Raw genomic sequence first — 57671 nt, 5'->3', positions numbered from 1 at the left:
ATGTTGCCGTAACGCAACACAGCGGTGCCGCCAGCATTGGTAGCCAGGTTACCGCCCACCGTACAGCTACCCTCGGCGCCCAGTGATAGCGGGAACAGGCGCCCCGCTTCTGCGGCAGCTTCCTGCAAATGCTGCAGAATGACGCCCGCCTCGACCGTAATGGTTTCGTTGGCCGGATCGATAGCGCGAATCGTGTTCATGCGGGTCAGCGACAGCACTACCTGAGTGCCCGAAGCATCGGGTATCGAACCTCCACACAAACCGGTATTGCCCCCCTGCGGCACCAGCGCAACACCGGCCTCATGACATAGCCGTACAACTTCGGCGACCTCAGCGGTGCTGGCCGGACGAACCACCAAAGCAGCCAGCCCCCGATAAGCGTTGCGCCAATCACTGAGATAACTCTGCATGTCTTCAGCATTACTGATCAAACCCGCAGGGCCGACGACCTGCTCAATGGCCTGCATCAGGGCTTCGTTCAATTGGCGCATTTCACGCTCCTTGTTATTTGAGTCCAGCATTCAAGACGGCATCAGCCTAGTAGTTATCGTACAACCTGAAAACCACTAATCACCGAATTGAACCCAATCCCTGAGCAGCCCCCGTGCGGTCCTGCAGCAAACACTGGATCTGTAGGGGCTGCCGAAGGCTGCGATGGCGGAGTGTCAGGATGAATGCTTCGCAGCCTTCGGCAGCTCCTACAAAGAATTAAATAATCTGACACGTGCTGGCGATGCGGTCTGTCGTTAACTCGCTATTGCCAGCCGAGACATAAATCTAGAACCAGATCGGCATAATGGACGCGACGAACAAGCCACTCAGCAACACGGCACTCAACCCACCCGCCGCCAACGCTATCGCGTCACCGGGGCTTACGGTGGCGATTCAGCTAGCCCACTACCTGACATCCGTGCCGGGATAGAGCTCAGGAGGTGGCTGGTACTTCGGATCCTCGAAGCGGCTGTTGTTGTAATGCGTTTTGGCCGTTGGCCCGTCGCCGTAGTAAGTCACGTTCGGGTTAGGGGTGAGATGCCAGCCGGTCCCGTCTTTGTCGCGCTCGATCAGCGAAGGGTACAACGTGCAGGTGCCTCCTGAACCGGAGGTCAGCCTGAATTGATAATAACGCCCGGCCTGGGGCGTGAACTTCGTTGTGACGTAGCAAGAGCGGGTGCGCGAACCCTCCCAGAACATACCCACCTTCGTTTCGATACCAGGCCGGATTCGTGTCTCGAAGTAGTCCCACGTCAGGTCTTGTCCTGCTTTGGGCATCCCCTCATCCTGCGTATGAGTAAACGGAAGCGGCCCGCTGCGTATGACGCCCCCCGAACGCACACCGTTTTCGTATTGATAAATATCGGCATGCTGAGTGAAGTTGACGATGCGTATCCAGGCGGGATTGGCCTCGTTTTCAGGTGCGGTGAAATAGTTTGTGTGAGGGAGAAATTGGCAGCCTGCGAACAACGGCAGGGCCAACAAGCAGAGCGTTGAGCGAATTGACATGGAGCCTGTCCTTTGCAGAGTCGCTGTAAAGACCACAAGAACAGGGATGTATTGCGTAAGCGGCGAGAACGTTACTAGAGGCCGTCGACTACGCACTGGATCGCTTTTTTTGCGGCCAGTTACTGCCTGAGGATTAGCTGACCTGAAAAACAGGAACCAGCCCAACGTGCGTAGGTGTTCAAGAAGGGAGTTTGCGCCCAGAGGTCCTTGGCAGATGCTTAGAAATAAATCATAGCGTGAGAGTTGCCTGTACTCACGGTGTATTGAGTGAAGCCGGCCGCAGATGCTTGCTCTTTTCGGATGTTCAGTAGATCTTCAGGAATTTCAATAAGTATTTTTACCTTTCCAGATGTGCTCAGAGTCTTGCAGAGCGTTATGATTTTACTGGACCTATTTGAAGTAGCCCAAAATACTTTATAACTCCAGTTTTTTGCAGCTCCAGATTCAAGAAGCATATCAAATATTGCATCTTCCGCATTACCGTCATTTAGGTCGATTAGGGCGCAAATGATGTTTGAATTTTTTTCGAAAATCTGGCTCATGGAGTTGCCTGCCTATTTAGGGTTTTGTAAATGGGTCTGCGTCTGGCACGCCAGAATCTACAGGTGATGATCCCGGCGTTGCGTGTGAAATCTCATAAGCCCTGGCTTCTAATTCTTTATAAAGCTTTGGATTGTCAATAACCTCTTGGACCTCCCCAACAGGAATGAGACCACCGTCTCGCCTGACCAGATATTGAGATGCCCAATACCCAATGACCAACGGTTTTTTGAATGTTTCATCCATCGTGACTCCGCGCTCAGAACGAGAGGCTATTTTTATCGAAGCGCCGGGGAGAAGATAACCACCAAACTTGCTTTCCATGGCCGCACTGGAAATCTGTTGTCTTAGGGCTTGAAGTTGTTGTTGAGTTTTTAGACGTTTAATTAATTCAATGTCTGCCTGCAATGCCGCCAACTCAGGATCCTTGCTTATTAGGTCAGACTCATTAGGTGCAGTCGGTAAATCGCCAACATTTGAACCGGTTTTTAGTGCGACCTGAGTATTGAGATTGCTTATGAGCGCATCATAGCTGGCGGAAGAAGTACTGACGAGGTCAGGGGTGCTTGCGGGAGCACCTACATTCAGTGATCCTCCAGAGACAGTGCTGAATGTAAGTGATACCGTCGCTCCAGTTATGCTGAAAACACGAGTGATGACTCTTAACATTGGGGGAGAAGACGTTAATTTTGAGGCACGACTCAGCCAGGCTTTGTTAAGGGGCGCGCTGGCCCATGCTTGAACAATTTCATCCATTTTTTGGTTAGGTAACCCCAGGCTTGTAGCACCTTTTAGAACTACAGACCCTGTAGCGCTTTGCGCTCCAGCGGCGGACAGTGCAATGGGCACGGAAGCGAGCGGGAGCGCAAACCCCGCTGACCCACGACTGTCAACGGTGAAGCTATAGCTGGGAAATGCTGCCGCGGGAGGGTGTGCAAAAGACGGTCGGTTTTCAGACGCTGCACGTGAGTAATACTCGTCGTAGTAAGTCGTGCTGATTGGAATGTAATTGTCCCGATTGACCAGTGGCAGGAAACCTTTTTCTTTCCAGGTTTCAATTTCCGCATCAACGGATTGATGTGACAGATAAAGATCGCCGGGAAGTATGTACTCTTCCAAGGGATAAATCGGCATCACTTGTGCAGCTCGAACAGTCATACTCCAATCTTTTGCAACCTGTTCAAGATGCTGTTGAGGCAGCTTTGATTGACACGCAGCCATCACAAGGCTGTTCGCCGCAAGAAACGCCAAGATCAACATTTTTTTGGGCATAGAGAATTCCCGAGGCGCAGAAAGTTAAGCCAGACGTTGACTGTAAACTTCTTGAAACACTCGGGACGGCGGAGTGGTTTAAAAAAAGAAGACTGTTTATTCTTATAGCCAGAAAAAATAAAAATGCAAGCACCATCAATGCATCCTTAAATACTCCTCCGGCTTGAATCCTATCGCACGGTATCCAAACGCCATCGGTCTCGGAAATACCTGTGTCAAGGTGACACCCGAGTTGGAGACCGACTTCACCGACCCCGTAACGCCTGGAACTCCCGGTAAAATAGCTTTAGACAGCCTATCAACCTCATTCTCTTTTTCAGCTATTTGCTGGGCAAGCGCCTTCATGGCCTCCGTCTGAGCTTCCACATTAGACTCATGGTTACCTTGCGGCGGAGTAACTTCACCCTTCATAATCTTTAGCTGATCGCGCAAGTCTTTGAGCTGGTCAAACCGTTCAACCAGTGCCTGGGTGTTAACTGAGAGATTCGACGCCTTAGCCGCCGAGCTTACAATGGAAATATCTATGGCATTCGCATAATAAACTTCCGTCACAACGAGCAACTCAGGCAAGGAGCGATGACCGTTCTTATCGCTGACGGTCTGAACATTCATCATTCGCGCCAATATAACTTGCACATCTTTAACCCCTCCTGCCGTGCTGTAGCTATAACTATTTAAGGCTGAAAGGAGATAATGTAAATCAACCCTGATAACCGTGGCGCTAGGAATCGAAACCGTCATCCGATACTCATCATTTCCCACCAGACTCCCCAATAGGCCAGTCACCCCGCTCAATATATTACCGCTCATACCCGACTCGGCGAGTGATCCAAACTGAAAAGCAGGGAACGCCATGACGCGATTGACCCTAAAATCAGCACCTGTATAGCCACTGCATTTGAAGTGTGAGTATTTTATTTCAGTTGGCTGCCATGGAGTGAATGGTTTCCCTCCGACTGACTCGCCACCATTAGGCTCGTACCCGGAAACGGGCGGAATTTCAGGTGCATTCCGGAGTGACATATACAACTGACAAAGATCAAGCGAACCGATTCTAACAATGTACTTAGTGTAAAAAACTGCAGGCTTTTCCTCAAACCAATTAATTTTATCAGGATACGTAGGAACCAGGAGCATGTTCCCTGGATATAAACTCTCTTGCAAAGGATAGATCGCTCGAACGCCGAGGTTCTGTATACTTTCCGACCATGCTTTCAACATGGTCCCCGCTTCTGGCTTCGAAGCTCCGCGCCACCACATAATGGTCACAAACCCTGCGATCACAATCGAAAAAGATATAAGAATTTTGTAGCGCATAAAACCTCCATGGAGCACGAGGTTGCACGAGCGACCTGATTCCGTCATGAACCGAAAAATCCTGAACTGAATAAATCAACGATTGCTGACCACTGCCACCCGATCCTCGTGAAGACTTTGAAGTTCTCTTAGATAGCCCGCACCCAAAACAAAACCACCCATAACCGCCTCCATGGATTCGTTATATTTAATTCGCCGATACTCTGAAAACACTCCAGCGGCGCGGAAAATCTAGCGGGGTGGAAGAAGAAACATATCAATGGCACCTGAACCGGTCTCTTGTAAATAGTACCTCTTGCCAGACTCCATGTACTTTTCTATCGGCGGCTGCCCGACGATATAAATAAATACATTCATCCACGTTTCTCCCGGACTGCCAGAATACAGCTTCCCCTCTCCACCTTTCAGCTGTGCCTCGGTCCTAGCCAGGCTCTGTGTCTCAAGATAAAACACAACGTCCCGACCGACTTGGTTTACCAAATAAAATTGCGCAGCCTCCACTCCGGTCGAAGGAATATCTAATGATCCCTCCCCACTTGAAGCTGCACGCATTGAAAATAGTAAAACGCCAAACAATCCATAGGTAAATGTTTTCATGGAGCCTCTCCTTCTTTGCCTGCCTGAGAGCGCCCAAGCATGTAACCTGCGACAGTGCCAAACAACCCCATTGCGGGAGCAATTTGCTCGCTACTAAACCCAGCCGTAATAATAAATAATGTTGAGACAACGATCAGCGTCACCGCCATCAACTTGATAGACTGCTCAGGTTGAAAAGAGATAAATCGCATCAAATACAGCTCAGCTAAAAACACCAACAAACCAAAAATCAATACGCTTGAAGACATCCAGAATTCATAATTGCTTAACCAGGTCACTGCTGAGACATTAGGCTTTTGCGGAGTCGCCGCGGCAGCATTTTGCACCGCAGCAGACACAGAATTCTCTCTTGGCTGCTCGGCAGAATACGCCAATACCTGCCCGCCCAACAAAAAAGCGAGCATAACAGCCGCAAAACTTAATCGATACCTTGGGCTTCGCATGTTCAGCTGCTCTAGACAATACGTATTAATGTAAGATTATTGAAACACTCAACATAGCCGGATTTTTTCCACTAAGACGGCCCGTTAATAACACATAGTAAACCGCACCTACAATGTCAAGTAACTTGCCAAATTTCATCGCTAACCGCTCCACAAAAGACGATGTAGAGGGAATCAGCAAATTTAACGATAGCAACCTAACATTAACAACTGAAAGGAGGAGCGTGACGCCCCAGAAATAGTGAAATGAATTAGTCAGTTACTGGAATAAATACTCAACCTCCTGACAAATTAATCACCATAGGCACCAATCGGATGCTATTGGCCGAGCGCATTTTCACAACGCGTTGATGTCCGCATTGGGTCGATAGCAGTCCTATAGCACGTCACCCCCACGACTCAGTATCACCGTCCTAACTCTCCAGCCAGCGCCCATAGAGTTGGGGAAACTGTTCACGCACCCAATCAACAAAGACCTCAACCTGTGGGGGCAGATGCGAGCGAGTCGGGTACAGCACTGACACCGGCCTTGGGTGTGGGCGATAGGGGCGCAGCACCTCAACCAGATTTCCGTCCGCCAGAAAACGGTCCAGCGTTATGCCTGGAGCCTGAAGAATGCCGAAGCCTGCGACTCCACATTCGACATAGGCGTTGGACTCGTTGACGGTAATGCCCTGGCGACTGACGTGAGATCGCTCGCGACCGTCATCCATAAACTGCCAGGCCTGAGGCCGTTGATTATGCCCTGACAGAAAGGTCACGCCACGGTGTGCGTTCAAATCTTCCAGGGTTGTGGGCTCGCCGTATTCCGCGAGGTATCGCGGTGCCGCGCAGGTGACCATGGTTGCCATACCGATGCGGCGGGCCACGAGGCTCGAACTGGGTAACTCACCGATCCGCAATGCACAGTCCACGCCCTCTGCGACCAGATCGACAGTCCGATCAGTAACCCCTATCGCCAGCTCGATTGCAGGGAAGAGCCTGGTAAACGTACGCAAGCTTTCGATAAGGCCAGGTCCGGAAAACGCAGTAGGGATATCGACCCGCAGGCGACCACGTAAGGTTGAACGTGGAGACGCGAACATCGCCTTGGCACTCGCGACTTCACCAAGAATCGATTTGACACGCTCGTAGAACTGCTCTCCTTCCGAGGTGAGTCGCACCGTACGGGTGGTGCGCTGAAACAGACGTGCGCCAAGCGAGGTTTCCAATTCCTGTATCGCTCGCGTGACCTGCGGACGGCCGATCTGCATGGCATCTGCCGCGCGGGTGAAGCTGCCAAGTTCGGCCAACCGGGCGAACACCTGCATGGACTGGAGCAGTTCCATAACGTCTTCTCACTTGTGCTTTTTGTTGCCTGTCAGGCGCAAGATCACACTCTGATTGTTATCTCCAGAAATAACAATCCTGTGCCGGGCCAGGCATTTATCGCAAAGGCACGCTTGATGAAAATGTCGCCAACAGCTCATCCCATTGGAGATACACCCATGAAAGCATGGCTTCTGAAAGACTTTGGTCTCGATAATCTGGCCCTCGGCGAAACGGCTACGCCTGAACCCAAAGCTGGCGAGTTACTGGTGAAGGTCGGTGCGGTGTCGTTGAATTTTCGCGACAAGGCCATCGTCGATGGTTTCTACGAACCTCATCTGGTGCCGAAACCGCTGATCCCGGTCAGCGATGCTTCGGGCACGGTCGTTGCCGTGGGTGAAGGCGTAAGCCGGTTCAAGGTGGGCGACCGCGTTAACTCGCACCTGTACTCGCGCTGGATAGACGGTGCGCCCGGGCCGGACGAACCCGCCTACTGCTTCGGCATGCCCCTGCCCGGTGGCCTGGCCGAGTACATGATCATTCACGAAGACAGCGCCGTGCCTGCGCCGGACAACATGTCCGACGAGGAAGCCTCGACGCTTCCCATCGCAGCGCTGACAGCATGGTTCTCATTGGTTGATTACGGTCAGATCCAGCCAGGCCAGACCGTTCTGGTACAGGGCACCGGCGGCGTGTCGATTTTCGCCGTGCAACTAGCAACGGCACTTGGAGCCAAGGTAATCGTCACCTCCAGCAGCGACACTAACCTTGAAGCAGTGAAGAAGTTGGGCGCCGTGGCTGGCATCAATTATCGGACCTGTCCGCGCTGGGAAGAGGACGTTCTAAAACTCACCGATGGCAAGGGCGTCGACCTGCTGCTGGACGTCGCCGGAGGTGAGGGCTTGAACCAGTCGATTTTAGCGACCAAAGCCGCTGGCAAGATCGCGCAAATTGGCTTCCTGACAGGGCAGACCACAACGCTGAGCCTGATGCCGTTGATCTTTCGCCAGACCACTATCCGAGGCATCGCCGTGGCACCTCGCTCGGCGTTTGATCGCATGAACGCATTCCTCAACAAGCACGCGATTCGCCCTGTGATCGACCAGATCTACTCGTTCGACGACGCTCACAAAGCGTTCGAGCATCTGGCAAGAGGCGCCTTCGGCAAAGTGGTCATCAAGGTTTCCTGACTCAGTACCTAACGCCAAAGTGGCGGTCGTCGTGCGACGGGTGGCTGTGGTAGCCATGCAGCGGTGGCCGCTCTGGGCGATAGAAGCGGGGATTGGTCTTGCCAAACACCAGCAGCTATCGGGGCGTAGACTACCGGCCGCCAATTCTGGACCGGCAGCAATCGGCCAAAGCGCCCCCCTCATGGAAAGCACCAATAAGCTTCGATAAACTCCCTCGCTACGCTTCACGGATGGATTCGAAATTGTGCCGGTCTTTAGTTGCTCTCAGCCTTTGCGTTGCGACATCTCTTTTGGTCACCTTCCTCATCACCCTGTGGCGCAGCCCGTAAAGCGTCACTGTCTTGATTGCCTCTGCTTATGAAGATGGCCTCGTAGTCTTTCATCTCGATAATGGGCGGAGCTTCGAACGTAACAAAGTCAAGGCATGCGGGCTGTTGCGTGTGGCGCTAAAACAGGGGCTACCGAGCGATATGGCAGACGACCTGCGCGTGCGGCTTGAGGGGAAAGAAAAAGCACTTTCGGCGCAGCAACTGGCTGAGGTATCTGCTCTGGAAACTCTTTATTTAAGCCCCAAAGGTTTAAGCGAACTACAGAATGACGTTACCCCGGTTACCTGACCTCTGGCTGTTGCCGTCTCAGGACTCTCCGCCGAGCTGCGCCAGACTGGCCGCCAGCTCATCCTTGCGGAACGGTTTATTGAGGCGCGGGATATCTGCGTCAAGCCCTTCACGCTCGGCATAGCCAGAGACCAGGAGGATCGCAACCTCAGGCCGGGATGTACGCACTACCCTGGCCAGATCGGTGCCACTCATGCCAGGCATGAGGTGATCCGTCACGATCAGGTTGAACGGCTGCCCCGCGTCCAGCAGTTGCACAGCTTCCTCGCCTGACGCGGCCTCGATGACGCGGTAACCCAGGTCGACCAGCATGTCCGAAGTGCTTGCGCGCACAAGCTCTTCATCGTCGACCAGTAACGCGACGCCACGCACCGATTGTCGCTCTGGAGTTTCGACAGTGCGCACGGCTGCTGTCGGCACGGTCATGCTGCGTGGAAGCCAGAGCTCCACGTTTGTTCCCAGACCAGGCGAGCTCTGAATCGTCAGCGCGCCGTTCAACTGGGATGCCAGGCCATGCACCATCGAGAGACCCAGACCAGTCCCCTTCCCGACGCCCTTGGTTGAAAAGAACGGTTCTACCGCCCGAGCGAGCGTGGCCGCGTCCATCCCCGTGCCGGTGTCCGCGACAGACAGGCAAACATATTCGCCAGCCGGGAGCTTCGAACGGTGCCCCGTGCAGACAACCTCCGTTCTTGCAGATATCCGTATCGTCCCTCCCTCAAGCATCGCGTCGCGCGCGTTCACCGAGAGATTGAGGAGTGCCATTTCGAGCTGGTTTGGATCCGCCATCGCCGCAGGCAGATCCGCTGTTGCATCGACGACTACCTTGATTTGCGGACCGGTAGTGCTGGCCACGAGATCGCCCATGTCGCTCACCAGCTTCGACACATCGACCGGGACGGCCTGAAGCGGCTGACGGCGCGCGAAGGCAAGCAGCCTCTGCACAAGCGTCTTGGCACGATCGGCAGATTGCAAAGCGCCGGAGATCAGCCGCTGCTCTCGCTCGCCACCTACGTTTCTTCGCTGAAGCATGTCGAGCGTGCCGACGATCGGGGTGAGCAGGTTGTTGAAGTCATGGGCTACGCCGCCGGTGAGCTGCCCCATCGCTTCCATCTTCTGACTCTGGCGCAACGCCTGCTGAACTTCTTCCCGCTCGGCGATGGCTCTGGCGATCCTCGCTTCGAGCGTGGCATTGAGTTCCCGTAACTCCTCCTCGGCGGCCTTGCGGGCGGTGACATCAACCGCAGTGCCGGTAAAACGCAGGCAGCGGCCAGCCGCATCGAACACGGCCCGCCCCTTGGCCGCCACCCAGCGGACGATGCCCTCTTCCCGGCCAATCGTTCGATAGTCCACTTCGTAGAGCGCGCGGCGATCAGGATCGACAGCCGCTGCAAAGGCCTCGATCGTTGCCTCTCGATCCTCGGGATGCAAACCGTCGTAGAAGTCTTGCAGCGTGACCTGCACGTCAGACGAAATGCCAAACATCGCTTTGGTTTGTGGCGGCCAGATCAGCGTGTCATGAACGAGATCAACATCCCAGAAGCCCACATCGGCGCTTTCGACAGCAAGGCGCAGTCGCTCCTCGCTCTCGCGCAGGCGAGCCTCGGCACCCACCCGTTCGACATACGCCCAGCAGCGCTCGACGACTTCCCTGACCAGGGATATTTCGGAAAAAGACCAGTCTCGAGGCTGATTTTGATGAACCGCCATCATCGCCGTCAGTCGACCGTCCCTTACCAGCGGGCAACAGATGATCGCCTCGACACCGATGCTTTGAAAGGCCTCAAGCCCCCCGCCCCGGCTAATCTCTGCGCTGACGTCGCGAATGACCAAGGTGCTGCCAGCGCGCATATCATCCGCAGCCCGAGGGCCAAAAAGGTCGAGGCTATAGGTTCCGACAGAGCTCTGGACGCCGGGCGCATTGTAGTCACTGCGAATCCAGAATCGGTCGTGATCGATATCGACATCCGCGTAGGCGCAGCGCGAGACGTTTAGCTTTCGTCCAAGCAGCTCGGTCGCGGCAAGCATCGCGTCTTCAGCTCGATGGATGTTGAAAAGCTGGCTGTCCAGCTCATCAAAAAAGCGCAGTCGTGCCGTGCTCTCTTGCAGCGCCGCTTCTGCGTGGTGCTCGGCCGTGCGGTCACGGAAGATCTTCATAAAGCCGCCGTGATTCATAGCGAGCGGCATCATCAGTCCCGAACCCCAGAAACGCGTACCGTCCTTGCAAACGTGCCAGCGTTCGTTGACAGCCCGACCTTGCTCTTTGGCGAGTTCGAGCTCGCGCTGGAATACACGCGCGGCCTGGTCATCGTCTGTATAGAAGAGATCGCCCTCGCGGCCCACTGCCTCATCGACGGAGTAGCCGACGACACGCTGGGCACCGATGTTCCAACCCGTCACAGCGCCTTTCGCATCAAAGGTGATAATCGCAAAGTCTTCCGCACCCTCGACGATCTGGCGGTAGCGCGCCTCACTGATCTGGATCGCGGCCTTCGCTTGAGCACGGTGCACAACGAGCCCGACCGTGTGGACAACAAAGTCGACGATCTCGATATCCGACGAAAGCGGATCACGTGGTTCAGGGTGGAACATGACAAAAGTGCCGAGCACGACGCCCTGCGCCGAACGGATCGGGATGGACCAACAGGCGTGCAGGCCATGGGCGATGGCCAACTCCCGCAGATCGGCCCAAAGCGGGTCATTCGCGATATCGGCCCCAAACACCGGCTCGTTCCTGAGGGCCGCAGGGCTGCAGGAGCCAGAATTCGGGCTGATGATGCTGCCTTTGACGGCGCCGTTGAATGCGTCGGGAAGGCTCGGCCCTGCGAAATGCTGCAGTTGCTGACCCTCCTCGTTGAGGAGCAGGATGCTGCCCAAGAAACGAGACGTGGACAACGCTTCCACCTCGCGGACGATTGCATCCAGTGCGAAGTTGAGGGGTGTCTCTTCTACAGCCAGTTTCAGGATGCGGTTTTGTGCGGCCCCGAGTGCGGCAGCGCGATTGCGTGCCTGAGTAAGGCGCGCATTCTCGATGGCAATCGTCGCCAGGCGCGCCAGGCTTTCCAGCCGTTTGATCGTATCGGGGTCATGGGTACGAATGTCAGACCAGTAGGCGCCAAGTGCTGCGACCGCAGCAGGCCTACCGATAGGCACCATGACGAGGCTACGGACAAAAGTCGGCGCATAGGCGTCCTGCGGGATGCGCGGATCAAGCCGGACGTCACGGATGGCGACCGTCTCACCGTGATGCATAACCCATCCTGAAATGCAGTGGTCAGCCGGAAAAGTCTGGCCTTGCCAGAGCGGAGAGACCGCATCTTCGGCCACATAAGAACAACGACCGTCATGCTCAATGATGACCGCGACACCCTCCGCCCCGACAGCCGCACGCGCCGTGTCGCGGAGCACGGCGACAACCTCGTCCACTGATCCTGCCGCAGCCAGTCGCTCACTGGCATTCAGCACATGGGACAAGCGCTCATCACCGCCAAAATCTACCGGAACAGATGGCAAACAGATCTCCCAACGACGTCCAAAGAAACTCTATTCCAGGGAAGGCCTCACGATGAATGATGCCAAAAAGGCATTATATAGGGCATCCCGTCGAGGCATGCAGAAATGCGACCACCGAGCACAGTTCGGTCAGGCCCTTGTTGACCTCGTCATCTGAAAATCAGCTTAGCTCTATTTGAGATCGACCGGCGCGGCCCGTGATAAATCTCCGGAGGCCGCGCAGAACAGTGCCATATGCTACTCGGGCGACACTACACATCAGGATTTCGCATCAGCATCCCGCTAATGTATTTGCAGCCTCAAACCACCTCAAGTGCCGCAGCGATAGCCTTGTTGAAAGCCGGAATATCATCGGGCGTACGCGAGGTGATCAGTGTCCAGCCATTGGCCCCGCACTGTTTGACCTCGACATCAACCCAACCGGCAGCACCGGCGTTTTCCAGATCGAGCTTGACGCTCGGGTAGGAAGTGAGGGTCTTGCCAGTGATAACCCCAGCATTAATCAGCAACCACGGCCCATGACAAATCGCAGCGATTACCTTGCCCGCATCAGCGAACTCTTTGGCCAGACGCTGGGCGTTTTCATCCAGTCGCAGAGTATCGGCATTGACCGTACCGCCCGGAATAACCAGCGCATCAAAATCCGCCGCTTTGAGCCCGGCCAATGCAACCTGAGATTCGACCGTGCGATCTTTCTCAGTGTCCTGGACAAAAGTCTGCACAGTACCGCCGTCGCTTGAGCCATGGGTGACCGAAGCACCCTGCGCCTTGAGAGCCTCAAGCGGTTTAATCAGCTCATCGCGCTCGATCCCTGTATTGGCGGTGATGAACAGTACTTTCTTGCCTGTCAGTTGATTACTCATAGTAGTCACTCGGTCCTCGTATCAAGGTGATAAAAATCAAGCATGCGGCTAATGATTCAACCCATGCGTTGAAGATGTGAGGCCGGAGCGGTTTTGAAAGTTCAGCCGGATTTCTCGTGACCACGCCGGGTCTGAATGAAGACCGGAAAACAGGGGATTTCACATTTGTGTGCGAGGAATCGAACAGGCCGATTCAACAGGAAAGGCAGCGTAATGCTGCCCTCGCATCAATGACCCACAACCATTGCACCGGACTGCCTGTCCCCTTCTGCAAAACCATGAACTCGCGCGCGCGATGCAATGAGCAGACTCAGCAGTATCAACACCACCAAGATCCAGGGAAAAGCACTCACGCCCCATTGGCCGAGCAGAACACCGCCCAGTAGCCCACCGCCTGCGATGGCGCTGTTCCACACAACAACGTTCATGGAAAGCGCGACGTCAGCGCCCTTGCCTGCCGAGTCGGCGAGTGCGGTTTGCAACAGCGTGGCGGCGCCACCAAAGGTCAGGCCCCAGATAAAGACCCCAAGATAAATGGCCAAGGCTGAGGCTGAAAAGAAGCCGAAGAAAACCGAAACCGACGCGAAGGTTGCGAGGCTGGCCAATACGCTTTTTCTCAAGTGACGATCAACCAGCCGTCCCGTTACCCAGATGCCCGCTAGCGCGGCGACACCAAATGCCAGCAATACCAAGTCAACGTCACTCGCCAAACCGGCCTTGGCCACAAACGGCGCAACGTAGGTGTAGAGAATGTTGTGAGCCAGCATCCAGGTGAAGACGACGCCCAGCACCGAGCGCACGCCGGGCGTGAAAAACACCTCGCGCAATGCCATGCGCTGTGAGGAGGATTGGCCTGGGTAGTCCGGCACCTTGATCAGTACCCAGACGATCAACAACAGAGTCATCCCGGACATCAATCCAAATGCCATGCGCCAGCCCATGAATCCACCCAGCCAGGTGCCCAAAGGTACGCCCAGCGACAAGGCAATGGGCGTTCCCACCATGGCTACTGCCAACGCGCGGCCTTGCAATTGCGGGACAACCATGCGACGTGCGTAACCCGCAATCAGGCTCCAGGCCAGACCCGCAGAGACGCCCGCGAAAAACCTCGCGACCAGGGTCAGCCAGTAATTGGAAGACACTGCGGTGATGGAATTGAAAACCAGAAAACCGACAATCGTCAGCAGCAGGACGGTTCTGCGCCGCCAGCTTTGAGTGGCGATGGTCAGCGGGATGGCTGCCAGCAGTGACCCCAACGCATAGACCGTCACCATCTGCCCTGCAAACGATGCGGAGACGCCCAGACCACTGCCGATCTCGGGCAACAAACCCGCTGGCAACGTTTCAGTCACGATGCAAATGAACCCGGTCATCGCCAGTGCCAGCAATGCCCCGAAAGGAAGTTTGTCGCGCTGTATCTCATCTGTAGCCATTCGATTCCACCCACTAATATACTGATCGGTATAAATATAGGCAGGCATGCTCTGGGTAGTCAACGACTTATGTATCGATTAGTATTTAAATCGCTTTTTTGATCAATCTTGAGGAAATCCGGCATGGCACAAATGGGACGTCCGCGCACGTTTGACCGTGACGTAGCAATCACTCAGGCGCTGCATTTATTTTGGGAGCATGGATACGATGCGACATCGCTCAGCCAGTTGAAGGCCAATATCGGCGGAGGCATCACCGCGCCCAGCTTTTACGCAGCGTTTGGCTCGAAACAGGCCCTGTTCAATGAGGTCATGGAGCGTTACCTCGCCACTCACGGACGAGTGACTGACAGCCTGTTTGATCCAAGCCTGCCGCCCCGAGACGCGATCGAACTCACCCTTCGCCGCTCAGCGAAAATGCAGTGTGAGCCCGATCATCCCAAAGGCTGCCTGGTGTCGTTGGGTTTGATGAGCGCCTGCACGGACGAAAGCAAAGCCATTTCGGAGCCTCTTGCACGGGCGAGGGACTTGAACCGAGCGGGTTTAGTGGCCTGTGTCGAACGCGCCATTGGTGCAGGCGAACTACCTGCAACGGTGATCCCGGAGACGCTCGCCGCCACGTTCGACAGTTTTATGCTGGGCCTGTCGACACTCGCGCGCGACGGCATTTCCCATGCCACGCTGGACGCCAGCGTCACGCAAATAATGGGCCTGTGGGACAGCTTGCGCGTTGTGGCCGATGGTCAATGATCCCACCCCTGCTCACAGAGAATCCCGTAATGCTTCAGGCAGCACCTGAACCATTAGCGGTCATTTGTTTAACGACCACCCTATGAAGCATCCCGAGCACGACTTACATGCAGCCGCAGCGAACTCAATGACTAGCCCTGCGGCTCCCACTCAGGCAGCTAATCAAAATAGGGTTCCAGAACGTCCTCAATCCAGGCCATGAAGGCCCGGACGCGTTGGGAAAGGTTACGCCGATGCGCGACTACGAGCGACGCAGCGAGCGGTTCGGGACGTAGAGCGGGCAGAATTTCCACCAAGTCGCCGTTTTTAATGTGGTGCGCGAGTGCCAGATACCCAGCCTGGATCAGTCCGATTCCCGCCAGCCCCGCAGCATGATAAGTCTGCACGCTATTAACTTGCATGGTGCCTGGCAGAGCCAGAGACGCATAACCATCACCCTCCGGATATTCCCATCCAGCAGGTCGGGCGCCAAGTATGGGCGTGTAGTGAACCATCTGATGACCTTGGCTGAGCAAATCGTCGAGCGTCAGGGGTATGCCGTATTTCGCCAGATATTCAGGGCTCGCCGCGTTCATCATGCGCAATTTGCCAAGTGAGCGGGCGATCAGCGTGTCGTCAATAATCGGCCCTAGACGGATGACGCAGTCGAACCCTTCCTGTACAAGATCGACCCGACGATCTGTGCTGGACAGCTCAAGCTCCAACTCAGGATTAGCGTTGAGCAGCGACGGCAGAGCGGGAATCACGACAGTCTTCGCCAGCTCAGTCGGCATATCTACGCGCAATCTCCCCCTCAGCGGCGCGCCGTTGTTCGCGAACATGGAATGCAGGTCCTGAGCCTCGGCCAGGAGGTCTCGTGCACGCGAATAAAAGGCGCGTCCATCCTCAGTCAGTTGCACATTTCGCGTTGTTCTGTGAAAGAGGCTCGCCCCCACCTCTTGCTCCAGCCCGCGAATCACCGTCGACACCCGTCCCTTCTGAATTCCCAGGCTCTCAGCGGCACGGGTGAAACTCATCATCTCCGCAACGCGGGCAAAAATCAGAAGGGCCTGGAGATTCGGCATTGTTCACCAAAAAAGTAACAGAGCGTTTAGATTCACGCGCTTTATAGCTTATTTTGCACTCAGTAGAGTAGCTCCCATATAGCCGGTAATTAATCGCACACAGGAGAGCGCTCATGTACTCAACTTCCACGCCTATCCAGACTGTCATCGTTTTTCACTCCGGGTACGGCCACACAGCTCGCATGGCCGCGGCAGTCGCCGAAGGTGCAGGCACCGGTGCTGTATTGGTTGCAATCGATGCCGAGGGCAATGTTCCCGAAGATGCCTGGCAAACCCTGGCTCATGCAGATGCAATCATCTTCGGCTCGCCCACCTACATGGGCGGCCCTAGCTGGCAGTTCAAGAAATTCGCGGATGCCTCTTCCAAGCCCTGGTTCGAAGGTAAATGGCAAAACAAGATTTTTGGCGGATTTACCAACAGTGCAAGCGTCAACGGCGACAAGCTCAACACACTTGAGTATTTCTTCCTGCTGTCCGGGCAGCACGCCGGAGTCTGGGTTGGCCTGGATATCAAACCGGCGAACGTCAAAGCATCGAAACGCGACGACTTGAATCGTATGGGCTCCTATATAGCCCCCATGGCGCAGACACCTGCCGATGCTTCCCCGGAAGAGATGTCGCCTGGAGATCTAGACACAGCACGGCTGTACGGCGCACGCGTCGCACTTATTGCCAGTCAGTTCCGATGCGGGAAATCTCAGGCCACCTGAGATCGACGCGTGCTGACGATGCTGGCTTGCTGCTGTACTGACTTTCATCCACCGAATCTTGAGGGGGAGCCATGAAATACAACCGACTTGGCCGCACGGGCCTGTATGTATCGGAGCTGTGTCTGGGGACGATGACATTGGGAGGTAATGCGGACGCTGGTATGTGGGCTGCGATCGGCGCGGTTGATCAAGATGAAGCTAACCGTTTGATCGCCCACGCTTTGGCGCAAGGAATCAATTTCATCGACACCGCCGACATTTATTCTTTCGGCCAGTCTGAGCGCATCCTTGGCCAGGCATTGAGAGACATCGGCGTGCCACGCAGCGAGATCGTACTGGCGACCAAAACAGCGGGTGTCGCTGGCTCGAAACCCAATGATCAAGGGGCGTCGCGCGGTCATATCATGGATTCTGTACAACGCAGCCTGGAACGTCTTCAAGTCGATCACGTCGATCTTTATCAGATTCACGCCAGTGACTCTGTGACCCCGATTGAAGAAACCCTGCGGGCGCTCGATGACCTGACGCGCCAAGGGCTGATCCGTTATGTCGGTGTTTCGAATTGGCATGCCGGCAAGATCGGCAAGGCGCTAGGGCTGAGCGCAGCACTGAATGCCACACGCTTTGAGACGCTTCAGGCCTATTACTCGATTGCCGGCCGTGACGTGGAGCGTGAATTGGTGCCACTCGTTATCGAAGAGCAAATGGGGTTACTCGTCTGGTCGCCTCTCGCGGGTGGATTGCTCTCGGGGAAGTTCGGTCCCGGAGCATCAACCGAAGAAGGTTCGAGACGCAGTCATTTCGACTTTCCACCCGTTGATTTGAATCAGGCCTGGCGTTGCGTCGCAGAAATGCGCGCCATAGGCGATGCGCGCGGTATCTCCGTCGCTAGAGTTGCGCTCGCCTGGCTGCTCGCCAAACCCCACGTCACCAGCGTCATCATTGGTGCCAAAAGGATTGAGCAACTCGCAGATAACCTGGGTGCGGTCAATGTCGTTCTTAGCGACGAGGAGCTAGCGCGTCTCGATGCGGCGAGTGCTTTGCCCCCTCACTATCCGGGCTGGATGGTTGATCACCAGGATGCCAGCAGGCGCCCGGTACCTTTCACGCCAGAGGCGTCGAAGTAAGGCATGTGACCACCCATCAATACCTTTGCCGCAGGCGGATGTATTAACCGCTCTGCATTGAATTGAACATACCCACTGAAAGAGAAACAGGCATGCCAAAAGGATATCTGATCGGGCACGTGAGCATTACGGATCCCGCTGCCTACGCCGTCTATGCAAAAGCCGCAGGCGAAGCAATGCGACCTTTCAAGCCGACGATGATTGCCGGGGGAAACTATGAAAACCTCGAAGGCGAAGCCTATGAACGGCATGTGATAATCGAGTTCGACTCGTTTGCTGACGCCAAGCGTTTCTATCAAAGCGCGGAATACCAAGCAGCGAAGGCCCTGCGCGTTGATGCGGCGACGGGTACGTTCGTCATTCTCGAAGGGGCTTTTTGACCTGGTCCACCAGACGCACTGAAAAGCTCGACAGCCCTTTTGTAGCTAATGTTTCCATGCCCTCGGCGCCGCTTTGCCTCCCTGACTCTGCCGAGGTCATTTTTTATTCAGCACCGACGCCCTCAAGCTGTCACGTCAAAAAAATGGGTAGCGCCCATCCACTGTTCAAGCGTCCCGCCGAGATGCTTAACGGTGCGTTTGCGAACCAGCATCTCCTCCAAGTGCCTTGATATTTGTTGATCAGATGGCGGGGCCATACTGTCAAGTTCTCAGTACAAGCGGGTATTACGTGGGGTAGCTGAAGGTGGAAAGCGGATGCTGTTCTACGCCGGTGACGACGCAGAGGCTAAGTCGCAAGTCGCCGAGCTCATATCCAGACTGGGCTTTTACGGCCTTGATCTGAGAGGCCTGCAGCAAGGCCAACTCGCGCAGTTTCCGGGTGGCCCCTTACCCGGCCTCAACCTCGTCAAACACGACTGACAAGCAGGCCGGTAACCCGGCCTCGCTTGAGAGATTTTTGTGCAACCCTCTCCTCTTCAAGCACTGCATCCTCATGGCTCTCAGTAGCAGCGGCAGAAAATCAGGGTCAGAACACCTTTGAAATAAGGGTGGCCTGCCCCCCTTTTTTTCTATGTCCACGAGCGGGCGGAAAGACGTCTGTCCGTGTAAAAGGTTCGAGCTGGAAAGATTCACAGACCGCTCGTACGCTTAAGTCCCGTTACAGTGGTTGTCTGAAGATGGAAAGCAAATTGTCTTGGCAGATTGAGCGAGCAGCTTATGAGGAGTTCATCCGGCTGTTCGCGATAGGGCGCTTCGAGCATCAGCGATTGGGCCAAGCCTTCTATAACTATTTCAACCTCCACAAACTCTCCGATCAAGCTTCGCTGCGCGGTCTCTACGAGGCTGACGGCACGAAAGCTTCGGGCCTGATCCTGGAGCTTTTCCAACTTCACTAAGCGTCAGCTTTCGGACAATAGCGGACAGTTTCACTGGGGCTGGGCTGGCGCGCTGAAAGCGCGTCCCGGCGCGCGTGCTTGAATGCCTTGCTATGTATTCCTTCGCCGAGTAAGCGGGAAGACAAATGGCTTTTCTTGAGCTAAATTTATTTCGTTTAGCTTGTATTTAAACCTAATATCACTGCAACTAAATCGTCGAATTAGATCTTCCACCTTGATGTCACTTAGCTCGCAATCCCAAGAATGAATTATGTAACCACCCCTAACTTTATCGAAACCATACTTTTGCCCCAAAGCTACGGTGATAGTATTTTCAAGCTCTGCAACCCAGAAACAATCGCCAATTAATCGAAAAGCCGCATGTAAATGAGTTGCCTTTCTCTTTCCCGTGAGGCCGCTCTCCATATATTTGAAAACGCCCTTTTTCTTTAACGTAGAATAAGGGCTTTTCTTACCATGGCTTCGCAGCCTTGATCTCAACCCCTTAGCTGTGCCCACGTACCATGAGTTCAGTTCAAGCTTCAAAATATAGATATACCAATTTCTAGTTTCTTCACTCATTTTCCGGAATCAAATTGTGCATAACGATTAAGCTAATTCGTCTGAGACACTACTCGATTCGCACTGAGCGTGTCTATTGCAAGTGAGTTACGCAGCACGGCAGGAATAGGTCTGCTGAGGTCGAAGCGTCTCATGCAGGTGTCTACCGGAGCGAGGGGGAGCCCAAAAAAGTCCGCTCTTGGCCGGTTGCTGCCCGTCATGAGGTCCGGAAGCGGCAAACGCTTACGTATACATCGATAGGGATCATGTAGCAACGTAGGCAAGAACCGGCTGGAGGCAGGTGAGTGGCGGTGCCGAATCAAGCATATCGGTAGATTCACACCATGGGTAACTGCGATCTTGAAGCCAATCCATTATTTCCGCATAGGCTGGGAAGGACACTCCAACATGTGTTCGATAGTAATGGACAGTTGAATGGCCAAGCCCCTTTGCGGTGAAAAGCTCCAATAATACTCCCCACAGCCTACACGTAACTCTCCAGTCGCTTTTGTTGACATGCCAACCAGCCATTTGCACTTATGAATATTTGCCTCAGGTTTCGGAGGGGCACCGAAGCAGAATGTATAAACGTTCTCATATTTTAGGCTAAAGTCGCTTGCCAGAATTTCAGCAATATCTTCGCGCCCCTAGACGTTGGGAGGAAATACGATGGTGCTTGTCTGCACTAGCACGTTAAGAGTTGCGTCTAGACTGAAAGCACGTCGTAACAAGTCAGGCCGATTTCCATCCTTACCGAAGATATAGCTCTTAATCGCTTTGGTCGTATTTTTCATGCACAAATCCTAGTGCTGCTACAGGTTGGCGAATCTGGATTCCGCGCGGATTATGGGCTAACCGAAACTTTCCCCCTTCGCGGAATTTGGTACATCAAACGTCCTATCGAAGACCCACTGAAACGCCAGCGCGTAAAAGAAGAAGAAGACGAACAGCCCCAGATCGGTGACCAGTGCAGCCCACCAAGAAATCTCCAGCCACCATGCCACCAGTGGTACCAACATTAGAACTAGACCACCCTCAAAACCCAGTGAGTGCAGCAAGCGTCTGCCCAACGTGCGAGCACGCTGTGGCTGACGCGCTTCCCAGATTTCAAAACCGTAGTTAAACAGCACGTTCCACAGCAGCGCACACACCGATAACATCACCGACAGCGCACCCGCATGGGCCAAACCTTCGTCGTATATCCACGAGATGCTGGGCGATAGCACCGCAACAGCGATTGATTCATAGAGGATGGCTTGAAGAATTTTTCGCGAAGGTCCTTGCATGGTATTTTCCGAAGGGTGGATTGATCGAATACCTGCGACGGTATCGCTCCTTACGCACTAAGAAAAATGAGATAAATTGAATACCCATCAATTCAATTCATCTAGGGAACGATGCGTGTTTTCGACTCTTCCGCTTAACGCGCTGCGCACCTTTGAGGCGGCTGCGCGACTGGGTAGCTTTAAAGCGGCAGCTGAGGAGCTCTCAGTCACCCCCGCGGCCATTTCCCACCAGGTCAGGATGTTGGAAGCCCGCCTCGGAGCGATGCTGTTCGAGCGAGCTGGACAAGGTGTCGCATTAACCGAAGAGGGCGAGTTGCTATATCGCCAGGCTCATCGCGCCTTGTTAGACATTCGCCGCAGCCTGGAGGCTTTTTATCCGGACACCGTTCCCCAAACCCTAACCATTTCCACTACGCCGGGCTTGGCCGCCGCCTGGCTGATTCCACGCCTGGGTGGGTTCTATCGGAGCTTTCCACAAGTCAATGTGCGGGTCGATACGCGTAACGAACTAGTCGATCTGCTACGTGATTCCAGCATCGATCTTGCTATTCGCGCGGTCAGCCGCGATGACCCGAAGTTGTTCTGTTTGGAGCTAATGAACGAGCGATTCTCGGTTTACGGTGCCCCAGGTCTGATGGCCTCGCTGAATGTAGATCAGATCGAACTGATCAACCTGCACTGGAAAATTCCGGGAGCATTTTCAATCAACTGGGAAAGCTGGTGCGCGGCTGCAGAATGCCAGGCCTGGCTCGAAACGGCGCAGATGCGCGAGTTCGACGATGAGCATTTTGCTTTGAGCGCTGCGATTGCGGGTCATGGGCTGGTGCTGGCAAGCAATGTACTGGTAGCCGACAGCCTCAGGGATGGAGAATTAGTGGCCTATAGACCAGAAGTAAGCCTGTCTGGTCCGCGTTACGTTGCTGTGTGTGTGCCAGGACGTGAGCGGCAAGTGCATGTGAGTGCGTTCCTGATGTGGCTGGCAGGTGCCGCTCTACAGGATGGGTGACGATACTTTTTTGCTGCCCCTTACGACAGGCAGCAGTCGGCCAGGAGCGGCCGGTCGGAACTAACGGAAATCTCCGAATACATGGGCGTCAGGGTCGCCAGCCACTTTAGGGGTAACTGCCCCCGAACAAGGGAGTAGCGACAGCGTGCTCTAGCGCCACTAAGGCGAATATGAGGTGGTTGGGGATCGTCGAATAGTCGGTTGGTTTCGGCAGGAAGCGGTCGGCATACTGCATTACCCGGTTCTGAACGTCAGCCTCTGCCTGTTCCTCACCTGGTCATCCGAAACGGGGGCATTAGCTTGGTGCGAAACCGGCAGAAAGCAACCGCTACGCCTTACCTCATCTCATTCACAAACCGCCTCACCGCCGCCACCACTTCCTTGGCACCGCCCTGGATTTCGACGATCATTTCGCCGGCCTGGCTGGCAAAGGCAAAGCCTTGTTCGGCTTGCTCCTGACTGCTGGCCATTTCTTCTATGGCCTGGTCGGCCAGTTTACGGTTTTGCAGGACGACGCTGACGATTTCTTCGGTGGCGCTGCTGGTGCGGCTGGCAAGTTGACGAACTTCGTCGGCGACGACGGCAAAACCGCGGCCTTGCTCACCGGCTCGGGCGGCTTCGATAGCGGCGTTGAGTGCCAGAAGATTGATCTGTGAGGCAATGCCGCTGATCGTTTGCACGATTGAGCTGATGATCAGTGACTGTTTGCCAAGCGCTTCGATACTTTTTGTGGCTGATTGCATTTGCTCGGCAATTTTTTGCATGGTCTGCACGGTTTGCTGAACCACTAATGCCCCACGTTCGGCGCTGACGTCAGTCTGCAGCGAAATATCATAGGCTACGCCTGCTGCTTCTCTCACTTCATTTTCTCGGGCGACCTGGCGGGTCACCACGCTGGCAAACTTGACGATTCGGTGTAAACGACCGTCGCTGTCATGCACCGGATTATAAGTTGCTTCCAACCAAACTTCCTTACCACGGCTATCCATGCGTCTGAAGCGACCGGCTTCATATTCACCCCGATTGAGCTTCTTCCAGAACGCAGCGTAAAGCGGCGATGCAACTTCCTCGGCGTGACAGAACATACGATGACTCTGACCTCTCACCTGTTCAAGGGTGTAACCCATTGCTTGTAAAAACTGCTGATTGGCGGTGATGATGGTGCCATCAAGATCGAATTGAATCACGGCTGTCGATTTCACCAGCGCATCAATCAACGATGCGTTTTCAGCCACATGATGGACGCTTTGGCTCAACTCATTGCCGTAGCACTGAACATAGGAAAGGATTCCGCTCTCGTCCCTGATCGGGAACCCATACAGTTTCAAGCAAACGATACTGCGGTCCGCGCAGACAAAGTAATAGTCATCGGTCACGGACTCTGATGTTGATAGCGTTGTTTTCAAACCCGCAAGCCAAGCGCCTTTTTTTGCGGTAGGCGCGATAATGTCTGCCACCGGGCGGCCCACCAGACCATCAAAGGGATACCCCAGCGCCTGAGCAAAATGTTGATTAAAAGCGCAAATATTGAAGTGGGCATCCAGTCTGAACGACAGCATTCCTTTATTCATATGTTCGGACAACTGACGTAACAGGTGCAGCTCTGCACCCTGATCGCTCAGTGCTTTCTTCAGACGACTATTGAACATGACGATACCTTTAATGGTGTCTTTTTAAACAACGAGCGATACTGAGCGCTACCCATAAATTATTGAGTTTAGTGTGCGTCAGACACTTCAATTTTCGAAACGATCAGGACGGCATCCTGTCCGGCCAGCAACCTTGCAAAAAGCTCGGCTGCCCGCTCACTTTCAAACTTCAAAGTGCAACCTTCAACGCGCAACACGTAACGTTCTGGCATGACCGAAACGTCCAATTCAAACCTCATCGCATCACCTAGTAAAGATTTTCAAGTCTCAAATCAACACTCAGTACGGAATCAAGTGGCTTGCCATCTAAATAAACACAGTCCTTGCCATTTTTTTTTGCCAGGTACATGTTTTTGTCAGCAACTTTGAGTACATCCGTCATTGTCGACCCTTTTGAAAACCTGGCCATTCCTGCGCTGCAGGTATAGCGGTAAGGCGACTCAAGGCTGCCCCTGATGGTATTCAATAGGCTGAGGACGTAATGGGTCGCGATAGACTGATCATGCACTGCGACTAACACGCCAAACTCTTCGCCGCCTATTCGCCCGACACAATAGCTGCCCTTGGTGGTTTTCAGACAAGCCGCCATCGAGCACAAAATCTGGTCGCCGACATCATGACCATGTTGATCATTCATCAGTTTGAAGCTGTCGATGTCGAGCATGATGAAATAGCCTGGCGTATCCTCCGCGATCATCCCGGCGAATGTCTCCATAAACGCACGACGGTTTGGAATGGAGGTCAGGTAATCCGTTTGCGCCAACTCTCTGAACTTGCTTTCGAGTGACAATACTGCTTTCAAGTTTCTGAGATAGGAAATATTCAATGCCCCTCCTATAGAGATGGAGGCCACGCAAAAAATCACTATATAAATGTCTAGCTGGTCAGAATATCGTCCCTGCCAGTTCAGCAATGTCAGCAGCCAGACAAAGGCTGCCGAGAGTAAATAATCCTGAAACGATATAAACAACAGAGCACTGCTCATGACCAGAGTTATCGCCAACGGCAATAAGAAATGGGTCAGTTTCGGATTAGCATTGATAACGTATAGAAAACCTATGGTTAATAACAAAATATACAGAACACCCAACACCCGCCATACACGAAACGAGGCAGCGTAACGATGAGCGATGCACACACCGGCAAGACTGGCCGTGAGCAAGCACGTAAAAACGTTTAAATCCAACAGAGACTCGACCGCTAGAACCCATAGCCACGAGGCAGCGCCTATCAATTCAGCCTGTAATACCGCAGGAGCCAGTAACTGTTTTATCCGAGGCCGGAGCTTGAGATCCCTGTGCATCGTGCTCTCCAGAGAAGGTAATCTCTCTAAGCTGTGTTAATCCGATTCAAATTCGTACACTGCAGCGCCATGGCAAAAGACAACGACATGAATCGTCTGACCACGTTTACGAAAGCCGGTAGTACTTCAAGTACAGAGTTGGGGTGTACCTTGAAAAAATTTTTCCCCACACCTTCTTGAACAAGCCGAATAATATGCATCTTGGAGACGAACAACGGGTTCGCCAACGCCAGATAAGATGAAGACTTGAATCCTGAAGCCGTGTCGGCACCTACACACGCATCCAGATAAATAGCCAACATCAGCAAATGCCCCCCCTCTCTCCTCACCAACCAGTGGCACTCAGGGAGCAAATATTCCACGCTCAAATTCTGTTCCAGTATTTGCGACATGCCCTTGAAGTAAACCGCCAGATAGCCATGATCATCCAGCATCGATAGCTGACGTATTGACTCTGCTTCAGTACCCATCTCCGCCAGCGGATCGATCATTGAGGCAAGCATTACCCTGATTTCCTTACAGGCTCTAGAAGAAGGTTTGAAAGGCCTGAGGCGGGCGTCCGTCAGGTGCGGCCGCAGCTCAATGAACCCCAATGCTTTGAGGACTAGAAAAATCGACTCGATGCTGTTAGGTGAAAACAGCTTGCGTGCTACGCAGATTTCCTTGACCTCAGACAGTAATGGCTCAGGGTTATCGAAGTAGTGACTAAGCAATGAAAACGACACCATCATGCGATTGAACTGTAGTGCACTTTTATAAAAAAACGGGCGTTTGGCGTATGGTTCCAACAATGCGTGGTAATGCATGCGTATTGCTTGCTCAAATCGCGGGTGCCGCTCGATATCATCCGCCACACTAAGCAACGATTGCTTTAAAGAATCACCCACCATGGATACAGGCCTTGAGTTCAATGTTTTGCTTCCGGGTAAAGCAGCGGTACTTATTATCCTTCGGTCCTTGCAAGGGATGCCGCCCAATGATGGCTTTTTGCCTAGGCATAAATGTATCACTCACCACTGGCATTCATTCATCCATACCAAATTTGTTCCACGACACAACGGGCGCTAGCCGGAAGGTTTGGGTTGTGGAGTCCTTGGCACTTTTCAAGAAGGGACGCATGTCAACATTGGCTCAATCCTCTTGTTTTTTCAGCCCTTTCGCCCGCTGCTAATCCATACCTGAATAAAACAATGTAGTCGGTTAATTGCCGTGTGCTAGGCGCAATGATTAAGACGTTCCTAACGATGTCAATGCCCACTTTGGGTCGGCAACAGCCCTTCGTGACGAACAGCTGTCCGTCAGAAGCAGCCGTTTAAAATGAGGATCAGGGTCAGATCCACTATTTTTTAAGATAGTGATCCGCCCTGATTTCGTTCTATTTACTTATCGAAACTCATCAATGAGGCGTTCAGTTCATACTCTTCTTCTGCCCTGCCCCATCACGGCTACTTAAAAATCAAACCGCTGATCAAACACCTTCTGCTCACCCACCGCCACGCTGCATTGGCGCGCTACTTCTACGGGGATCACTTTGCCCAGCAGTGGCGTCAGCGCGGTGTAGAACACCTTGTCGCACTCTGCGTCTTTGCTGAAGGCTTGGGAGTTGCCGTTGGCGTCGGCGGTAATTCGGCAGCTTTTAACCAGGTCGGCGGGCAGGTCTTTCACGGCCACCGGTTTGGAGCCTGAGCCTTGCAGTTCGATCAGTTCGTCACATCCGCCTTTGGCCTGACCTTCCTTGATGGTTTTGGTGAAGGCGACGCGTTGGTAATCCGTGCCGGTGAACAGCACCTGGTCGTTGACGGTCACGCGGTACTGTGACGGTTTGAACGCCATGGTTTTAATGCAGAACTGCGTGGCTACCGACTTGCCGTTGACTTGAGTCGAGGCCGATTTACAGCCAGGCGTGGCTTGGTTGAAGGAGGTATCAGGAGAACTGGCGCAACCGGCCAGCGACAGCACGCAGATACCGAACAACATTCTTTTCATGAGACTTCCTGTACTCAAACAACCGCCCCCAGCAGGCGGTTCCGGCCACAGATCATATCAGCGACCTGTCCGTTGAGGGCATCTCGGGATCTAGCACAGACGCTGGCTATCACCGCTCGCCCAGCGACTCATACCGCTTCTGAATCCGCCCCAGCTCACCCGACTTGCGCAACGCCTCCAACGCCTTCGCCCAATTCGTCACCACTTCATCTTCACTGTCGTGACTGAACGCGATGTACAACGAGGAGCGATACACCTCGACCGGTATTCGCCTTAGCGTGCCGGGCGGGATTTTCAGTTGGCGGCTGTAATAAGCCACTCCAGCGTCGGTGTCGCCGACAATCAGGTCGGTGCGTCCGGCGAGCAGCATGCGGTAGAGCTGGGCGCTTTGGGTGGCGGTTTTGTCGAGGTTGGTGAAGTTCAAGGATTGCAATGTGTCGGGCACCAGGCCGGCGTGTCGGGTGGTGACCATGGGTGCTTGACGGAGTTGTTCGAAGGTATTCAGCGGCTCGGCATCGGCCATCTGGTAGGGGTGGATGGACTCTTCGACGATGGGGCCGACCCATTTGTACAACGGCTCGCGCTCTGCGGTGCGGAACATGGAGTACATGATGGTTTTGGGGCGGGAGTTCAGTGCGTAGCTGGCGCGCATGCTGGGCAGCAGCACCACCTCAAATTGATCGCCGGTCAGCGCCATGATGGCCTGAACGATTTCGGTGGTCATGCCGGTGAGTGTGTTGTTTTCCATATAGTTGTAGGGCGCCCACTCTTCGGTGACAACCTGATACGGCCCAGCCTTGGCGGGCATGCCGAGGGACAGGCAGAGACATAGCAGAGCTGCGCTGAATATCGAATGTCTCACATGGTCTGCCTGGTGAGCGGTGCACGGCACGGGTTGGCCTGGGCGATCAAAAGAAGCATAGACCGTAATAGGCAGCGGACCGCCTGGCAGCTGCAAAGACGAGACTTGTCGCGCAGAATTTGCGAAAAATGTGTGGCCGTCGCCCGAACAGGTTCTAGGGCTGACTTCGCCTAGCTCTTGCCTCGCCCATACTGCCCCGGCGTCGCGCCCATTATTGATTTGAAAACGCGGGTCAGATGGGGCTGATCTGCAAACCCGGAAGAGATGGCCACGTCCGCCAGACCGACACCGCTTTTCAGCAGTTTATGGGCCTTACGCACGCGTGCCTGGAGCTGGTAAACATGCGGTGTCACTCCGCACGTCTGGCGAAAAGCTCTTAGCAGCTGGAAAGCCGGTAGGCCAACGACTCTCGAAAGATCGTCGAGGGTCACTTTGTCCGATAGGTTTTCGTCGAGATAGGCACGCGCCAGAGAGATCGCCGCAGGCTCGATGAACCGCGACTCCGGCAGTTGAATCAGACAGGTGTGATGAGCGAGCAAACGGATGATCATCGCCGTGATTCGCGACTGGCGTTCGAGCGCAGAGCAGGCGGTTTCCGAAAGGCGATGCAGCTCCAGCAAACTGCCACTCAGTACCGGATCTTCGACCACCGGGCTGGTGAAGGTTGGCAGTGCGGTGATGCCAAAGTTATCTCTGGCCACTCTGAGGAATACGTCTGGGTGAACATGTAGCGTCCGGCACAACCAGCCGCCCACATCGGGGCGCCCGCAGTGCAGTTCGTCGGGGTTGATCAAGACGAAACTGCCACGTTTGGCGATGCCGTCCGATCGTAATGTCTGCAGAAAAACGCCACCCGCCAGCACGATTCCCAGGCTGAACTCCTCGTGAGTATGCCAAGGGTAGCGATGGTCGAAATAAGCGCCTTTCAGCAGTTCGGCGTTATACAGATCAGCCATCGTCCAGACGCTGACTGAGTTTTTTCCTGACCCGGTGTCGAAATCATCATGCATGGACATTCCCAGAATCTGTTGCAGACCTGCCTAGCGAACAATTGTACGCAAATATTTAACGCGCAAAGTTAAAACTTGCAGGATTCTTCAAGACTCGACGCAATCCTGATCACTAAAGTGCTCATTCTTACAGATCAGGAACCACATCCATGGCGCGCACGCTGGGGCAGTCATCGAATAGAAGTCAGGGCGTCGAAGGACAAGCGCCTTCGGCAATCCTGTGCCAGCAGAGTTCTCCCGTTTTTTCGGTGCATCGTGCGGCACCTCCAGGCGTCAATCTGACTGATAGGCCCCTCGCCCACAACACGCACGCTGGCTGCGCCGTGGCGGCGGTGGTTCATGAGTTGCGTCAGCCCCTCGCGTCGATGCTGTGCAATATTCAAGCATCGATTCGTTGGCTGGACCGGGATGAGCCGCAAGTGGCTGAAGCGCTACAAGGCCTGAGAGACTCCGCGGAACTCGCCAGACAAATGGGCCAGATCAGTAGCGCCTTGCTCGAAACGTATTCCCAGCGCGCGAGCACGTGTTGCGACGTTCCGCTGGATTTACTTGCAGCCGAAGTCACGGCGGGGTTTGCCGGAGAACTGCAGCAACATGACATTTCCATCCAACTCGACCTTCAGCCTGGCATCAGCGTTCAGGCAGACCACACGCAACTCTATCTCGTGCTGCGTAACCTGGTGTCTAACGCCATTGAGGCGATCAGTTCACAGCCATCAGCCCGTCGCCAGATTTGCCTGGCAGCCTATCCCATGACGGACAGGACAGTGATCTGCGTGATCGACAACGGTCCGGGCATCACCGAAAGCTATCAAGCCTTCATCAGTGAACCGTTTTTCACCACCAAAGCCAACGGGATGGGCATGGGGCTGTCTATCTGCGAAACGATTCTCTCGCGTTACGACACAGCGCTTCGGCACACGGTCAGCAGAACTGGCGAAACCGTTTTCATGTTCGCAATCCCCGAACTGGGCCAGTGTGGAAAGTCGACGCTGCTCTCATCTACCATGAAAATAACTTACTGAATTTAAAACCTTTTCTGTAGGAGTGACCGGGGTGGCGATCCACATTGCTCGCGATTGCGTCAGGTCAGACGATATCTTCTCAACAGATCTACCGCTATCGCGAGCAATGTGGATCGCCACCCCGGTCACTCCTACAGGTATATGTTTGCTGCGAGACAGTGCGGCGTTTGGACGACGGGGCGCACTAGGCAGGCAATGTCAGCCTGAACACCGTTCCCACACTATCACTCGTCACGCTCACCTGTCCGCCATGCGCCTGCATGATTGAGCGCACGATGGCCAGACCCAATCCTCCCGAGTCGCCAGGCTGATTACGTGAAGGATCACAGCGATAAAACCGCTCGAAGAGATGGGGCAAGTGTTCAGCGCCGATAGGCTCACCAACGTTGTGAACGTAGATGTCGATGCCAGTGGCATTCAGCTTGGTGCCGACAGTCACGGCGGTCTGTGGTGTGGCGTAGCGCAGAGCGTTCGCCATCAGATTGGCCAGTGCACGGCGCAGTAACTCCGGGTCGGCAGTTAGCATGCCCTGACTGGTGTTGATCAGCGCGATGCCCCGCTCTTCGGCGGTGCCTTCGAAGTAATCGCACAGTTGCGTGACCAAGGCTTGCACGTCAACCGGCTGACGAGCGATCGAAGTTTTTGGCTGCTCGGTGCGCGCCAGGAACAGCATGCTGTCGATCATCCGCGCCAGGCGTTCGTACTCTTCCTGATTGGAAACCAGCAGGTCCTGATAATCCTCAACCGAGCGGCTGCGCCCCAGTGCCTGCTGGGTCTGGCCCATCAGATTACTGAGAGGGGTACGCATCTCATGAGCAAGGTCCTCGCTGAAACGGGTGAGTTGCGCGAAGCCGTCTTCCAGGCGGGCGAGCATCTGGTTAAGCGCATGGCTTAACGCAGTCAATTCGCCCACGTCCTTGAACTCATGCAGGCGTAAATGCAGGTGTTGTGCGTCGATGGCAGCAGCACGGGTCGCCAGTTGTCGTACCGGGCGCAGGCCACGCTGGCTGACCATCCAGCCCAGCAGAAATGCCAGCACTGCGCCTACCAGCAAGGCCATGTAGATCTTCATCCGGTAGGCGCTGAGCATTTGTTCGCGCTCATTCACCAGCTTGCCCGCAATCAGCTTCAGAGGTCGGTCGCTGCCTGGCACGTCGAACCACGCCAGTCGCAACGACTCATCGCCCGGGCTGTCACCCAACTGTGGCGAAGGTGCTGGCGGCAAGTCGGGCACGGGTAAAGACAGCGGGTTCACATCAATGAGCAAATGCCCTGCGTCATCGACAATCCACAGCACGTTATCGCGGTTGCCGAGCATGTTTTCGTAAAGCTGCGGACGCTTGCGCAAGGCCTCAATGCTGTCGCTGTCGGTGATGAGGGCCTGCATGCGCTGCACCCGCCCGAGCAACGCCTGGTCATCTCGCCAGGTGATTTCGCGCTGCAGGGATTGATACAGGTAAAACCCCACCGCGCCCAACAGCAGCACGCTGACCAAAGCGAACATCGACGCCAGACGCAGGCTCAGTGTGCGTGGCAACAAGGTCATTGCTGCAGTTCCAGCAAGTAACCGATGCCACGCACCGTGTGGATAAGTTTGGCCTGATAGGGGTCGTCTACTTTGGCGCGCAGACGACGGATTGCGACGTCGACGACGTTGGTGTCGCTGTCGAAATTCATCTGCCAGACGTGAGAGGCAATCAGCGCCCGAGAGAGGACTTCGCCTTCGCGACTGAGCAACAGATGCAGCAGCGCGAACTCCTTGTTGGTCAGGCTCAGGCGCTCGCCATTGCGAGTGACTTTGCGCTTGAGCAAATCCAGATGCAGATCGGCGATCTGGAACTGTTCAACTTCACGGGGCGGCCCGCGTCGCAGCAAAGTGCGAACCCGAGCCAGCAGCTCCGCGTAGGAGAAGGGTTTCACCAGATAATCATCGGCGCCCAGCTCCAACCCTTTGACGCGATCCTCCACGGCATCGCGCGCAGTCAGGAACAGCACCGGCGTCTGATGTTTACGACGAATGATCTGCAGCAGTTGCCAGCCATCAAGGCCGGGCAACATGACGTCGAGGATGATCAGGTCGAATTCGCTTTCCTGAATCAGATGCAGGCCGTCCAGACCATTCAGGGCCACCTCGACCAGATAGCCGGATTCCCCCAGCCCTTTGCGCAGGTAATCCGCTGTTTTCGCTTCGTCTTCTACAACCAGGATACGCATTGAGTCCTCCGGTACCGGTGCATAGCGTAAGCCGATCTGCTGCCTCATCTCATTACAAATACGTAATCCGCAGGCAATCAGTTTGTGCGGAAGGCTTGGGCAGTATGGCTGGCAATTGCTCAGCCGAGCCTGAACCGGAGATTTGCATGCTGATCCGAAGCGTTACCCTTTCATTACTGACGTTGGCCTTGGGGTCTGGTGTCGCACTGGCCGACGTGCCGAACGTTGCCCAGCGTCCGGATGTGACCCTGAAGCTGGCCAATGATCTGCTGAACGCGACTCTGGCGGCTTGCCACGCCGAAGGCAAAACGGCAGTTGCGGCGGTGGTGGATCGCGGCGGCAATCTGGTTGCTGTGCAGCGCGATGACAACGTCGGCCCACACAACACCCTCGCCGCGCAACGTAAGGCGTTTACCGCGCTGTCGACCAAAACCCCGACGCGTCTGCTGTCGGAGCGCGCTCGCAATAATCCTGAAGCCGAGAACCTCAACACCCTCAATGAGCTGTTGCTGCTGGGCGGTGGCGTGCCTTTGAAAGTGGGCGAGCAAGTCATCGGCGCCATCGGTGTCGCGGGCGCAGGCGGAGCGGAGACGGATGAAGGCTGCGCATTGAAAGGCATCAACCACGTTTTACCCAATCTCAAATAACAGGAAAACATCATATGAAACTGCTGAAGACATTGATTGCAGGCGCTGTATTGAGCGGCCTTTCTTCTATTGCGTTGGCCGCTGGCAACCCGCTGAGCGTACACGTGCTTAACCTGCAGGACGGCTTGCCCTCTTCGGAGGTCAACGTGACGCTGGAAAAACAAGAAGGCCAGGGCTGGAGCACGCTGAACAAGGGCGTAACCAACGAACAGGGTCGGATTACCGGGCTGTACCCCGAAGGCAAGGCGCTGGAGAAAGGCACGTATCGCGTTACGTTCAAGACGGGTGAATGGTTCCAGAAACACCAGACGGCAAGCTTCTTCCCGGAAGTACCGGTGATCTTCAATGTGGACGGTACCTTGCCGCACTACCACATCCCGCTGCTGATCAGCCCTTATGGGTTCTCGACGTATCGCGGGAGTTAATAAGCGCATTACGGCGTCGATATGTCTGACACGGCTACAGGGATTGCCGATATCCGTGGGGCATCGCATTCCCTCGTAGGAGCTGCCGAAGGCTGCGAAAGCGTTATGTCTGATACACCGCCGTTCGCAGCCTTCGGCAGCTCCTACAGGGATCGACGATATCTGTGGAAGCCGGGCTTGCCTGCGATTCAGGCGACGCGGTTATTAAGGCATACGACGTTATCGTCCATCGGCGGAATGCCGCCCAGACCAAGCGCGCTCCTACAAGGATTGCCTATGTCTGTGGGGCATCGCATTCCCTCGTAGGAGCTGCCGAAGGCTGCGAAAGCGTTATGTCTGACACACCGCTGTTCGCAGCCTTCGGCAGCTCCTACAGGGGATCGACGATATCTGTGGGAGCCGGGCTTGGTCTGGGCGGCATTCCGCGCCTTCGTTCATCACGGGCAAGCGCGCTCTTACACGTTGTTCACGGATTAAATACAAAGTTATGACGTCAACAAAACGTCAAATTATCGTATTTGTTACACATAGCAGTTTTCCAGCCGCCGAACGGGCGACGGTTTCCCGACACACGGTCACAACTTTTACGCTTCTCCGGGTCATATCAGAGTGCTGGCCGATTGGTTCTTGGCAGCCCTGTGAATTCAGTCCGCTACCGGAGATAAGTCCATGATTTATAACGTCCAAAATTTTGGCGCAAAAGGAGATGGTGTCACGGATGATACCGCTGCCATACAGAAGGCCATCGACGCGGCTGCCGCAGCGGGTGGCGGGCAGGTTTACATTCCACCAGGCACGTTCATTGTCAGCGGTGGCGAGGAACCTTCCGACGGTTGCCTCATGCTTAAAAGCAATGTGTACATGTATGGCGACGGGATGGGCGTTTCCAATATCAAGGTTGCGGACGGCTCGGACACGAAGATCACGGGCATCATTCGCTCGGCCTACGGCGAAGAAACACATGATTTTGGCCTGAGCAACCTGACGCTGGATGGCAACCGGGACAACACCACCGGCAAAATCGACGGCTGGTTCAACGGTTACATTCCCGGCCAGGAAGGTTACGACTCCAACGTCACCCTGGACGGCGTGGAAATCAAGGACTGCTCCGGTTACGGCTTCGACCCGCACGAACAGACCGTCAACATGGTCATCAAGAACAGCGTGTCCCACGGCAATGGCCTGGACGGCTTTGTTGCCGACTTCCTCAGCAACAGCACATTCGAGAACAACGTCGCCTACGACAACGACCGCCACGGCTTCAACGTTGTTACCAGCACCCATGATTTCACCCTGACCAATAACGTTGCCTACAACAATGGCGGCGGCGGTATCGTCGTGCAGCGTGGCAGCGAGAACATTCCCTCCCCTAGCAACATCGTTATCACCGGTGGCGAGGTTTACGGCAATGGTGCCGAAGGCGTGCTCATCAAGTTATCCAGCGATGTGACCCTCAGTGGCGTGGATATCCATGACAACGGCAGCGCCGGGGTGCGTATCTACGGCAGCAACAATGTCGAAGTCACCGATAACACCCTCACCAACAACGCACTGAAAGGCGCGGTACCGGAAATCATCATTCAGTCCTACGACGACACGTTGGGCGTCTCCGGCAAATACTTCGACGGCAGTGACAATACGATTCAGGGCAACACCATCACCGGCAGCAACCTGTCGACCTATGGCGTGGCGGAGCGCAACGAAGACGGCACCGACCGTAACGCAATCATCGGCAACACCATTGGCCACACCAGCAAAGGCGACACGCTGGTATACGGCGATGGCAGTTACGTCAGCGCCACCTTGCCAGTGGTGACGGTTCAGGGCACTGAGGGCAATGACACCCTGATCGGTAGCAGTGCCAACGAAATCTTCTACGGCGCTGCCGGTAACGACGTAATCAATGCCGGTGCCGGCGACGACATTCTGGTCGGCGGCTCGGGCGTCGACAAGCTCACCGGTGGTGCGGGTGCCGATACGTTCCGCTTCGCGAGCCAATCCGACAGCTACCGCAACGCGACTAGCAGCTTCGTCGACACCATCACCGATTTCGATGTCACCAAAGACAAGATCGACATCGCCGACCTCGGTTTTACCGGGTTGGGCAACGGCCGCGGGGGCACCTTGCAGGTCAGCTACAACGCCAGCAATGATCGCACCTACATCAAGGACTACGACGCTGACGCCGCAGGCAATCGCTTCGAGCTGATTCTCAACGGCAACCTCACCAGCACGCTGACGGCCGATAACTTCATCTTCAACCGGACGGTCACCGGCACCAACGGCAACGACTCGTTGCAGGGCACCGATTCGGCAGACACCCTGCTCGGCCTCGCCGGTAACGACAGCCTGGTCGGCGGCGCGGGTGATGACAAACTCAATGGCGGCGCGGGCATGGACACGCTCAGCGGCGGTGCCGGAGCGGACACATTCGTGTTCTCGGACCGGATGGACAGCTACCGCAACTACAACGCAGGCGGCGCCAACCTGGGCGATCTGATCACCGACTTTGATCGCACAGCCGACAAGATCGACGTATCGGCGCTGGGCTTTACGGGCCTGGGCGACGGCAAAAACAACACCCTTTATCTGGTGCTCAATGACGCCGGGACCAAGACCTACATCAAGTCGCTGGACGCTGATGCCAACGGTAACCGCTTCGAAATCGCGCTGGACGGCAACTACCTCGACAAGCTGACCAGCGCCAACTTCGTCTTCGCCACCACGCCAACAACCAACCATGCCCCCGTGGTCGCAACCCCGTTGCTGGATCAGAACGCGACAGAAAACACCGCCTTCAGCTATGTCGTACCCGCCACCAGCTTCACTGACCCTGACAACGACAGCCTGAGCTACACCGCGTCTCTGGCCGATGGCAGCGCCCTGCCCGACTGGCTGACCTTTGACGCCGCCAGCCGCACGCTCAGCGGCACACCGGACAGCACCGCGTCGGGCAATTATTCGGTGAAGATCACCGCGACTGACGGCAGCAACGCCACGGTCAGCGACAGTTTCACGATTGCGGTGCAGGACGTCCCCGCCGCGCCGGTCATCATCAATGGCACCCCCAACAACGACACGCTGACCGGGACGGCGGCCAACGAGCAGTTGCTGGGTGGCGCGGGTAACGACGTGCTCAATGGCGGCGCGGGCAACGATATTCTTATCGGCGGCGCAGGTTCAGACAAACTCACCGGAGGCGCCGGAGCGGACGTCTTCCGCTTCACCTCGAAGATGGACAGTTACCGCACCAGCACCACCAGCGCCAGTGACCAGATCCTTGATTTTGATGTGGCCGCCGACAAGATCGACGTCTCCACACTCGGCTACACCGGCCTTGGCAATGGTCTGAACGGTACGTTGCAGATGGTCTACAACGCGTCGAACAACCGCACTTATCTCAAGGACAACACGGTCGATGCCAACGGCAACCGCTTTGAGATCTCGCTGGCGGGGAATCTGGCCAACAGCCTGACGGCCAGCCATTTCGTGTTCGCCGACCAGAACATGCCAAGCAACGTTGCGCCTGTAGTGGTGATTCCGCTACTGGACCAGAACGCGACTGAAAACACCGCGTTCTCCTACACGGTGACCAGCAACAGCTTTGCCGATGCCAACAAGGATCAACTGAGCTACAGCGCAACGCTCGCGGATGGCACAGCCCTGCCTTCATGGTTGAGCTTCGACGCAGTCAACCTGACATTCAGTGGCACGCCCACCAGCACAGCGGCGGGCAATTACGACGTATTGATCAAAGCGACTGATCCTGCGGGCGCGTCGGTCAGCGACAATTTTGCATTGGTCGTCGCAGATGCCCCTGCCAATACCATCGCGGGCACCGACAACGCTGAAACCCTGACGGGCACAGCTGGCGCGGACCTGATACTGGGCCTGGGCGGCAACGATACGATCAGGGCCAATGCCGGGGCGGATATCATTGACGGCGGCGCCGGGCGTGACTCGCTTTACGGCGGCACCGGCGCGGATACCTTCCGCTACAGCAACGTGCTCGATAGCTACCGCGACTACGACGCGGGAGGCGTCACAGCCACCGACACGATCTATGACTTCACCCAGGGTGTGGACAAGATCGATGTCTCGGCTTTGGGTTTCCTGGGGTTGGGCGACGGCAGCAACGGCACGCTCTACATGACCCTCAACGAGGCTGGCGACAAAACCTACGTCAAATCCAGCGAACCCGACGCCGATGGCAATCGCTTCGAAATCGCCCTCAGCGGTAACTACCTCAACACCCTGACGGCTGACGATTTTGTCTTCGGTGAACGTGCTCAGCAGGACATCCTCTACCTGCCGACGCTCGGACAATCCAACGCGCGATTGCTGCGCATGACCGAGGACGATGATCAGTCCGGCACGTCCATGCTGGTCAACGACCTGAGCAAATACACCACCTATGACGTGCGCAGTCAGTTCAACGATGCGGATGGCAACGGCATCGACATCGCAGTCGGTGGCAGCACCGTTAACGGCATGTCGACGCTAGGCGCTGAAGAGCTGAAGTTGTGCTGGTGGCTGACGGATACCAATGAGCCAGGCCCTGCGTTGTTGCGTGCCGTTGCGCTGCTGCAGAACCAGCTCGCCGAGCTGAAGGCCATCGACAACGTCAAGATGGGCATCATCTGGGGTCAGGGCGAAGAAGCTGCGCAGGAGATTGGCCGGGCGACTGACAAACAGGCAGCGGCTGCCGACTACAAGGCGGCAACACTGGCGGTGTTTGACTATCTGCACTCACAGCTCGGGAGCTTCGATGTGTACATGATGGAGACTGGTCACTACGACCAGGAAGCCGCCCGTGCGCGGGGTTACTCGGAGGACAAGATCGCGCAGATTGTTGAGGGTGTGGGCTATGTCCGCGCGTCTCAGGAAGCTATTGCGGCTGAGCGTGCCGACGTAAAACTCGCCGTTGATTACACCGATTTGCCATTGCGCCACGAAGTCGACCCGCTGGTGTACCCCGATGATGTCTGGCACCTGCATGAAGAGTCGGCAGAAATCGTCGGGCAGCGCCTGGCTGACTACATCGCTGATGACTTGGGCTTCAAAGGCAATCCCAATGACAACAACAGCGTGCAGGACATCTTCGACAACGCCCATAACGAAGGCGGGATGATCTTCGGTACCGATCAGGCCGACACGCTGGTTGGCACCTCGGGCAACGACACGCTGGATGGCGATCTGGGCGCTGACACCATGACTGGCGGCGATGGCAATGACATTTATGTAGTCGACAATGCCTTCGACAGCGTCGTGGAAACCAATACCTCTCCCGCGCAGATCGACACGGTGCAGGCATCGGTCAGCTGGACACTGGGCGACAACCTGGAAAATCTGGTGTTGACCGGCGTCTCGGCTATCGACGGGACAGGCAACGCGGTCCGCAACTTCATCACTGGCAACTCGGCCAATAACGTGCTCAACGGTGCGGCTGGAGCGGACAGCATGAGCGGCGGCAGCGGCAGCGACACCTATTACGTGGACGACACTGGCGACAATGTGATCGAGACCAACAGTGACAAGGTGTCGGGCGGTACCGACAGCGTGCACAGCAGCCTGGCGACCTACACGCTCACGTCGAACGTTGAAAACCTCTATATCGACAGCAACGCAGCGGCCAATGGTATCGGCAATGCGCTGGACAACACCCTATTCGCGGGGGCGGGAGACAACGTGCTGGACGGGCGTGACGGTAACGACACGGTGTCATTCGAGCGGGCATTGGCGGGCATCACCGCGACGTTATCGACGTCGGCACAACAGAACACCGTCGGTTCGGGATTCGATACCCTCAAGGGCATCGAAAATCTGACAGGCAGTGCCTATGCCGATACCTTCTCCGGCAACAGCAGCGCCAACGTGCTGAATGGCGGCGCGGGCAATGACACGCTGGTGGGTGGCGCAGGTAATGACCGGTTGATTGGCGGTGAAGGCACGGACAGTTTGACCGGCGGAACAGGCGCTGACACTTACGTCTTCGGCTCGCTTTCCGAGATGGGCACCGGTGCATTGCGGGACGTCATCAGCGGCTTTAAAACCGCCGAGGGCGATCAACTGGACTTCACCGGCCTGGATGCCAACCCGCTGACCACCGGGATGGACGCCTTCAGGTTCATTGGCAACAACGCCTTCGACACTACCGACGCCACCGGCCAGCTTCGCTTCGCCGACGGCATCCTTTACGGCAGCCTGAATGCGGACGCCACTGCGGAGTTCGAAATCCAGTTGGTCGGCGTAAAAGAACTGCACGCCAGCGACTTTACGGCCTGACCAGCGCGCGGAATCCGGTGCGGCTTCTGACGTCAGGGGCTGCATCGGATCTCTGCACATTGGTCTGTAGGAGCTGCCGAAGGCTGCGAAAGCGTTTTGCCTGATACACCGCAGTTCGCAGCCTTCGGCAGCTCCTACAGGTTCAAGTGTCACTGCTCAATGGACACTATCCCTGTGGGAGCCGGGCTTGCCCGCGATAAGGTTTCGGCGGCATCAAAACAACCGCTGAACCTGCTCCAGCACACCTCGGTTCATCTGGCCGGTATGGGTGTGCAGACTCACGTAGCTCTGCAGCATGTCCAGCTTGGTATTGAGCAGGTCGCGGCGCGCCTGGAATACGCGCTGCTGGGCGTCGAGGATGTCGACAGTCGAGCGCACGCCGCCCTGAAAACCCTTCTCGGTCGAGGTCAGGGCCTTTTGGTTGGATTCCACGGCGCGCTGCATGGCTTTGGTTTTGGCAAATCCGGCGACCACGCCCAGGTAATCAGTCTCGATGTCTTCGGCCAGTTGTTGGCGCTGTACGTCATAGTCCGATTGCGCGCCCGCCAGTTGAGCTTCGGCCTTGGCCACAGACGCACGGACCGAACCACCGCGATACAACGGAATGTCCAGTTGCACGCCCACGTAATAAGTGTCCTGCCGTGGATCGAGATCCTGATACTGACGCGTCTCTCGACGGGTCAACTGCGTGGTCAATGACAGCGTCGGATAATGCCCCGCGCGTTGCGTGTCGGCCTGCGCCTCAGCGACTCTCATGGCGGCAAGACGAGCCGCCAGTTCAGGGCTGGCGTCCCGGGCGATCGCCGTCCAGTAGGGCAAATCCTGTTCCGCAGGGATCGGACTGTTGGCCGCGAGCTCTTCGCGCATTGGCTGGATGTCATTGATCGGCACGCTAGCCCGCCCCGACAATGCCCGCAGCGCCGCCACACGACGCGCGACGGCCTCCGCCTCTTGCGCCTCCACAAGGTCAAGCCGGGCCTGAGCTTCGTCAATATCCGTGATCGCTCCCTGCCCGGACTTGAACAGTTTTTTGCTCTGCGTGACCAACCCACTGATCGCGGCCTTTTGCTGGGCGATCAGCTTGATCTCGTTTTCGGCCCGGGCCACATCGAAGTAGCCTTTGGCAACACGGTCGTAAAGGCTCTGACTGGCGACGTCGAATTGCTGCGTACCCAATACGCCTCGCGCCTTGCCCTCCTGATAAGCCGCCCAACGACCTTTGTCATACAACGGCTGTTGCGCCGCCAGGGTGACGTTGTTGGCCTGGTAATCGTTGCTGTTGACGTACCCGTCGTCGCTGCCGCCATCGGTACGCCCGCCGTTGCCGTAACGCGATGTCAAAGACACCTGCGGATACAGCCCGCCGCGACCGATGGCCTCCTCCTGCTGAGACGCATCGTATGCGTGGCCAGCTGACTTCAGCGTTGGGTCATTGAGGCGTGAAGCGTCGTAGGCCTCGGTCAGGCTCAGCCCGCCATCAGCGGCCCATGCCGGACTGAGCATGACCCAACCGGCCCACAGACCTGCCAGTAAACCGGAACTGCGATAACGACGGATCATGCTCATTCCTCTTTGAACGCGGCAAGCAGACGTTCACGCAGGGGCTTCATCAAGTAATTCATCAACGTGCGCTCCCCCGTCACCACCGTGACATCGGCAAGCATCCCCGGGCGCACTAACAGCCCGGCGTTTTGCAGCGTGACCACCGTGTCGGCAGGGATCTCGACTTTGGCGGAGAAGTACGGCCGTCGGGTTTGTTCATCCAGCAACTGATCGGCAGAAACCGTGCTCACGATGCCCGTCACAGTGGGTGTATCCACTCGCTGCAACGCGGTGAAATGGACATGCACCGGCAAACCCGGACGTAATTTATTCGCCATCAGCGGCTCGAAACGCGCAGTGATTGCCATCGGCGCATCGAGCGGCACCACTTGCATCAGGCTCTGACCCGCCTGGGCGACGCCGCCCACGGTGTGGACAGTGACGTCCATGATCTGCCCGGAAACAGGCGCACGAATCGCACCGCTTTCGACTTCGAACTGCAGCGCACTGATTTGATCGGCATAGCCTGCCGCTTCAGCCGAAACCTCGCTGAGCTGGGTTTCGGCATCGCGACGGAATTCCTGTCGGGTTTGCAGCAGCTTGAGTCGGCTTTCATTGATGGCTTGGCGCGTCTTGCCGACATCGCCCACCCCGGAGGCTATTTGCCCGGCTAATTGCGCCGCATTGCGTTCGGCTTCGAAGAGTTTGTTGCGAGGTACATAACCCTCACGCGCCAGGTCGCGTAGGCCCTCAAGCTCCTGTTGCTGGAACTGCATCTGCGCATCGTAGTTGCGCTTCACGCCTTCATAGCCGCGCAACTGCTGCTGCAACGACTCAATTTCGTGTTCGATGATCTGCAAGCGACTCGCCAGCTCGGCGCGGCGGGTCTGGAACAACTGCGTCTGCAAATCCATCGCCGCCTTGATTCTCGGCTCGCTGGCACGCGCCACTAATTCAGGCGGCCACTCAATGTCCGCATTCCCCAGACGCTCGGCGATCAATCGTGCCTCAACGCTGCGGTCATTGAGCAACTTGCCCTGAGTCACATCCAGCTGCGACTGCGCCCGCAAGGTATTGAGCTGCACCAGTAACTGGCCCTGACTCACGCGATCGCCATCGCTGACCAGCAGTTTCTCAACCACCCCGCCGACCAGTGACTGGACCGCCTTGCGCTCCCCCGCCACCACCACGGTGCCGCTGCCGACCACGCCCTGATCCAGCGGCGCAAGGCACGCCCACAGGAGAAAACTGCCCAGCGCCACGCAAAGGAAAATCACTCCGTAGCGCGCCGCGCCGCCTGCGTCGGTGCTGGCGGTTGTCACCGCGCCTGCGTTGCGCACGCTGATAGCGTTGTCGCTGCGATTTGCGCCCGGATCAAGATCACGCATCTTTGGTGGCCACTCTGACAGGCGCGGTTTTATCGGGTGGCATCAATGCCTTGAGGACACGATCTCGGGGACCAAAGGCCTGCTGGCCTCCATCCTTGAGGAGCAGAATGTGATCCACCACAGCCAGAATGCCGGGCCGATGGGTGATCAACACAACGGTGCTGCCTGCGGCCTTGAGTGCCTTGACCGCTTGAATAAGCGCCAGCTCGCCCGCCTCGTCCAGGTTGGAATTAGGTTCATCGAGCACGATCAATGCGGGGTTGCCATACAGGGCGCGGGCCAGCCCCAGACGTTGCTTCTGGCCCCCGGACAAGCCCAGCCCTCCAGGGCCCAGTGGCGTGTCGTAACCTTTGGGAAAGTGCAGGATCATCTCGTGAATACCGGCGTGGCGGCTGGCGGCGATGATTTTGTCTGCGTCCTGCTCACCGAAGCGCGCAATGTTGTCGGCAACGCTACCGTCAAACAGCTCGATATCCTGAGGCAAGTAGCCCAGATGGGGGCCCAGTGCATCGTGAGTCCACTGGCTGATTTCGGCACCGTCCAGCCGTACCGAGCCGCCCAGTGCGGGCCAGACGCCCACAAGCGCTCTGGCCAGCGTGGACTTGCCGCTGGCACTGGCGCCGATCACGGCCAGCACATCGCCTTTGTTCAGGGCGAAATTGATACCACGCAGGATCGGCTGAGATGCGCCGGGCGGTCCTACGTAGAGTTGCTCCAGCCGCACAGCGCCAGTCGGCGGCGGCAATGGCATGCGCAGTCGCTCGCGAGGATGCGAGGTCAATAGCTGGCTCAAGCGCTTGTAGCTCTGGTGCCCTGAATTGAATTGCTTCCAGGACCCGATGGCAATTTCAACCGGAGCCAGCGCGCGGCCCAGCAACAACGACATGGCGATCATCATGCCCGCCGAAAGCTGGCCTTCCAGCACCAGCAGCGCGCCTAACCCCAATGCCAGCGATTGACCGGAGATACGCACGAACCGGGTGGCGGAGGTGATCCGCGCGCTGCGGTCGCTGGCATGCGCCTGAGCGGCAATGATCCGCTGCTGCAACAGGCTCCAGCGTTGGCGCAAGGGACCGAGCATGCCCAGCGCCCTGATCACTTCAGCGTTTTGCAGGGTGCTGTTGACGTAAACCGCCGAACTCACGCTCAGGCGATTGGCCTCCCCCAGACGAACCCGCGTCGCCAGTTCGCCCCACAGCGCCAGACCAATCAACACAATGGCCAGCACTAGCGTCAACAGCCCAAACCAGGGATGAATAATGAAGGCCACCAACAGAAAAATCGGCAACCAGGGCGCATCCAGCAAGGCAATCAAACCCTGCCCGGTGATCAACTGCCGAAGGGTCGCCAGATCGCTCAGGACCTGCGCCGGGTTAGCATTGTGCTCTTCCAGGCTGCGGGCAAATGCGGCATCGAACACACGCTCGCCCAAGGCTTCATCCAGCCCCGCGCTCATGCGAATCATCACCTGGCTTCGCACCCACTCGATCAAACCACTGAACATGAACAGGCCCAGCGCGATCAGCGTCAGCATGACCAGTGTGGTTTCGTTACGGCTGGTCAGGACCCGGTCATAGACCTGCATCATGTACAGCGACGGCACCAGAACCAACAGGTTGATCACGCCACTGAACAGCGCCAACGACCAGAACACCCGGCGATAGCAGAGCAACGCAGCATCAATGTCATGACGCGGATCGAGCAGGAAACGCATAGAGTATCGACCGGAAAATAAGAGTCATTTTTGATCGCAATCCATGCGTTCGAGTTTTAGCTGAAGTAAACCCAATCCTGTAGGAGCTGCCGAAGGCTGCGAAAGCTTTCAGCTTGACGCACCGCCATCGCAGCCTTCGGCAGCTCCTATCAAAAACATAACAATCTGATTGAAATGAGGTTTCTGTAGGAGTGAGCTTGCTCGCGATCGCGTCAGTTCAGGCAATAAGTTCTTCAACCAAAAAACCAGATCGCGAGCAAGCTCACTCCTACAGGGTCGGCGTTTGCCGCGATACAACGCGGTGCCATCGACACCGGTGTCGCGCCTTGCAGATTCAATTTTCGCTGCGGCGCGTCAATGCCCCGGCAATCCGCAAGTGATTGACAGCATTAGGCCAGCTTAGTGCCTGTTTGGCGGGCGAATTTCTGCGCGATTTGAGGTAAACCGCGTAATAGAGAGGTCGCAGGTATACAAGTCCCGGGCGGGTGTCGCCCGAGACTTGCCATCCACTGCTTTTACTTACAGAAAGGTAAACACCGACTCGGCAGAGAGACGCGACTTCGGCAGCTTGGCGTTGAAGTCGGTTTCGCTGCGATAGCCCAGGCTGACGATCACCAGGCTGCTGAATCCCTTGGCCCGCAGGCCGAGTTCTTCATCAAGTTTCTTGAAGTCGAAACCTTCCATGGGCGTTGCGTCCAGACCCAGCGAAGCAGCGCCCAGCAGCAACGTGCCCAGCGCCAGATAGGTTTGTTTTTCCATCCAGTGCTGCACGTCCTTGAGGTCGAAGCGATGCAGGTCAACATAGCCGCGACGCAGTTTGTCCTGGCCAGCCTTGGCTTCCGCGTTCTGGAAACGGCCGTCCAGTTCCTCTTGATCGACCACCGCCTGCAAGTGAGCTTCGGCCATTTCAGTGCGTGTGCAGAGCACCACAACATGGGAAGCATTGAGGATTTTCGCTTCGTTGTAAGCAAAACCCTCCTGTGCGCCTTTCGCGATCCGCGCCTTGCCTTGCTCGTCAGCAGCCACGACGAAGTGCCAAGGCTGCGAATTGACCGACGACGGGCTATGGCGTAACTGGTCAAGCAACGAATCAATAGTTGCCTGAGGGATTTTGCGGGTCGCGTCATAAGCCTTGGTGGTGTAACGGCTCTTGGCGAGGCTGGCGAGTTCCATGGTGTTCTCCAAATCGAAAAGGGTTGAGGCAGCTGAAATCAAAAGCCTTCGAGGACGATCTTGCCTTTCGCCTTGCCGCTTTCCACGACCGCGTGGGCACGGCGCAGGTTGGCCGCGTTGATCGTGCCGAAATGCTCGCCGAGCGTGGTTTTGAGCACGCCTTGATCAATCAGGTCTGCAACGCGATTCAACAGCTCATGCTGCTTGACCATGTCCGGGGTTTCGAACAGCGAACGGGTGAACATCAGCTCCCAGTGCAGCGACAGCGCCTTGCGCTTCATCGGCACCACGTCGAGGGTTTGCGGATCGTCGATAAGCGCCAGCTTGCCTTGTGGACGCAGCGCTTCGATCAACTGCGCGAAGTGGCTATCGGTGTGGGTCAGGCTGGCAACATGAGTGACCTGGCCAACGCCAATCTGCTCCAGTTGCGCCACCAACGGCTTGCTGTGATCGATAACGTGATGCGCGCCGAGCTGCTTGATCCACGCTTGAGTTTCAGGACGAGAGGCAGTGCCGATAACGGTCATTCTGCTCAGCTGACGGGCCAGTTGAACAAGGATCGAACCCACGCCGCCCGCAGCACCGATGATCAACAGGCTCTCGCCTTCACCACCGCCCTCTTCAACGCCAAGGCGGTCAAAGAGCAATTCCCAAGCGGTGATTGAAGTCAGCGGCAACGCGGCCGCGTGGGCGTTATCGATGGATTTCGGTTTATGGCCGACGATGCGCTCATCCACCAGATGGAATTCGCTGTAGCTGCCGGGGCGCACGATTGAGCCGGCATAGAACACTTCATCACCGGGTTGAAACAGCGTCACGTCACTGCCCACTTCCCGCACCGTACCGACGGCGTCCCAACCTACAACTTTAGGTTCAGTGGCAGCCGAACCCGCACGGATCTTGGTGTCCACCGGGTTGACCGATACGGCACGCACTTCCACCAGCAGGTCACGAGGACCGGGCGCAGGTTTAGGCAGGTCCATGTCGAGCAACGCATTAGGGTCTTCAATAGGCAGACCGTGTTGGGTGAAGGCGATGGCTTTCATGGGAATTCCTTTGAAAGAGGTTTCAAAACGTGGGGCCATACTCACCTTCTCTACCGCAAAGAAAAACCCCTAAAATGCGCCAACACTTTCACACCTGGAGTGAAGATGATTCGCATCGATGACCTGGCTTTGTTTGTGCGGACAGCCGCTTTAGGCAGCTTTTCCAATGCCGCGCGTGAGGTCGATCTATTGCCAGGCCAAGTGGCGGCGGCGATAAAGCGCCTGGAGCGTGAGCTGGATGTGCGCCTGTTTGCCCGTTCCACGCGCAGCCTGCGCCTGACGATCGAGGGCGAGCAGTACTTACCCAATGCCCAAGCCGTGCTCGACACCTTGAAAGACGGCCGCGAGAAGCTGCGCCGCGAATCTGCCGAGCTACAGGGCGTGCTCCAGGTCGCCGCGCCCTCGGACCTCGGCCGTAACGTGTTGCTGGGGTGGCTGTCCGAATTCCGTCGCGAACATCCGACGTTGTCGATGCGCCTGTTTCTATCTGATCAGGTTGCCGACATGTTCCGCGATCCGGTAGACGTTGCGATTCGCTACGGCCTGCTGGAAGACGCCAATTACATCGCCCTGCCGCTGGCAGCGTGGAATCGGCGAGTGCTGGTGGCGTCGCCCGATTACCTGCAGCGCCATGGCAGGCCCCAGACGCCAGACGATCTGCTGCGTCACGACTGCTTGCTCTACACTCTCGGAGGGCGGATCTACGATAAATGGCGAGTCGGCGCGCGAGTGATGTCGGTGTCAGGGCCGCTGTTTTGTGATGATGCCGATGTCGCGCGGCGCTGGGCCGTTTCTGGCGAAGGCATTACCTACAAATCGTGGCTGGACGTCAGTCAGGACATCAAGGCTGGCCGACTGGAAATCCTCCTGCCGGATTATCCCGGTGAGCCTGTCCCGCTGAATCTGGTCTGCCCGCACCGCAAACAGTTCTCCCCTGCCATTCAACAATTGCATTCGTTGTTGAAAGGCAAGTTCGCGGAGCTGGAGTTGGAATTGCCTGGGTTGATTTGAGGTAATAGAAATCAAAGCCGGACGCAGGACCTGTAGGAGTGAGCTTGCTCCCGATTCAGTTTTTTGGCCGACGAATTTATCGTCTGAACTGACGCCATCGCGAGCAAGCTCACTCCTACAGGGGGAATGCATTTCAACGCCATAATCCGTAAGCACACCCGACAGACTGGACCCGCCCATGCAAAGACCACCGAACGACTGCTACTCAGACCACCCCGCCCCTATGACCTGGCTGCAATGTTCGCTATCTATAGCGACCCAGCCACCAATGTGTTCAATCCCAACGGCCCGATGAAAGAGCTCGCGCAGGCGCAGATATTTCTGAATGCCTGGATGCGTCACTGGCAGGAACAGGGGTATGGCTGGTGGACGGTGGCGACTCGCGAAGCGCCGGATAAGGTCATCGGCTTCGGCGGTGTGGCGTTGATGAAGTACCTCGACGTTGAGCGGGTCAACCTCGGGTATCGCTTCGGTGTACCGGCGTGGGGCAAAGGTTATGCGACGGAGTTGGCCAGCGCGGCGCTGGGGTATGCGTTTAACGAGCAGAAGCTACCGAAGGTATACGGGCTGGTTCGGCCCACGCATCAGGCCTCGATCAGAGTGCTGGAAAAGATAGGTATGCAACGTATTGATGTGCTGGACGATGTGCCCGGGCAAGCGCCCAGTCTGGTGTTTCTGGCGAACCGGAGTTGAAATCGCGGCAAGCCTGAATGAAGGCCTGCCGACGACATTTAAAGCATCAATGCATCTTGCTGTGATCGTGCATCGCGCCATGGTCCGGCGCATTCAACGCACGAGCAGTGGCTTCAACCGCAATCGATTGTTTAACACCTTTGCCGTCCTCGACGATCAAGGTCAGCGGGACTTTATCGCCCTCTTTCACCTGGCTTACCAGATTGATCAGCATGACGTGATAGCTGTTCGGGTCCATGACCACTGGCTGGCCTGCAGGCAAAGCAACCGACGTCACTTCGTGCATGCTCATCACGTCGTCCTTCATGCTCGACTGATGAATCTGCACGATTTTCGCCACCGGCGACTGCGCCTCAAGCAACTTGCTGTCGGTACTGGCCGTCAACGTCAGAAAAGCCCCCGTGGACGCCTGCCCCGGCACGGTTGCCCGTACCCACGCATCTTCGACCACCGTTTGCGCCGAAACCTGAGCAGCCATACCGATCAGCGAAAGCCCCAGCAGCGCGTGTTTGAGGAATTTTTTTGGGCGTTCAAGGTTCATCAGCAGACCTCCATGACAGTCAGCAGATCTTCTGTGCACTGTTGGGCAGAAAGGGAGTGAGACAGGCCAAGGCGCAGCACGCCACGGGTGTCGTAAACGTAACTGGTCGCGGTGTGGGACATGGTGTACGTGTCGCCCGTCGGGATTTTCTCGTAGAACACGCCAAACTCTTTGGCGGTTGCGGCAGTTTCTTCGAGGGTGCCGTACAACGCCACAAAGGTCGGATCGAAGGCCTTGACGTAGGCATCGAGCATTGCCGGTTTGTCGCGTTCCGGATCCACCGTGATGAAAATAACCTGGAGCGTATCGCCATCCGGCCCCATCAGTTTCTTGATCTGTGCTGCGCGCGCCAGCGCAGTGGGGCACACTGCCGGACACTGAGTGAAGCCGAAAAACACCATCGGCATCGTGCCGCGAAAGCTCGACAGGGTTTTCACATTGCCCTGCGGATCCTTCAGCTTGAAGGTCCGACCGAGGATCTTGTCGCTCAGGTCCTTACCGTACTTGAACGACAGTTTGTTGGAATCACCGCAACCTGCGAGCGCGCCCAGACTCAGCACGCCCATGCCGCCGATGAGCTGGCGACGGGTCAGTAATGTGTTCATGTCCTACCTCTTGAAAAACAACGGAGCCAGTGGAGCCAGTACACTGTCCCCGTTATTCAAATTCTCGGTGCCGCTAAAGCCGCGTAGGTTACCTGTGACATTTCCTACAGTCGCTGTAGTAATGTCAGAAAATGCTTCACGGCACGTTCTTCCCAGTCGCGGTCAGCCCTGGCTGCGCACAAAGGCGACAGACGGCGCTCTGTACGTGACGATGACATCGCAGATAACCAGTACCAACAGGCTCCAGCCCAACACCGGCAAGCAAACGCCAAGCGTGATCGCCACCAGCGGCCAGGCGACTCTGGCAGCAAAGCCTGATTGCCGCCACGCATCGACCAGTGTCGGCTGCCGTGTGAGAGTCGGCCTGCGCCGCCACCACATCAGGTAACCGATGACCACCATCAAAACCAGGCCACTGGCAAAAAACACCAGAATCAGTTGATTGGCCAGGCCAAACAATACGCCCATGTGCGCGTCGATCCCCCAGCGGGTCAGTTTGGCGGGTACTGAGTACTGGGAAAATTCAACGTGATCGACCACCGCAAGGTTATTCGGATTGATCGAGACAGCATCAACCTGAGTCGGCCAACTGCGATCGATTTCAGCAACCACCCAGGCTTTTTCCGGTTTGCTCGACGGCCGAATCTCAACCTTGGCAGCCTCGATATTGGCACTGCGCGCAGCGGCCAGCACGCTATCGAACAATGCAGGATCCAGTGCTGTACCTGAGACAGAAGGCGCCATGTGCATGTGATGCTCGGCGTGTTCGTCCATAGGCATGCTCATGTCCATTGCCGTATCAGCCGGTTTTGCCAGCGTCGTCGCAACGCTCGGCGTGGACCAGCCGTAATAGGCGCGCAGCACACCAATGTTGTCACCGGCGTATTGCGACCAGGTCAATCCGGTCGCCGAGAAGAACAACAAACCGAGCATCAGCCAGAGCCCGGCACTGGCATGCCAACTGCGCAAACCACTGCGCAGGGTCCTGGCGCGCTTGCGTCGCACCGCCCACAACACAACGCCCCCCGCTGCAGCGACCCACAACCAGGAAGCAGCCAGTTCACTGTAAATGCGGCCAACATCACCGAGCAGCAAACTGCGGTGAAACTGATCGATCCAGGTGCGCAGCGGCAATATCCCGCTGGTCCCGTAGACCTTCATGTCCCCCCGAATCTCGCCACTGACAGGATCAACGAACAGTGCCCGATGCTCGGACTCTCCAAGACCAGGCGCGTTGAACATGACACGGGTGGTATCGCCCTGATTGGGCGCAGGACGTACCGCCGCAACCGTCGCCCCCGGGCCGGCAACGGCCTGCGCTCGACGAACCTGCGCTTCAAGGCTCAGTGCCGGGCCGTGGGTTTCAGTGTGCAAAACCTGGGCGTACAGCAGTTTTTCGAGCTGCGGCGTCAGAGCATAAACCACCCCACTGAGTGCAGCGACCAGAATAAAAGGGCCGATAAACAGGCCGATGTAAAAATGCAGCCTTTTCACCAGAGCGACAAAAGCGCCTGACGATGGCTGTGCAGGTAAAGCGGACATAAGGCTCACCAACGGTTAAACGCGCTCAGCCAGAGCAGGCTCCGGCGAGGCAAAAAATCGATATTGGTTTTTTAACGACGAGTGGGTGCCGTCAAGGAGCCTGCGGGTTGAGCCCGGGGAAACACTGGCGTGAGGCACGGCCCGTCCAGAGAGACGGGAAGATGAAGCGAGGGTTACGGGTGCGGATCAACCAGCTCAGGGCGACGAAGAAAATCATCGCCAGAGTCAGCGTCCCGGCAAACGAACAGTCGCCGAACAGCGACTGCATGCTGCCCGGCGTGGCCATGTTTTTCGTAGACATGTCCATTGAGGCATCCATCGACATCTCGTGATGCATGCCACTCATGGCCGAAGTGCCGTGATGTTCATGGTGGGAAGGTGCCGCGGCGGGCTTCCCTGAAAACGCCCCCATCATCTGGCCATGACTCATGGCGCACGCGAGACCATTGAACAGGATGAAGGCATACAGCATCCAGGCAATGGGCGAGCGATGGGTTCGGAAGAAATTCATGGCGGCTAATTTAGCATTTCAGCCGGGGGGAAGACAGGACACAGGTCAATGGTACGGGCCTTGTGCATGACACCGCGCCGCTTTGGGGAAACACGATACGTGTAAGAGCCAACGTGTTGGCGAGACATTGGGCCTGCACAGTCAGGCATTCCGCCTCGCCAACAAGTTAGCGCCTACCAAAGACCGCACCGTGACCATCTGCCGCAGCCACTGCGCCGCACGGCAAAATCACCAAGGCGTATGAGCACATTTCCGTAACAAAGTTCACGACTGATAACGATTTGTATTTGCTGTCGCATTCACACCTTGTTAGGATCGCGTCATCTTGCGCTCCACCGTAGTTCGGCAATGTCTTGAACATTTGTGTCAAAACATCATGCCAGGTGATCTCGCGCGCTTATTTTTTGACCCCCTTTCAGGATCACAAAAATGTCCCGTCCCGCCCTATCAGCCTTGACCATCGCTCTGGCGCTCGGTTTATCCGCTTCAGCTTTTGCTGCCCCGGTCCGTCTGGACCTTCCGGCCCAACCGTTGGCGACATCCCTGGCTCAGTTGGGCAAGGCGAGCGGCATGACGGTGACATTCGATCCGCAGTTGGTCGCAGGCAAGCAAGCGCCAACAGTGCGTGGTGATCTGGAGCCTGCACAGGCCCTGCAACGCCTGCTGGCAGGTAGCGGTCTGACGGCCAGTGTCGAAGGCAACTCGGCACGCGTGATCCAGCCGACTCAGGGCGCTATTGCTCTGGACGGCGTGAACATCAACGCGGACTACGGCCTTGCAGGCGTCGCAACGACTGAAGGCACCAACTCGTATACAACCGGCTCGATGAACACTGCGACCAAGTTGCCGCTGTCGATTCGTGAGACGCCACAGTCTGTAAGTGTTGTGACACGTCAGCGCATGGACGATCAGGGCATGAACGACGTCAATGACGTAGTCAAATATGCGCCGGGGGTTACTTTGCGCAAGTTTGGTCAGGACCGTCAGCAGTTTCTGGCTCGTGGTTTTACGATTGATAACCTGATGTATGACGGGCTGCCAACCATCCTGAGTACTTTTACTCAGGACACACTGGCAGAAGCCGACCTGGCTCTTTACGACCGAGTGGAAGTAGTGCGCGGTGCGACCGGTCTGATGACCGGTTCTGGTAGCCCGTCGGCAACCCTGAACCTGGTGCGTAAACGCCCGACGGCGACGCCGCAGGTGAGCATCACTACCAGTGCTGGCAGTTGGGACCGCTATCGCACAGAAGTTGATGCCTCCAACAAGCTCAACGAATCCGGCACTGTCCGTGGACGCGTAGTGGCTGCCTATCAAGACGACAAAAGCTTTGTCGACGAGCGCAACAAGCAGCGCCAGACCTTCTACGGCATCCTCGAGGCCGACCTGAACGATTCGACCACCTGGACCATTGGTGCCTCGAAACAAAAAGACGACGCGACGTCAGATTGGGGCAGCTTGCCTTCAGGCCGTAACGGCGAAAATCTTGGGTTCTCGCGCTCGACGTTCCTCAGCGGTGACTGGGCCTACTGGAATCGCGACAACGTCAGTCTGTTCACTGACCTGACGCATCGCTTCGACAATGGTTGGAGCGGCAAGCTGGCAGCGTCCAAGATCTGGGCCAAGTCAGATACGTTCTCCAACTACATCGCGTACCCTTTCCCGGACCCGGGCGTCGGCTATGAACAAGGCGCAGGCCAATACGACACCAAAGACACGCAAAACAATCTGGACGCGTCTCTTTCTGGCCCATTCAAGCTGTTTGGGCGCGAGCATGATCTGAGCTTTGGCGTCAGCCATCGCCAGGAAAAATTCGATCAGCGTGGCGGCTTCTGGGCCAACTATGCAGTTGATCCCTTCGCCATCACTCCGGGTACCGTACCTAAACCTTCAGCTGAAACCCGCAGCCCGTACGCAAGCAAAAACGTAGCCACCGAGAACGCAGCTTATGCAGTCGCTCGCTTCAATCCGATTGACCCGCTGCACGTGATCATCGGTAGCCGGTTGAGCTGGTATGACTACGACAATCAGAGCGGCACTGGCGACTATAAGGTCACTCAGGAAGTTACACCGTACGCGGGCGTTATCTACGACCTGAACGACACCTACTCGGTTTACGCCAGCTACACCGAAATATTCAAACCTCAGAGCGAACAGAATGCTTCAGGCTCCGCATTGAAACCAATGACGGGTGAAAGCTATGAAATTGGTCTGAAGGGCGAATACTTCGATGGCGCGCTGAACGCCTCGGTGGCGTTGTTCGACATGACTCAGGAAAACCGCGCGTATCTGATTCCAAACCAGAGTCTCGCGAACTGCCCGTCCTTCCCGGCGTCCAGTTGCTATGACACAGCGGGCGAAGTTCGCAGCCGCGGTATCGATACCGAGATCAGCGGCGCGCTCACTCCAAACTGGCAGTTCTCCGCAGCCTACACCTACCTGCTGAGCCAGTACGTCAAGGATGCAAGCAACGAGGGCAAGCGGTTTGGTCCTGATCAGCCTAAGCAACTGTTCAAAGCCGCTACCACCTATAACCTGGAAGGCGATCTCAACAAGTGGCGTGTCGGTGCAGACGTTCTTGCCCAGAGCGAAACTTTCAACCGCGTCGGTAACGGCCACGCCACTCAGGATGCTTACTCGGTCGTAGGCCTGATGGCAGGCTACAAGTTCGACGAGCACTGGGATGGCCGCGTTAACTTCAACAACGTGTTTGACACCAAGTACTGGCAGGGCATTCCGACTGGCTCGGGAAGCGGCGTATACGGCGACCCACGCAACCTGATGTTCTCGGTGAAGTGGACTCTTTGATAAAACGCTGATGTGGTTGCCCTCTTCAAGGTAACCACTGACTGACCCGGCGCCATCGCGAGCAAGCTCACTCCTACAGGGGATCACATTTTTCCTGTGGGAGCGGTGCTTGCCCGCGATAAAGGCGATGCGGTCTGACGGAAAAATCGCGGTGTTCTTATCGCGGGCAAGCCTTGCTCCCACAGGTTATTGCAAGCCGATATAGATCTCTCCCAAGCTGCATTCCCATTCAAAGCTGCGCTTCAACGGCTGCTTTATCAATCACCGACCATACCTCGGTAATCCTCCCCTCCCGAAACCGGTAAAACACGTTCTCGCTGAAATGCACTTTCCGGCCGTTCACCGGCAGCCCCATGAAACTCCCGATCGGGGTGCAGGCGAAGTCCAGGCGGGCAGCGATGTGTTCGGGCTCGGCGATTAAAAACCGTATGTTGAAGTGCAGATCAGGGATCTCTCGATAATCCCGTTCAAGCATCTCGCGATAGCCATTGAGGCCCACTCGCCTGTCGTTATAGTGCACATTTGCATCGACAAACTGCCCCAGCGCATTCCAGTTCTGTTTGTTCAAACAGTCGATATAACCTCGGTACACGTCACGCAGATCACTACTCATGAAATATCTCCGGCAATAAAAAGCCCCGACCTGATGACTCAGCCCGGGGCTTTTCGTTTCAAGCGTCTACATCAGGCAAGGTCGAAGCGATCGAGGTTCATCACTTTGGTCCAGGCCGCGACGAAGTCACTGACGAACTTCTCCTGCGCATCGCCTGCGGCATACACCTCAGCCAATGCACGCAACTGCGCGTGCGAACCGAACACCAGATCGACACGGGTGCCGGTCCATTTGACGGCACCGGTCTTGCGGTCACGGCCTTCGAACTCATCCTTGGCATCTGACACCGCGCGCCACTCGGTGCCCATGTCCAGCAGGTTGACGAAGAAGTCGTTGGTCAGTGTTTCCGGACGCTGAGTGAATACACCATGGCGGGTTTGGCCGACGTTGGTGTTCAACACCCGCAGGCCGCCTACCAGTACGGTCATTTCCGGTGCGGTCAGGTTCAGCAGCTGCGCCTTGTCGACCAGCAATGCTTCAGACGACGAGCCAAAGCGGCCCTTCTGGAAGTTGCGGAAGCCATCGGCGACAGGTTCGAGGAAACCAAAAGACTCGACATCCGTCTGTTCCTGCGAGGCGTCGGCACGACCCGGCGCGAAAGGAACGGTGATGGCATGACCGGCGTTTTTCGCCGCTTGCTCAACGCCAGCAGAACCGGCCAGCACGATCAGGTCGGCGAGGGAGATTTTCTTGCCGCCTGCTTGCGCGCTGTTGAACTCAATCTGGATGCCTTCCAGTTTCGCCAGCACGTGCGCCAGTTGCTCGGGCTGGTTGGCCTGCCAGAACTTTTGCGGCGCCAGACGCAGACGACCGCCGTTGGCACCGCCGCGTTTATCGGAACCACGGAAGCTGGAGGCTGCTGCCCATGCGGTGGAAACCAGCTGCGAAATGGACAGGCCCGAAGCCAGAATTTTGGCCTTCAGTGCAGACACATCGCTGTCATCAACCAACGGATGATCAACGTCTGGAATCGGGTCCTGCCACAGCAGTTCTTCAGCCGGTGTTTCCGGACCGAGATAACGGGACAAAGGCCCCATGTCCCGGTGGGTCAGCTTGAACCAGGCGCGCGCGAATGCATCGGTCAGCTGATCCGGATTGGCAAGGAAACGACGGGAGATCACTTCGTAAGCTGGGTCAAAGCGCAGCGCCAGGTCGGAGGTCAACATGGTGGGCACGTGGCGCTTGGACGGGTCATGAGCGTCAGGAACCAGACCGGCTCCTGCGCCGTTCTTCGGACGCCACTGATGGGCACCCGCCGGGCTTTTGAACAGCTCCCACTCGAAACCGAAGAGGTTTTCGAGATAGTTGTTGCTCCACCGGGTCGGCGTAGTGGTCCAGGTTACTTCCAGGCCGCTGGTGATGGTGTCGCCGCCCTTACCGGTACCGAACGTGCTTTTCCAGCCCAGACCTTGCTCCTCGATGTCTGCCGCTTCAGGTTCTGCACCGACGTTATCAGCCGGGCCAGCACCGTGGGTTTTACCGAAAGCATGACCACCAGCAATCAGGGCCACGGTTTCTTCGTCGTTCATCGCCATGCGACCGAAGGTTTCGCGGATGTCCTTGGCCGAAGCCACTGGATCCGGGTTGCCTTCCGGGCCTTCCGGGTTCACATAGATCAGGCCCATTTGCACGGCTGCCAATGGGTTTTCGAGGTCACGGCCCGGAGCGTCATTACGACTCTCTTCAGTGCCGTGCTTGCCAGCATCGGCCACCAGCACACCTTCGCCCTCGGGTTGAGCTTCCTTGCCGTAGCGCGTGTCGCCGCCCAGCCAGGTTTTCTCGGAGCCCCAGTAAACCGCCTCTTCCGGCTCCCAGACATCCGCACGCCCACCGGAGAAACCGAACGGCTTGAAGCCCATGGTTTCCAGCGCCACGTTGCCGGTCAGGATGATCAGGTCAGCCCAGGAAATCTTGCGGCCGTACTTCTGTTTGATCGGCCAGATGAGACGACGCGCCTTGTCGAGGCTGACGTTGTCGGGCCAGCTGTTGAGCGGCGCGAAACGCTGTTGACCCGCGCCTGCACCGCCACGACCGTCAGCCGTGCGATAGGTACCGGCGCTGTGCCAGGCCATACGGATAAACAGCGGTCCGTAGTGACCAAAGTCGGCTGGCCACCAATCCTGCGAGTCGGTCATCAGCGCGCGCAGGTCTTGTTTGACGGCCTCCAGATCCAGACTCTTGAAGGCTTCGGCATAGTCGAACTTCTCGCCCATCGGGTCGGACAGCGATGAATGCTGATGCAGAATCTTCAGGTTCAGTTGCTTGGGCCACCAGTCACGGTTGGTTGTACCGCCACCCGCAGCTGCGTGGTTAAAGGGGCATTTCGATTCAGTCGACATGTTTTATTTACCTTTGGTCGAGTTCATCCGCTACAGGGTCAGGTCCAGACCTCGAATAGCGATGTGGGTCATCACGGCAACGTAAACCTTGGCACTGGATCAGCAGATCGCTGTCGCCACGCGCAAACTCTAAAGAAACGGCTACCGGCTCGGCAGCGCCAGAACAAGCCTAGACGCCACTTGACTAGAGAGCTAATAAGCTAAGTCTTGGGGGTCGATAGACATACTCTGTTAATCGATAGATAAAACTTGAAGGTATGAGCTTTTTTAAGCATTTCTCTGCGGGACGCGGTCGCGCAGCAACCACGGGAACTGTAGGAGCTCACC

The 57671-nt window shown here is 56.3% G+C and carries 48 protein-coding genes and 3 pseudogenes (1 of these 51 cut by a window edge); 16 read left to right on the top strand and 35 right to left on the bottom strand.

Translation table 11 applies throughout. The annotated features are described in order from the left end of the window. The 8 genes from AUC61_RS20930 to AUC61_RS20895 form a co-directional block, all read right to left on the bottom strand. Positions 1-491, bottom strand: partial view of an FAD-binding oxidoreductase gene (locus AUC61_RS20930; RefSeq protein WP_243248050.1) — the 5' end (the start) only. It extends 931 nt beyond the left edge of the window; the window shows 491 of its 1422 coding nt (coding positions 1-491); the start codon lies at positions 489-491; the stop codon falls past the left edge of the window. A 406-nt stretch (positions 492-897) separates the two neighbouring features. Next, the gene (locus tag AUC61_RS20925; RefSeq protein WP_243248049.1) at positions 898-1500 is read right to left on the bottom strand and encodes a hypothetical protein; all 603 of its coding nucleotides are present in this window, start codon (positions 1498-1500) and stop codon (positions 898-900) included. 218 nt (positions 1501-1718) lie between these two features. Then, entirely contained in the window at positions 1719-2042 is a 324-nt protein-coding gene (locus AUC61_RS20920; RefSeq protein ID WP_243248048.1) for a hypothetical protein, read from the bottom strand. 16 nt (positions 2043-2058) lie between these two features. Continuing rightward, on the bottom strand, positions 2059-3312 hold the full coding sequence (locus AUC61_RS20915; RefSeq protein ID WP_243248047.1) for a hypothetical protein: 1254 nt from the start codon (positions 3310-3312) through the stop codon (positions 2059-2061). A gap of 135 nt (positions 3313-3447) precedes the next feature. Further along, positions 3448-4629, bottom strand: a complete 1182-nt coding sequence (locus tag AUC61_RS20910) for a hypothetical protein (protein WP_243248046.1) — start codon at positions 4627-4629, stop codon at positions 3448-3450. Between the two features lie 231 nt (positions 4630-4860). After that, positions 4861-5226, bottom strand: coding sequence for a hypothetical protein (locus AUC61_RS20905; RefSeq protein WP_243248045.1), 366 nt, complete (start codon positions 5224-5226; stop codon positions 4861-4863). Further along, the gene (locus AUC61_RS20900) at positions 5223-5630 is read right to left on the bottom strand and encodes a hypothetical protein (RefSeq protein ID WP_243248044.1); all 408 of its coding nucleotides are present in this window, start codon (positions 5628-5630) and stop codon (positions 5223-5225) included. The genes AUC61_RS20905 and AUC61_RS20900 overlap by 4 nt, the downstream gene beginning before the upstream one ends. A 452-nt stretch (positions 5631-6082) precedes the next feature. Then, entirely contained in the window at positions 6083-6997 is a 915-nt protein-coding gene (locus AUC61_RS20895) for a LysR family transcriptional regulator (protein ID WP_243248043.1), read from the bottom strand. A gap of 159 nt (positions 6998-7156) precedes the next feature. Here AUC61_RS20895 and AUC61_RS20890 point away from each other — a divergent pair, with 159 nt between their 5' ends. Both AUC61_RS20890 and AUC61_RS20885 read left to right on the top strand, forming a co-directional pair. Further along, positions 7157-8167, top strand: a complete 1011-nt coding sequence (locus AUC61_RS20890; protein WP_243248042.1) for a zinc-dependent alcohol dehydrogenase family protein — start codon at positions 7157-7159, stop codon at positions 8165-8167. Positions 8168-8508: 341 nt separating this feature from the next. Beyond that, entirely contained in the window at positions 8509-8784 is a 276-nt protein-coding gene (locus tag AUC61_RS20885) for a hypothetical protein (RefSeq protein ID WP_243248041.1), read from the top strand. A gap of 18 nt (positions 8785-8802) precedes the next feature. Here the strand turns inward: AUC61_RS20885 and AUC61_RS20880 are convergent, their stop codons facing one another. The 3 genes from AUC61_RS20880 to AUC61_RS20870 all read right to left on the bottom strand — a co-directional run bounded on the left by AUC61_RS20880 (position 8803) and on the right by AUC61_RS20870 (position 14593). Next, positions 8803-12249, bottom strand: a complete 3447-nt coding sequence (locus AUC61_RS20880) for a GAF domain-containing protein (protein ID WP_243248067.1) — start codon at positions 12247-12249, stop codon at positions 8803-8805. 347 nt (positions 12250-12596) lie between these two features. After that, positions 12597-13160: a type 1 glutamine amidotransferase domain-containing protein gene (locus AUC61_RS20875; RefSeq protein ID WP_243248040.1), complete on the bottom strand. Its 564-nt coding sequence runs from the start codon at positions 13158-13160 to the stop codon at positions 12597-12599. A 227-nt stretch (positions 13161-13387) separates the two neighbouring features. After that, positions 13388-14593: an MFS transporter gene (locus AUC61_RS20870; protein WP_243248039.1), complete on the bottom strand. Its 1206-nt coding sequence runs from the start codon at positions 14591-14593 to the stop codon at positions 13388-13390. 123 nt (positions 14594-14716) lie between these two features. On the opposite strand from AUC61_RS20870, the gene AUC61_RS20865 reads away from it, so the two are divergent. Beyond that, the gene (locus tag AUC61_RS20865; protein WP_243248038.1) at positions 14717-15343 is read left to right on the top strand and encodes a TetR/AcrR family transcriptional regulator; all 627 of its coding nucleotides are present in this window, start codon (positions 14717-14719) and stop codon (positions 15341-15343) included. 158 nt (positions 15344-15501) lie between these two features. Here the strand turns inward: AUC61_RS20865 and AUC61_RS20860 are convergent, their stop codons facing one another. Then, a complete protein-coding gene (locus AUC61_RS20860) occupies positions 15502-16407 on the bottom strand; it encodes a LysR family transcriptional regulator (protein WP_243248037.1) in 906 nt (301 codons plus the stop codon). A gap of 113 nt (positions 16408-16520) precedes the next feature. Between AUC61_RS20860 and AUC61_RS20855 the strand changes: the two genes are divergently transcribed. From AUC61_RS20855 to AUC61_RS20835, 5 genes and pseudogenes are all read left to right on the top strand, one after another. Continuing rightward, entirely contained in the window at positions 16521-17117 is a 597-nt protein-coding gene (locus AUC61_RS20855; RefSeq protein ID WP_243248036.1) for a flavodoxin family protein, read from the top strand. Between the two features lie 71 nt (positions 17118-17188). Beyond that, complete coding sequence (locus tag AUC61_RS20850) at positions 17189-18244, top strand: aldo/keto reductase (protein WP_243248035.1); 1056 nt, start codon at positions 17189-17191, stop codon at positions 18242-18244. A 92-nt stretch (positions 18245-18336) separates the two neighbouring features. Then, complete coding sequence (locus AUC61_RS20845) at positions 18337-18624, top strand: DUF1330 domain-containing protein (RefSeq protein ID WP_243248034.1); 288 nt, start codon at positions 18337-18339, stop codon at positions 18622-18624. Between the two features lie 297 nt (positions 18625-18921). Next, a pseudogene (locus tag AUC61_RS20840) lies at positions 18922-19104 on the top strand (NADP oxidoreductase); the annotation flags it as partial. Between the two features lie 257 nt (positions 19105-19361). Further along, positions 19362-19580: a hypothetical protein gene (locus tag AUC61_RS20835; RefSeq protein ID WP_243248033.1), complete on the top strand. Its 219-nt coding sequence runs from the start codon at positions 19362-19364 to the stop codon at positions 19578-19580. A 90-nt stretch (positions 19581-19670) separates the two neighbouring features. Here AUC61_RS20835 and AUC61_RS20830 read toward each other — a convergent pair whose 3' ends face one another. Further along, positions 19671-20141, bottom strand: coding sequence for a GIY-YIG nuclease family protein (locus AUC61_RS20830; protein ID WP_243248032.1), 471 nt, complete (start codon positions 20139-20141; stop codon positions 19671-19673). An 830-nt stretch (positions 20142-20971) separates the two neighbouring features. Continuing rightward, positions 20972-21406 (bottom strand): PACE efflux transporter, encoded by a 435-nt coding sequence (locus AUC61_RS20825; RefSeq protein WP_243248031.1) that lies wholly within the window; start codon positions 21404-21406, stop codon positions 20972-20974. A gap of 115 nt (positions 21407-21521) precedes the next feature. Between AUC61_RS20825 and AUC61_RS20820 the strand changes: the two genes are divergently transcribed. Continuing rightward, a complete protein-coding gene (locus AUC61_RS20820) occupies positions 21522-22412 on the top strand; it encodes a LysR substrate-binding domain-containing protein (RefSeq protein ID WP_243248066.1) in 891 nt (296 codons plus the stop codon). Positions 22413-22747: 335 nt separating this feature from the next. Here the strand turns inward: AUC61_RS20820 and AUC61_RS26725 are convergent. The 8 genes and pseudogenes from AUC61_RS26725 to AUC61_RS20785 form a co-directional block, all read right to left on the bottom strand. Next, positions 22748-23182 (bottom strand): annotated as a pseudogene (locus tag AUC61_RS26725) (methyl-accepting chemotaxis protein); the annotation flags it as partial. Between the two features lie 108 nt (positions 23183-23290). Further along, positions 23291-24061, bottom strand: a pseudogene (locus AUC61_RS26720) (PAS domain-containing protein); the annotation flags it as partial. Positions 24062-24129: 68 nt separating this feature from the next. Further along, positions 24130-24300 (bottom strand): hypothetical protein, encoded by a 171-nt coding sequence (locus AUC61_RS20810; RefSeq protein WP_243248029.1) that lies wholly within the window; start codon positions 24298-24300, stop codon positions 24130-24132. An 8-nt stretch (positions 24301-24308) separates the two neighbouring features. Beyond that, positions 24309-25364 carry a GGDEF domain-containing protein gene (locus tag AUC61_RS20805; RefSeq protein WP_243248028.1) on the bottom strand — a complete coding sequence of 352 codons (1056 nt, stop codon included), beginning with the start codon at positions 25362-25364 and terminating at the stop codon, positions 24309-24311. A 26-nt stretch (positions 25365-25390) separates the two neighbouring features. Continuing rightward, the gene (locus tag AUC61_RS20800) at positions 25391-26254 is read right to left on the bottom strand and encodes a hypothetical protein (RefSeq protein WP_243248027.1); all 864 of its coding nucleotides are present in this window, start codon (positions 26252-26254) and stop codon (positions 25391-25393) included. 559 nt (positions 26255-26813) lie between these two features. Continuing rightward, positions 26814-27350 carry a hypothetical protein gene (locus AUC61_RS20795; protein WP_243248026.1) on the bottom strand — a complete coding sequence of 179 codons (537 nt, stop codon included), beginning with the start codon at positions 27348-27350 and terminating at the stop codon, positions 26814-26816. A 109-nt stretch (positions 27351-27459) separates the two neighbouring features. Continuing rightward, complete coding sequence (locus tag AUC61_RS20790) at positions 27460-28158, bottom strand: substrate-binding periplasmic protein (RefSeq protein WP_279291115.1); 699 nt, start codon at positions 28156-28158, stop codon at positions 27460-27462. Positions 28159-28382: 224 nt separating this feature from the next. Continuing rightward, positions 28383-29228 carry an AraC family transcriptional regulator gene (locus tag AUC61_RS20785; protein ID WP_243248024.1) on the bottom strand — a complete coding sequence of 282 codons (846 nt, stop codon included), beginning with the start codon at positions 29226-29228 and terminating at the stop codon, positions 28383-28385. 143 nt (positions 29229-29371) lie between these two features. Here AUC61_RS20785 and AUC61_RS20780 point away from each other — a divergent pair, with 143 nt between their 5' ends. After that, positions 29372-30247 carry a sensor histidine kinase gene (locus AUC61_RS20780; RefSeq protein WP_243248023.1) on the top strand — a complete coding sequence of 292 codons (876 nt, stop codon included), beginning with the start codon at positions 29372-29374 and terminating at the stop codon, positions 30245-30247. A gap of 184 nt (positions 30248-30431) precedes the next feature. Here the strand turns inward: AUC61_RS20780 and AUC61_RS20775 are convergent, their stop codons facing one another. Further along, complete coding sequence (locus AUC61_RS20775) at positions 30432-31793, bottom strand: heavy metal sensor histidine kinase (RefSeq protein WP_243248022.1); 1362 nt, start codon at positions 31791-31793, stop codon at positions 30432-30434. Beyond that, positions 31790-32461, bottom strand: coding sequence for a heavy metal response regulator transcription factor (locus AUC61_RS20770; RefSeq protein WP_243248021.1), 672 nt, complete (start codon positions 32459-32461; stop codon positions 31790-31792). Before AUC61_RS20770 ends, AUC61_RS20775 begins: the two co-directional genes overlap by 4 nt. Before the next feature lie 146 nt (positions 32462-32607). On the opposite strand from AUC61_RS20770, the gene AUC61_RS20765 reads away from it, so the two are divergent. The 3 genes from AUC61_RS20765 to AUC61_RS20735 all read left to right on the top strand — a co-directional run bounded on the left by AUC61_RS20765 (position 32608) and on the right by AUC61_RS20735 (position 39818). Beyond that, positions 32608-33108, top strand: a complete 501-nt coding sequence (locus tag AUC61_RS20765) for a GlcG/HbpS family heme-binding protein (protein ID WP_243248020.1) — start codon at positions 32608-32610, stop codon at positions 33106-33108. Positions 33109-33122: 14 nt separating this feature from the next. After that, positions 33123-33533 (top strand): hydroxyisourate hydrolase, encoded by a 411-nt coding sequence (uraH, locus tag AUC61_RS20760; RefSeq protein WP_243248019.1) that lies wholly within the window; start codon positions 33123-33125, stop codon positions 33531-33533. A gap of 669 nt (positions 33534-34202) precedes the next feature. Beyond that, positions 34203-39818 carry a putative Ig domain-containing protein gene (locus AUC61_RS20735; RefSeq protein WP_422765546.1) on the top strand — a complete coding sequence of 1872 codons (5616 nt, stop codon included), beginning with the start codon at positions 34203-34205 and terminating at the stop codon, positions 39816-39818. A gap of 213 nt (positions 39819-40031) precedes the next feature. Here AUC61_RS20735 and AUC61_RS20730 read toward each other — a convergent pair whose 3' ends face one another. The 5 genes from AUC61_RS20730 to AUC61_RS20710 form a co-directional block, all read right to left on the bottom strand. Continuing rightward, entirely contained in the window at positions 40032-41378 is a 1347-nt protein-coding gene (locus tag AUC61_RS20730; RefSeq protein WP_243248018.1) for a TolC family outer membrane protein, read from the bottom strand. A gap of 2 nt (positions 41379-41380) precedes the next feature. Next, positions 41381-42748, bottom strand: a complete 1368-nt coding sequence (locus tag AUC61_RS20725; protein WP_243248017.1) for an HlyD family type I secretion periplasmic adaptor subunit — start codon at positions 42746-42748, stop codon at positions 41381-41383. Further along, on the bottom strand, positions 42741-44462 hold the full coding sequence (locus AUC61_RS20720) for a type I secretion system permease/ATPase (protein ID WP_243248016.1): 1722 nt from the start codon (positions 44460-44462) through the stop codon (positions 42741-42743). The genes AUC61_RS20725 and AUC61_RS20720 overlap by 8 nt, the downstream gene beginning before the upstream one ends. Before the next feature lie 519 nt (positions 44463-44981). Then, the gene (gene nfsB, locus AUC61_RS20715) at positions 44982-45635 is read right to left on the bottom strand and encodes an oxygen-insensitive NAD(P)H nitroreductase (protein ID WP_243248015.1); all 654 of its coding nucleotides are present in this window, start codon (positions 45633-45635) and stop codon (positions 44982-44984) included. Positions 45636-45673: 38 nt separating this feature from the next. Further along, complete coding sequence (locus AUC61_RS20710; protein WP_243248014.1) at positions 45674-46681, bottom strand: zinc-binding alcohol dehydrogenase family protein; 1008 nt, start codon at positions 46679-46681, stop codon at positions 45674-45676. A 105-nt stretch (positions 46682-46786) separates the two neighbouring features. Between AUC61_RS20710 and AUC61_RS20705 the strand changes: the two genes are divergently transcribed. Continuing rightward, positions 46787-47692 (top strand): LysR family transcriptional regulator, encoded by a 906-nt coding sequence (locus AUC61_RS20705; RefSeq protein ID WP_243248013.1) that lies wholly within the window; start codon positions 46787-46789, stop codon positions 47690-47692. Positions 47693-47818: 126 nt separating this feature from the next. Next, the gene (locus AUC61_RS20700; protein ID WP_279291114.1) at positions 47819-48385 is read left to right on the top strand and encodes a GNAT family N-acetyltransferase; all 567 of its coding nucleotides are present in this window, start codon (positions 47819-47821) and stop codon (positions 48383-48385) included. 46 nt (positions 48386-48431) lie between these two features. Here the strand turns inward: AUC61_RS20700 and AUC61_RS20695 are convergent, their stop codons facing one another. From AUC61_RS20695 to AUC61_RS20680, 4 genes are all read right to left on the bottom strand, one after another. After that, positions 48432-48926 (bottom strand): copper chaperone PCu(A)C, encoded by a 495-nt coding sequence (locus AUC61_RS20695; RefSeq protein ID WP_243248011.1) that lies wholly within the window; start codon positions 48924-48926, stop codon positions 48432-48434. Continuing rightward, the gene (locus AUC61_RS20690; RefSeq protein ID WP_122663237.1) at positions 48926-49531 is read right to left on the bottom strand and encodes an SCO family protein; all 606 of its coding nucleotides are present in this window, start codon (positions 49529-49531) and stop codon (positions 48926-48928) included. Before AUC61_RS20690 ends, AUC61_RS20695 begins: the two co-directional genes overlap by 1 nt. Positions 49532-49693: 162 nt before the next feature. Next, a complete protein-coding gene (locus AUC61_RS20685; protein ID WP_243248010.1) occupies positions 49694-51073 on the bottom strand; it encodes a PepSY-associated TM helix domain-containing protein in 1380 nt (459 codons plus the stop codon). 91 nt (positions 51074-51164) lie between these two features. Beyond that, positions 51165-51584 (bottom strand): DUF2946 domain-containing protein, encoded by a 420-nt coding sequence (locus AUC61_RS20680; RefSeq protein WP_243248009.1) that lies wholly within the window; start codon positions 51582-51584, stop codon positions 51165-51167. A 429-nt stretch (positions 51585-52013) separates the two neighbouring features. Between AUC61_RS20680 and AUC61_RS20675 the strand changes: the two genes are divergently transcribed. Next, positions 52014-54392, top strand: coding sequence for a TonB-dependent siderophore receptor (locus tag AUC61_RS20675; RefSeq protein WP_243248008.1), 2379 nt, complete (start codon positions 52014-52016; stop codon positions 54390-54392). A gap of 229 nt (positions 54393-54621) precedes the next feature. Here AUC61_RS20675 and AUC61_RS20670 read toward each other — a convergent pair whose 3' ends face one another. Beyond that, positions 54622-55005 (bottom strand): ester cyclase, encoded by a 384-nt coding sequence (locus AUC61_RS20670; RefSeq protein ID WP_243248007.1) that lies wholly within the window; start codon positions 55003-55005, stop codon positions 54622-54624. 71 nt (positions 55006-55076) lie between these two features. Next, complete coding sequence (gene katG, locus AUC61_RS20665; protein ID WP_243248006.1) at positions 55077-57344, bottom strand: catalase/peroxidase HPI; 2268 nt, start codon at positions 57342-57344, stop codon at positions 55077-55079. Positions 57345-57671 lie beyond the last annotated feature (327 nt).

The sequence above is a fragment of the Pseudomonas maioricensis genome, assembly GCF_022790535.1.
Lineage (GTDB): Bacteria > Pseudomonadota > Gammaproteobacteria > Pseudomonadales > Pseudomonadaceae > Aquipseudomonas > Aquipseudomonas maioricensis.
Note: the sequence above shows the minus strand (reverse complement) of the source record. Positions and strands in the feature narration are given on the sequence as shown.

What these genes read in the sequence shown, in the direction of transcription:
- AUC61_RS20795 (WP_243248026.1), bottom strand. Translation starts at nt 27,350, where the DNA reads ATGAAAAGAATGTTGTTCGGTATCTGCGTGCTGTCGCTGGCCGGTTGC.
- AUC61_RS20790 (WP_279291115.1), bottom strand. Translation starts at nt 28,158, where the DNA reads ATGCCCGCCAAGGCTGGGCCGTATCAGGTTGTCACCGAAGAGTGGGCG.
- AUC61_RS20705 (WP_243248013.1), top strand. Translation starts at nt 46,787, where the DNA reads ATGATTCGCATCGATGACCTGGCTTTGTTTGTGCGGACAGCCGCTTTA.
- AUC61_RS20915 (WP_243248047.1), bottom strand. Translation starts at nt 3,312, where the DNA reads ATGCCCAAAAAAATGTTGATCTTGGCGTTTCTTGCGGCGAACAGCCTT.
- AUC61_RS20735 (WP_422765546.1), top strand. Translation starts at nt 34,203, where the DNA reads ATGATTTATAACGTCCAAAATTTTGGCGCAAAAGGAGATGGTGTCACG.
- AUC61_RS20835 (WP_243248033.1), top strand. Translation starts at nt 19,362, where the DNA reads ATGGAAAGCAAATTGTCTTGGCAGATTGAGCGAGCAGCTTATGAGGAG.
- AUC61_RS20680 (WP_243248009.1), bottom strand. Translation starts at nt 51,584, where the DNA reads ATGAATTTCTTCCGAACCCATCGCTCGCCCATTGCCTGGATGCTGTAT.
- AUC61_RS20780 (WP_243248023.1), top strand. Translation starts at nt 29,372, where the DNA reads ATGGCGCGCACGCTGGGGCAGTCATCGAATAGAAGTCAGGGCGTCGAA.
- AUC61_RS20710 (WP_243248014.1), bottom strand. Translation starts at nt 46,681, where the DNA reads ATGAAAGCCATCGCCTTCACCCAACACGGTCTGCCTATTGAAGACCCT.
- AUC61_RS20810 (WP_243248029.1), bottom strand. Translation starts at nt 24,300, where the DNA reads ATGAGGTTTGAATTGGACGTTTCGGTCATGCCAGAACGTTACGTGTTG.
- AUC61_RS20770 (WP_243248021.1), bottom strand. Translation starts at nt 32,461, where the DNA reads ATGCGTATCCTGGTTGTAGAAGACGAAGCGAAAACAGCGGATTACCTG.
- AUC61_RS20865 (WP_243248038.1), top strand. Translation starts at nt 14,717, where the DNA reads ATGGCACAAATGGGACGTCCGCGCACGTTTGACCGTGACGTAGCAATC.
- AUC61_RS20895 (WP_243248043.1), bottom strand. Translation starts at nt 6,997, where the DNA reads ATGGAACTGCTCCAGTCCATGCAGGTGTTCGCCCGGTTGGCCGAACTT.
- AUC61_RS20690 (WP_122663237.1), bottom strand. Translation starts at nt 49,531, where the DNA reads ATGAACACATTACTGACCCGTCGCCAGCTCATCGGCGGCATGGGCGTG.
- AUC61_RS20700 (WP_279291114.1), top strand. Translation starts at nt 47,819, where the DNA reads ATGCATTTCAACGCCATAATCCGTAAGCACACCCGACAGACTGGACCC.
- AUC61_RS20855 (WP_243248036.1), top strand. Translation starts at nt 16,521, where the DNA reads ATGTACTCAACTTCCACGCCTATCCAGACTGTCATCGTTTTTCACTCC.
- AUC61_RS20900 (WP_243248044.1), bottom strand. Translation starts at nt 5,630, where the DNA reads ATGCTCGCTTTTTTGTTGGGCGGGCAGGTATTGGCGTATTCTGCCGAG.
- AUC61_RS20675 (WP_243248008.1), top strand. Translation starts at nt 52,014, where the DNA reads ATGTCCCGTCCCGCCCTATCAGCCTTGACCATCGCTCTGGCGCTCGGT.
- AUC61_RS20685 (WP_243248010.1), bottom strand. Translation starts at nt 51,073, where the DNA reads ATGTCCGCTTTACCTGCACAGCCATCGTCAGGCGCTTTTGTCGCTCTG.
- AUC61_RS20765 (WP_243248020.1), top strand. Translation starts at nt 32,608, where the DNA reads ATGCTGATCCGAAGCGTTACCCTTTCATTACTGACGTTGGCCTTGGGG.
- AUC61_RS20905 (WP_243248045.1), bottom strand. Translation starts at nt 5,226, where the DNA reads ATGAAAACATTTACCTATGGATTGTTTGGCGTTTTACTATTTTCAATG.
- AUC61_RS20725 (WP_243248017.1), bottom strand. Translation starts at nt 42,748, where the DNA reads ATGCGTGATCTTGATCCGGGCGCAAATCGCAGCGACAACGCTATCAGC.
- uraH (WP_243248019.1), top strand. Translation starts at nt 33,123, where the DNA reads ATGAAACTGCTGAAGACATTGATTGCAGGCGCTGTATTGAGCGGCCTT.
- AUC61_RS20695 (WP_243248011.1), bottom strand. Translation starts at nt 48,926, where the DNA reads ATGAACCTTGAACGCCCAAAAAAATTCCTCAAACACGCGCTGCTGGGG.
- AUC61_RS20730 (WP_243248018.1), bottom strand. Translation starts at nt 41,378, where the DNA reads ATGATCCGTCGTTATCGCAGTTCCGGTTTACTGGCAGGTCTGTGGGCC.
- AUC61_RS20775 (WP_243248022.1), bottom strand. Translation starts at nt 31,793, where the DNA reads ATGACCTTGTTGCCACGCACACTGAGCCTGCGTCTGGCGTCGATGTTC.
- AUC61_RS20845 (WP_243248034.1), top strand. Translation starts at nt 18,337, where the DNA reads ATGCCAAAAGGATATCTGATCGGGCACGTGAGCATTACGGATCCCGCT.
- nfsB (WP_243248015.1), bottom strand. Translation starts at nt 45,635, where the DNA reads ATGGAACTCGCCAGCCTCGCCAAGAGCCGTTACACCACCAAGGCTTAT.
- AUC61_RS20805 (WP_243248028.1), bottom strand. Translation starts at nt 25,364, where the DNA reads ATGCACAGGGATCTCAAGCTCCGGCCTCGGATAAAACAGTTACTGGCT.
- AUC61_RS20850 (WP_243248035.1), top strand. Translation starts at nt 17,189, where the DNA reads ATGAAATACAACCGACTTGGCCGCACGGGCCTGTATGTATCGGAGCTG.
- AUC61_RS20860 (WP_243248037.1), bottom strand. Translation starts at nt 16,407, where the DNA reads ATGCCGAATCTCCAGGCCCTTCTGATTTTTGCCCGCGTTGCGGAGATG.
- katG (WP_243248006.1), bottom strand. Translation starts at nt 57,344, where the DNA reads ATGTCGACTGAATCGAAATGCCCCTTTAACCACGCAGCTGCGGGTGGC.
- AUC61_RS20875 (WP_243248040.1), bottom strand. Translation starts at nt 13,160, where the DNA reads ATGAGTAATCAACTGACAGGCAAGAAAGTACTGTTCATCACCGCCAAT.
- AUC61_RS20720 (WP_243248016.1), bottom strand. Translation starts at nt 44,462, where the DNA reads ATGCGTTTCCTGCTCGATCCGCGTCATGACATTGATGCTGCGTTGCTC.
- AUC61_RS20830 (WP_243248032.1), bottom strand. Translation starts at nt 20,141, where the DNA reads ATGAGTGAAGAAACTAGAAATTGGTATATCTATATTTTGAAGCTTGAA.
- AUC61_RS20925 (WP_243248049.1), bottom strand. Translation starts at nt 1,500, where the DNA reads ATGTCAATTCGCTCAACGCTCTGCTTGTTGGCCCTGCCGTTGTTCGCA.
- AUC61_RS20870 (WP_243248039.1), bottom strand. Translation starts at nt 14,593, where the DNA reads ATGGCTACAGATGAGATACAGCGCGACAAACTTCCTTTCGGGGCATTG.
- AUC61_RS20910 (WP_243248046.1), bottom strand. Translation starts at nt 4,629, where the DNA reads ATGCGCTACAAAATTCTTATATCTTTTTCGATTGTGATCGCAGGGTTT.
- AUC61_RS20890 (WP_243248042.1), top strand. Translation starts at nt 7,157, where the DNA reads ATGAAAGCATGGCTTCTGAAAGACTTTGGTCTCGATAATCTGGCCCTC.
- AUC61_RS20785 (WP_243248024.1), bottom strand. Translation starts at nt 29,228, where the DNA reads ATGTCCATGCATGATGATTTCGACACCGGGTCAGGAAAAAACTCAGTC.
- AUC61_RS20825 (WP_243248031.1), bottom strand. Translation starts at nt 21,406, where the DNA reads ATGCAAGGACCTTCGCGAAAAATTCTTCAAGCCATCCTCTATGAATCA.
- AUC61_RS20670 (WP_243248007.1), bottom strand. Translation starts at nt 55,005, where the DNA reads ATGAGTAGTGATCTGCGTGACGTGTACCGAGGTTATATCGACTGTTTG.
- AUC61_RS20920 (WP_243248048.1), bottom strand. Translation starts at nt 2,042, where the DNA reads ATGAGCCAGATTTTCGAAAAAAATTCAAACATCATTTGCGCCCTAATC.
- AUC61_RS20800 (WP_243248027.1), bottom strand. Translation starts at nt 26,254, where the DNA reads ATGGTGGGTGATTCTTTAAAGCAATCGTTGCTTAGTGTGGCGGATGAT.